Raw genomic sequence first — 57,671 nt, 5'->3', positions numbered from 1 at the left:
TGGCGTTTGCGCGTTCCCTTGGGGAATTTGGTGCAACCATTACCTTTGTTTCCAATATTCCTGGCGAAACCCGCACCATTCCTTCGGCGATGTATACCCTGATCCAAACCCCGGGCGGCGAAAGCGCGGCGGCGAGATTATGTATCATTTCCATTGTGTTGGCGCTGATTTCGTTGCTGATTTCTGAATGGCTGGCGCGTATTAGCCGTGAGCGGACGGGGCGATAATCATGCTTGAACTTAATTTCTCCCAGACGCTGGGGACGCATTGTCTGACGCTCAACGAAACGCTGCCAGCCAGCGGCATCACCGCTATTTTTGGCGTTTCCGGTGCGGGCAAAACCTCACTGATTAACGCCATCAGTGGTCTGACGCAGCCGCAGTCCGGGCGCATCGTGCTCAACGGTCGGGTCTTAAACGACGTCGAGAACGGTATCTGTTTAACGCCGGAAAAACGCCGGGTGGGCTATGTTTTCCAGGATGCGCGCCTGTTCCCGCACTATAAAGTGCGCGGCAACCTGCGTTACGGAATGGCGAAAAGCATGGCCGGACAGTTTGATAAGCTGGTGGCGTTGTTGGGCATTGAACCGCTGCTTGACCGTCTGCCAGGCGGTCTTTCTGGCGGTGAAAAGCAGCGTGTCGCCATCGGTCGGGCGCTGCTGACCGCGCCTGAGTTATTGCTGCTTGATGAGCCGTTAGCCTCTCTGGATATACCGCGTAAACGCGAACTGCTGCCTTATCTGCAACGCCTGGCGCGGGAAATTAATATTCCGATGCTGTACGTCAGCCACTCGCTTGATGAGATTTTGCACCTGGCAGATAAAGTGATGGTGCTGGAAAACGGGCAGGTCAAAGCGTTTGGTTCGTTGGAAGATGTCTGGGGCAGCAGCGTGATGCACCCCTGGCTGCCTAAGGAACAGCAAAGCAGTATTCTGAAAGTCAGCGTGCTGGAACATCATCCACACTACGCGATGACCGCGCTGGCGCTTGGCGATCAGCATCTGTGGGTCAACAAGCTGGAGCAACCGCTGCAAACCGCGCTGCGTATTCGTATTCAGGCCTCTGATGTTTCATTGGTACTGCAACCGCCGCAACAGACCAGTATTCGTAATGTTCTCCGGGCAAAAGTCGCGCAATGCTATGACGACAACGGTCAGGTGGAAGTTCAGCTTGAGGTGGGCGGTAAGACGCTGTGGGCGAAGATCAGCCCATGGGCCAGGGATGAACTGGGTATCAAACCTGGCCTGTGGCTGTACGCGCAAATTAAGAGCGTATCGATTACCGCCTGATTACAGCAGGTGAGAGTAGATAAATTTCGCGATGCTGTCGGTGGTGTTATCACCAATCACGATGTTGGCGCGTGCTTTGACCGCGTCATCCGCGTTGCCCATGGCTACGCCGGTGCCTGCGGCTTCCAGCATGCTGATATCGTTAAAGTTATCGCCAAAGGCAATCACGTTTTCCATTGACCCGCCCTGTGCTTCTATCCACTGGGTCAAGCGTCGTCCTTTACTGTTGCCTTTACGGGCAATGTCGACCTGATCGTGCCAGGACCATTCACACTCCAGCCCCAGATGTTGCTCGACATACCGGCCAAACTGCTGCAGTTTCGGAATATCTTCGTCGGTCAGAGCAAATTTCCAGACGGCGTTAACGTCATGCGCCGCCTGCGCCAGCGAAGGAACTTGGGTGAAGGTCGGGCGCTGTTCCGGCGGCAGCGTTTGTGCCCAGTTAGCAGTACGCACTACATGCCCGGTAGGGCGCTCATACAGCATGGCCTCATCCACATACATCAGCCCGTGGATCTGATGTTCATCCAGCATTTCGATCAGCTGTAATGCCTGGTCTACCGGAAGGGGATCGGATTCCAGCACCTTTTTTGCTTGATAATCATACAAATAGGTACCGTTACAGCAAATTGCAGGTGTATCCAGCGCCAGTGCCTGATAAAAAGGATGAATAGCAACGTGATGGCGACCTGTGACAATGATAAGTTGGTAGCCTGCTTCTCTGGCGCGCGAGAGCGCTTCGAGAGAGGATGGCAGCAAGGTTTTTTTCGGGGTCAAGAGGGTACCGTCTAAATCCAGGGCAATCACGCGTGCGGTCATAGGTTTATCCAGATTAAGGTTGAGAATTATGTCTGTTGGAATGGTACACCGAGACGTGAGCCGGACAAAATTCTGAGCCTTAATTAAGCATTCACCGTTAAAAGCGTCTACCTTAGGCGTGTGTCAGGCAATTGCAGCCACCTGCCAAAAAGCAAAGGAGTATTCATGAAGCAAACCGTTTATACCGCCAGCCCTGAAAGTCAGCAAATCCACGTCTGGAGCCTGAATCACGATGGTTCTCTGACGCTGACACAGGTGGTTGATGTGCCGGGTCAGGTACAGCCGATGGTCGTCAGCCCGGATAAGCGTTACCTCTATGTTGGCGTGCGCCCGGAGTTTCGCGTGTTGGCTTATCGTATTGCGCCTGATGACGGTGCGCTGACCTTCGCGGCAGAGTCTGCGCTGCCGGGTAGCCCGACGCATATTTCTACCGATCATCAGGGACGTTTCGTGTTCGTGGGTTCTTATAACGCTGGCAGCGTGAGCGTCACGCGCCTGGAAGATGGCCTGCCGGTGGAACTGGTTGACGTGGTTGAGGGCCTGGATGGTTGCCACTCAGCCAACATCTCTCCGGATAACCGTACCCTGTGGGTTCCGGCGTTGAAACAGGATCGTATCTGCCTGTTTGACGTAAGCGATGATGGCCATCTGGTCGCGCAGGAACCGGCTGAAGTAACTACCGTGGAAGGCGCGGGCCCGCGTCATATGGCGTTCCATCCGAATAAGCAATATGCCTACTGTGTGAACGAGCTGAACAGCTCTGTTGATGTCTGGGAGCTTAAAGATCCGTACGGCAAAATTGAGTGTGTGCAGACGCTGGATATGATGCCTGCAGATTTCGCTGATACCCGTTGGGCAGCAGATATTCATATCACATCTGATGGGCGTCATCTGTATGCCTGTGATCGCACCGCCAGCCTGATTACGGTCTTTAGCGTGTCTGAAGACGGTAGCGTACTGACTAAAGAGGGTTTCCAGCCTACCGAAACTCAGCCACGTGGTTTTAATATCGATCACAGCGGAAAATACCTGATTGCCGCCGGGCAAAAATCGCACCATATCGCGGTGTATAAGATTGCAGGCGAACAAGGACTGTTGACAGAGAACGGTCGTTACGCGGTAGGACAAGGCCCGATGTGGGTGGTGGTTAACGCGTACTAACAATAGCGACGCCCGTTAGCGGGCGTCGCTATCTTTAAGATTGATTGCAAATACTTTAGCTGTTTCTGCTTGTTTAATTCCCTTCTACAGTAGGCTGGACTTGCGTTTCTGCTGACGATTTAGTTTCTTCCTTTTTTCTGCATTAAATATCACTGAATTTTTGCGTAAAAAATTTTCGGAAAATGGAGCGTTTTTTGAAATTTTCCATTCAAAGAGTATGAGATTCTATACGGTGAAAAGAATAGATTCTACATATATTCTTGCTGTGATTTATTCAAATCATTGATAGTTAAATGGATTATTTTCTGGGGGATAATATGAGCGAAATTTATTTATTGAATGCTGGAAGCCAATGTCGCGCTGTACCTGAAGTACAAAATTCAATTCCGAAACAATTACACAGAAACAAAACGGTAGACAACTTTAGGGATAACATTCAATCTGTATCTAATCTATCAGGCCAAAAACTTTCCAGAGCCGAAACATGTCACACCATTCGACGTCTTTCTGATTGTCGACCGAAAAGTGAAGCTACGGCGACTATTAATGTGCCTCTAAAATCGCAGGTTAGTGTCATGGGAACCTTGACCCTTGATTCTGGCAGCGGTGATGGCAAGGGTACCCTTAATTTACATGTACCAGCTAAACATGTTGGTAATGCTCTGGTCCACTATTCCTTGGTCGAGAAGGATGATGGGACTACATTTGCCAGAACGTTAGACAGAAAAGAGAGAATGACACTCATTGCTGAAAGTGCCACCGATAGTAAAGGAAATAAATTAATCAGTACTAAAGGAATTCAATATAACGGTAAGATCATTTCATGGGATAATATAATTGCCTGGCAGGAGCCTGAGGCAAAATATAGTAATTTTGACAAGCCAAATAATATTGCGAATTTAAAGTTATTTATCCGTGAGAAAAGCCAGAATATCATTCTTAACGAAAATAATGCACTTCCTCTCGGCGTGTTATATGGAAAAGAATCTTTAGAGACACACTTCCCCACACTTCTGGATACATCAAAATATTCTCAAGAGAATAAAGTCAGTGAATATGTAAAATCTCTTGTTCATGAATTTGGCAGTGGTGTTCCTGCCAGGGTTATAGGTATAGGAATAGATGCTGATGTTAAGGAGTTTTTTGGAAAGGATAAGCTGTATCATTTGCAGAATAATATCGATTCTATGTTCCATTATTCCAATGGAAAGAATATAGAAGCGCTACAACAAAGTAAACGCCATGCAGATTCTCAGGCTCTAACGCGGTCTACGGCTAAAAAAAACTACGCGAAAGGGATTGATGCACTGTGTACGGACTGGTCCGCAAAAACAATGAAAGGCTGGACAGATAAAGATAAACTCCGTTGTGCTGCTATTGAGAATGTTATAAAAAAAGGATGGGTTGAAAATATATCACAATCTGATGCGGAAAAATATCTTCCGACAATTTATAGTAGTGATAAATTCAAGAGCTATATTGATACTGTATATGCTGATTCTGGCTATCTATCCGCCTTGAGTACCATGGTTAACAGTAATGATTTTAGCAATATACAAGATGTTAAAGTATTGTCGTCAAGATCGGAAAATATCAAAAAGGCTATTTCTAAGTTAGAGGATATGGCATCCCTGAATCCAAAAAAAATAAAGAGTGAACTGAAACGAAAGGAAATGGAGTTACTCAATCATCTGGAGGATAATGGCATCACGGATGATGATGCCAAAACTTTAGAATACGGACAAGAGATTGGTAAACTAGCCAGACAGTTGAATCTGTTAAAAAATAAAGCATATCGTAAAGAAATTATCTCACTTAAAATAGAGTTGAAAAATATCACCGAAGCAGAACCAGAACCCGGTAGTATAGCGAGTATGGTTGCGGTGTGTCTTAAAAACAATAATGTAGAAAATGAGTTTTCTCAGAAAGGTATTAATACGCTCAGGGAATTGAGAGATAGCAAGATATCTGGGCTTCACGAACTTAAAAAAAAATATGAGCGAGAAAGTTCAAGACAGCAAATTGCCTGGCTGGATAACCACATTGAGTCTTTTGCAGTTAAAGATGCTATAAAAGACTTCTCTGTCGTGAGGTCATACTACCATGACTTATCGCCGAAAGATAAAGTTCTTTTTTTACAACAAGAATCTGCTATGGCGTGGGATAAGTATGCCTCGTATTCAAGTAAAGAACATACATCGGGCAACAGGGAGTTAGCCAGAAAATATCATCATCTGGCAATTACCAGAGAAAGTCAGTTGAAGTATTTGCTTTCGTCAATAGAAAAAATGGTCGATATAAAAGGTGCCGCTTTTACATTTTCATCTCATGCGCTTAGAGAGATCAGCACGCTTAATGACGATAAATTAACTTCTGTAAACGAAATGGCGCTAAGCCATCATCAGAATAAAGAATCTAAAGAACAATGTCGCGCAACTGAGAAACAGGCAAAAAGAGTTAATGAGTTTCTAAAATGGGTTAGTGATTTACCGCAAAATGCAAAAACTAACGCTACAGTAGGGCAACCCAGTCAGCCTGAAGCGAATGAGCATATTGTTGATACACAGACAACTGAAGCTGTAGTGAATCAAGCCAGTGAGCCAGACCTGTTTATCGATATGTTGCCAAGTGAAGAAGAAGTAGAGCAATCCAGTGAATCAGGAGCGGAAGACCCGCTCTTTGAGCTGTTGGCAACCGACGCAGTAGTGGGGCAAGCCACTGAGCCAGTAGAGAAAGATCTGTTTATCGATATGTTGTCAAACGAAGAAGAAATGGGGCGAGCCAGTGAATCTGTAGAGGATACACTGATTGTAGGGTTAAATTCTGGTAAAGAAACCATTGTTTCAAATACATCTACAGTATCGACTGGTTCAACTGTTCCTGTGGAGCCGAATACTCCTGAGTTTAAAATAACATTTAATAATGAAGTATATACGTTAAAAAATGTAAATGCTCTTGAGGAAATGGCAAGGAAAACCTCTGATAGAGCAGAAAAAAAAGAGATGCTTAAAGAAATTGAACGGCAAAAGTCAATTTTTAAAAAAATTAGTATCCCCTATGATGGTGTTGAGTTTACTGAAAAAGGTATGTGTGTCACTAAGTTGGAAAAGCAAGGAGATGCAGAACATAAAAAATTTCTTAAGGTCGAGGTTAAATATTTTTATGACTCCAATGGTAAGCTCGATGAACTTGCAACAGAATATAAACCAATATCTGGCAATGGGGATCTTAAAATACCGGGGGTGAATGGTAAGATTTATACTATTCCTGGTTGTATTTATAAGAAATATGAGAGAGGGTTGGCTGCTTCTCATTTCTATGAGTATTTTAAGCAAGTAGAGGAGGCAAAAACAACCCGTTCTTCACATGAAGGTTTTATCGAATATATTGATTCATTAATAAATGAAAACAGATTTGATTATATAAGAAGCATGACACCATCGGAATTGGATGATTTTCGCGAGCAAGTTGGAGGTATATCTCAGCAAAAGCTGATAGATAGTACTACTAGCAAGATCGAAAGCTATTTTAAGCCGCAAATAGCGGAAAATGAAAATAATCCTGGTCAGGAGAACATTATCAGTATTAATTCTGGTAATAGAATTCCCATTATCAATAGTGAGACTAAAGGTCTTGATCCGAGATTAATGACCATTGTCAATAAGTTTCCGGGTGTTTTTGAAGAATATAAAAATAATGGCAATAACTTTTCAAGCAAAGTTATTTCTGAGTTTTGCAAAAGTAATGAGAGTGAAGTTAGAAATATTCTTGCAGAAAATTATATTGAGTTGAAGAGTGAAGGCGGAATTTTTCTTCGTTTTATGGCAGATCTTTTATTTGTTGCATCCAGGGTAGACTCAGGTGCTCCTTATCTATTGAAGGATGAATCAACCGTACAAATAAAATCGCTATTATCTCCCGACGTTGAAGGTTTCCGTTCAAATGGACTAACATCTATAAAGTTTAAAAATGGAGTTGATTTGCCACTAAATGAATTATTTGTTAAAAAAAGATATAGTGGGGCAGATGTTACTATCGATGTGAAAAATAAATTTAATTACCCCATTATTAATGAAACGACAAGTTTTAAAGATAAATTTATGTGGCAAGAGGAAGTAAAAACCAGTGTTAACAATTCAAGAGTATTACTTGATGTTGTTGTTCCCACTGGTCGTATTGCGCAGGAAGTTATTAAAAATGATGATATCAGTGAGGTGAATATTGAATCTCAACTTTATAAATATGATCTTTCAATACTTGAAAAAATGGGGGTAGATAAAACTCAATTTGTTGAGGTGATTAATAATATTAGATTAAAGAACAGCGGTTTGTTGGAGGTTTATCAAGATGAAAAATATAATTGTGATAATTCTGACGGCAACTCCTACTTTGATTTTAAAATGATTGAAACTAACTCGGATTTCAAGAAGAAATTTAATCAATTTTTTGGAGAAAAGTACTCAGACCCATCACTGGGTAGCATTTCTGCATTTGGTGATAATGAGATAAGTGACGATCTGTCGGATGTGGCGAGACCTAGAGATTATCTTGATGATATGATTGATGCTCTTGTACAAGATGACAATGTTTCACTACCTAAAACGGGTACGGATAAACCCACAGCAGCTGTTTCTGTGGAATCCATGTTGTCACCGGTAAGCGAGAATATTTCGCAGGAGTTGCCGCTGCGAACCTTGGCGCCGTCTCAATCATTGCAAGAAAATAATGTAATTGGCAAAACGATGAGTGGCCGGGAAATCCGCCGTCTACAGGAGTCCTCCCGTTCGCGTGTCAACAACAGCAATGAAATTTATATTCAAAAAAATGAGAAAGTAGTAGAAAATAGCCAGAATACCGACAAAATTAAACGTCATGATGAATCCGTGATATCAACAGATGGTGTGCACCAGTCTCAAAAAGTCAAAGAGACAGTAAATGCACCAAGTTCCGATTTGACGCCTGAAAAATCGCTATCGATTGGTACAAACCTCAAATTATTAATTGGTGATAATGGTAAATATTCATTTTCGCCAGATATTCCAAAGGGATCTGTTCAGTCAATAGACGGCCTCCAGTCTTGGCGAGTGTCTTCTCTACAAAATAAGGTCGATAGCGTTGCTTTTATGGAGCTTTATCATGACCAATTTGTTGATAAAGTTCTCAATTCAGATTTAAAAGATGAAATACTTACTCAAGCTCTTATTCGCTATGTGAAAATAAATATAAATGAAAGTGCAAGTAAATATATAAATAAACATAAAAATAAAACTGATATTTTTAAAGTTGCTAGCTATAAATTGACACCAAGCAAGTCTATTAAGGCTATTGCCCCCAATTTTAATAGGAAAGAAAAAATTGATGCTATGGCTAATATTCTGAAATCAAAGGCTGAATATTTATTGCACAGTAATGAGTTTGCTAATGTAATCCATGACATGGAAGTGCCGAGCGATAAAAAAAATAGTCTGGTGAACATTAAGGCGAGTTATGAAGATTTTTTGTCTATGTATCGTCGTATGCTAGTAGGACCAGGGGGGTTAATACCTGATGAGGGGCTTGCATATCGTATATATAATGGATGTCTTCAGGTAGTAAGAATAAAAGACAATGCTATTACGTCAACCAGTTACAGTCTTTCTGAAGGGACAAAGCCCAAGGAACTGTTTATCCCAAATCTAGTGACTACTAATATGACTATTGAAACCCACGATGCTACTGTTTTAAGTACATTCTTAGATGCTAAAGTTACACCTATGACTGACCCTGCCTTTATAAAGGAGTTATCAATGGATAAATTGATGTCAGATATGTTAGAGCTGGCAAAGAAGCAAGAGCATGATAGGATTGATACACAACTTGATGATAACGATCCACATGTTTTGGAGCCATCATTGAGTAATGAAAATGAAACTGCCGCTGTACAGCCTGCAGATGATTTACTTCAAAGCAAGACTCCAGAACGCGGACTCAGCAGAAAAGAACTCAACCGCCTTTACAGCAACCGGCCAGTGCTGGCGCAATAAAAAGAGTGACATATTCAGGGATGGCGGTAAGCCATCCCTTTTCGCTGTTACTGCTTCGGCTCGGCAACCACTTTGCTACCGATACCGCGGTTGTTGTATTCCCACATGCGGTTGAAGTTGGTGTCGTTCAGGTTGCGCTGGATTTCACCTTTGTCATCTTCCGCACCGGTATTACCGGCAAACGGGCGTTTTGCGATAACGCTGTCAGCCCATGGTTTTGCCATGTTAAAGCCTTCGTTAATCACGCTGTCACGGATAACGACCTGACCGTTAGTGTTGGAATCGACATCCAGCGATCGGCCTAACTGCGCCACGCCATCGCCGCTTGCCGTGAAGCGGCTATTAATCGCCAGGAAACCGTAGTAGATGTTTGACAGAGTAGCCGGTGCGAACACGTAACCTTCCTGCTGCGTACGGGAATTCACAACACGGAAATCGGTGTTCTCGAACACCACTGCGCCACGACCAGAAACGATATCCACATCACCTTCAATGTAGCTGTTGGTTACCAGCGTGCGAGGCTGACGATCGTTTTCCAGACGGTTTTGTACGCCGCTGTTGGTTACAAAGAACGTATTCTGACGACCCAGAATATTGACCTTGTTGATCTGCACTTTATCACCATCGGTACGCAGCGCAACGGCCGGGTGGTTGCCTGCATCAACGCTATCACCCAGGTTGTTTTCGATGGTCAGGTTCTGCAATTGCAGACCGTTGTTTTGCGACCAGACGACGGCAGAACACATCACACCAATATTTGTGCCACGTTTGTTCTGGCAATTATCAAACATATACCACGCAGGTTTACCCGGCATATATTTACCGCCTGGGTTCACCGTACGACGCCAGTCTGCGGTGCTCATGTCACCGTCAATGGCCTGGCCAATTTTTACATCCAGCGGTTTTTCGCCCATACCGTACAGCGTCAGGCTACCCGTTGCTGCCGGGATGTATACCGTGCCCTGATACTCGCCCGGCATAATCGCGATGTACTGACGTTTGTTCGTACGTTTGATGATTGCCGCATCCACCGCAGCCTGAATGCTGGTATGGGTTACGCCCTGAGTGCCTGCCGGGCCAACGACGAAGTCAGGTTGTGCAGGCAGAGAAATTGAAGAAGGGCTCCATGGCGCGGTGTTTGGCGTCAGCGCGGAAAAATAGTGCGCAGCAACGAAGTTTTTCGCTTCATTGGCCGACAAGATCGGGCGCGAAGAGGTACCTGGCGCGGTCTGATCGGAAGGAATTTGATCGGGCGGCGTAGAGCTACAGGCGGTCAGCGTCACGCCAAAAGCCATTGCCAGCGCCAGACGGGAAACTGATGATATATTCACAGGTTGCTCCGGGCTTTGAAAGTTATCCATTAAAGCCTGCTTTTTTATACTAAGTTGAGCGAAACGGGAAGGCGAAAAGGTAAAAAGTTGTTTTTTATCGCAGCAATGTCTGGCGCGGAGAGTCTTTATATCACAAATAGATAACAATTATGGCTCTTCAGGTTGACAACATCCCTATAATAAAAAATAAATGTCTATACAACCTATGACAAGTGGTGAGTCGAATGCAGCAATTCTTCCCTGATGATGTTATCTGGCGCAATGTTCGTTTGGCGACTATGGATCCTGAACGTGGTACCCCATATGGGCTGGTGGATGGTCATGCGCTGATCGTCCGCCAGGGCAAGATTCGCGATATCGTCCCGGAATCATCGTTATATCTCACACATGACAATACTTTTGATATGCAGGGCCGGCTGATTACGCCTGGCCTGATTGATTGCCATACGCATCTCGTCTTTGGCGGAAACCGCGCAGGTGAATGGGAGCAGCGGTTAAATGGTGTCTCCTACCAGCAGATAAGCGCTCAGGGTGGGGGGATCAATGCCACCGTATCGGCGACCCGCAGCGCCACGGATGAACAACTCTTACACGTAGCCCATCAGCGGATGGAACAGCTGATCAAAGAAGGTGTTACGCTGTTGGAAATAAAATCCGGCTACGGCCTGGATTTGCCGACAGAAGAGAAAATATTGCGCGTGGTGGCAGCGCTGGCGGCAGAGAATATCGTTGAAATCAGCCCGACGCTGTTGGCTGCGCATGCGACGCCAACGGAATTCAGGGATGATCCTGACGGCTATATTACGCTGGTGTGCGAGACCATTTTGCCGCAGCTGTGGGAACAAGGGCTGTTTGAGACCGTTGATCTGTTCTGTGAAAGCGTTGGTTTTTCGTTGGCGCAGAGTGAGCGGGTGTTTCAGGCTGCGCAGGCGCTGGGCATCCCGATTAAAGGCCATGTCGAACAACTGTCATTGCTTGGCGGCGCACAGTTGGTAAGCCGCTACCACGGGCTATCCGCCGATCATATTGAATACCTCGATGAAGCAGGCGTGGCGGCAATGAGCCAAAGCGGTACGGTCGGCGTGCTGCTGCCCGGCGCATTCTATTTCCTCAAAGAGCAGCAGCGCCCACCGGTAGCGTTGCTGCGTCAATATCAGGTACCGATGGCGGTAGCGACAGATTTTAACCCCGGTACCAGCCCGTTTATCAGCCTGCACTGGGCGATGAATATGGCCTGCGTTCAGTTTGGCTTAACGCCGGAAGAAGCATGGGCGGGCGTAACCCGTCATGCGGCCCGGGCGCTGGGGCGTCACGACACCCACGGTCAATTGAAGGCCGGGTTTGTGGCCGATTTTGTGGTGTGGGATGCAACACTTCCTGTTGAGATCCTGTATGAACCCGGACGCAACCCGCTCTACCAACGCGTATTCAAAGGACAAATAGCATGACTCACTGGCAACCTGCTTCACCTGCGCTATGGCAGGGACGTGATGACCGGGCCGAATCGCCGAATGCGCTGCGCCTGTTTCAGACTATCACCCAGAGCCCGACGTTTAGCCCAGAAATGTATCGCGAGCAGATAGCGTTGCTCGGGTTTGCCTGCGACGAAGGTGTTAAACGTAATCAGGGGCGCACGGGAGCTGCCGGAGCGCCCGATGTGCTGCGCAAGGCGCTGGCGAATTTAGCCAGCCACGATGGGCATCATCGACTGGTGGATCTGGGAAATATTGTGGCGCAGGCCCCCGATCTTGAGGGCGCGCAGCAGGCGCTACGCAATGCGGTACAGCGTTGCCAGCAGGAAAATATGCGCACCTTTGTTCTGGGGGGCGGACACGAAACCGCATATGCCCATGGCGCAGGTGTGCTGGACGCGTTCCCGCAGGCGAAAGTGGGGATAGTCAACTTCGATGCGCATCTCGATTTGCGCCATGCCGGGCAGGCTACATCCGGTACGCCGTTTCGCCAGCTGGCGCAGCTTTGCGATGAACAACAGCGTGAATTTCACTATGCCTGTATCGGCGTCAGCCGGGCGGCAAACACCCAGGCGCTTTGGGATGAGGCCCAGCGGCTCGGTGTGACCGTAGTGGAGGATCTGCATTGTGATACGGCGCAGGCGCGGTTAGCGCAGTTCATTGCCAATCTGGATGTCATCTATCTGACAATCGACCTCGACGTGCTGCCGGTGTGGGAAATGCCCGGTGTGTCGGCCCCCGCCGCGCTTGGTGTACCGTTGGCGACGCTGCTGAGACTGATTGAGCCTCTGTGTCGTAGCGGTAAACTACAGGCGGTGGATATGGTTGAATTTAATCCACGCTTTGACGATGATGGCCGGGCGGTGCGGGTTGCGGCGCGATTAGGCTGGCAAATCGCCCACTGGTGGCACTGACATACCTGATGGCGTTGCGCTTATCAGGTTCGGGTAATGCCTGTAAACTGTACCCACTCACATTTTTAGCTTAAGGAAGGCTCACGCATGCTCCCATCCCGTTCTGCTCCGGCTCCTTTTTACGAAAAGGTCAAACAGGAGATCAGCGAAAAAATTGCCAGCGGTATCTGGCAGCCTCACGATCGCATTCCGTCTGAGGCAGAACTGGTGGCGCAGTATGGTTTCAGCCGCATGACCATCAACCGGGCGCTGCGTGAGTTAACGGATGAAGGTTTACTGGTGCGTTTGCAGGGCGTGGGGACGTTTGTCGCCGAGCCAAAAGGTCAGTCCGCGCTATTTGAAATTCGCAGCATCGCGGATGAAATCAACGCCCGTCAGCATCAGCACCGGTGCGAAGTGCTGACGCTGGAAAGAACCCGGGCAAACGCGCAGCAGGCTTTGGTATTAAACGTCAAAGAAGGCACCTCTATTTTTCACTCTGTCATGGTGCACTACGAGAACGATCTGCCGGTACAGATTGAAGATCGCTGCGTGAATGCCGAAATTGTGCCGGAGTATCTGGCGCAGGATTACAGCCAGACTACGCCGCACGCTTACCTGTCGCTGATAGCCCCCTTGACCGAAGGTGAGCATATTGTTGAAGCGGTACGTGCCAGCGCCGAAGAGTGCGCGCTGCTGAACATCAAAGAACACGATCCCTGCCTGCTGATCCGCCGCAAGACCTGGTCCGCGTCATCCATTGTCTCTCATGCCCGTTTGCTGTTCCCTGGTTCCCGCTATCGACTGCAAGGGCGGTTTATGTCCTGATACAGGAGATGAAAACCGTGATTGCTGACGCAATATAATAAAAATGTATCTTAATTGTTAAAATCATCCTTGCGGTGACTTGTATAGACAAGTATATGTTACTTATCTATCCGACGTTCGCGAGGAGTTTTCTGTCATGTCCCATAGCAAATATCGTCAGCAGGATATTCGTGCCCCACGCGGCACCACCTTAACGGCCAAAAGCTGGCTGACCGAAGCGCCGCTGCGCATGTTAATGAATAATCTGGATCCCGATGTGGCGGAAAATCCGCATGAGCTGGTGGTTTACGGCGGGATTGGCCGCGCCGCACGGGACTGGGAATGTTATGACGCCATCGTCAACGCGCTGACCAAACTGGAGACCGATGAGACGCTGCTGGTCCAGTCCGGAAAACCGGTAGGCGTATTCAAAACTCACGACAACGCACCGCGCGTGCTGATTGCCAACTCCAACCTGGTGCCACATTGGGCTACCTGGGAACATTTCAACGAACTGGACGCCAAAGGGCTGGCGATGTACGGTCAGATGACCGCCGGGAGCTGGATCTACATCGGCAGCCAGGGCATCGTGCAGGGGACTTATGAAACCTTCGTTGAGGCCGGGCGTCAGCATTATCAGGGTAACCTGAGCGGGCGCTGGGTACTGACCGCCGGACTGGGCGGTATGGGCGGGGCGCAGCCGTTAGCCGCTACGCTTGCGGGGGCGTGTTCGCTGAACATTGAATGCCAGCAAAGCCGAATCGATTTCCGTCTGCGTACCCGTTACGTGGACGAGCAGGCGACATCGCTTGACGATGCGCTGGCGCGTATCGACAAATACACTCGCGAGGGTAAAGCGGTCTCCATTGCGCTGTGTGCGAACGCCGCCGACGTTGTGCCGGAACTGGTGAAGCGCGGTGTGCGCCCGGATATGGTCACCGACCAGACCAGCGCCCACGATCCGCTGCATGGTTATCTGCCGTCTGGCTGGAGCTGGGAAGAGTATCAGGCAAAAGCGGTGTCCGATCCGCAGGGCACGGTGCAGGCGGCGAAACGTTCAATGGCAACGCACGTTGAGGCGATGCTGGCGTTTAGCAAAATGGGCGTGCCAACGTTTGATTACGGCAACAACATTCGCCAGATGGCCAAAGAGATGGGCGTGGAAAATGCCTTTGATTTCCCCGGCTTCGTACCTGCTTATATTCGACCGTTGTTCTGTCGCGGCATTGGCCCGTTCCGTTGGGTGGCGCTGTCCGGCGATCCGCAGGATATTTATAAAACAGATGCCAAAGTGAAAGAGATCGTGGCAGATGATAAGCACCTTCATCACTGGCTGGATATGGCGCGTGAGCGGATTAATTTCCAGGGTTTACCGGCGCGTATCTGCTGGGTCGGCCTGGAGTGGCGTCAGAAACTGGGGCTGGCGTTTAATGAAATGGTGCGCAGCGGTGAAGTATCCGCGCCAATTGTTATTGGCCGTGACCATCTGGACTCCGGTTCTGTTGCCAGCCCGAACCGCGAAACTGAAGCTATGCGCGACGGTTCAGACGCCGTATCCGACTGGCCGCTGCTGAACGCGCTGCTTAACACCGCCAGCGGCGCGACCTGGGTGTCGCTGCATCACGGTGGCGGGGTCGGTATGGGCTTCTCTCAGCATGCCGGGATGGTGATTGTTTGCGATGGCACCGATGAAGCCGCGGCGCGTATCGCCCGGGTCTTACATAACGATCCGGCGACCGGGGTGATGCGTCACGCCGACGCCGGATATGACATTGCGGTGGAATGCGCCGTCGAAGAAGGGCTAAATTTGCCGATGGTTGCCGCGACGCAGGAGAAACGCTGATATGAACACCATGACACTCACGCCGGGCCATCTGAGTTTTATCCAGCTACGTGAAATCTGGCAGCAGCCGGTCAAACTGAGTCTGGATGCCGGGGCGATCGATGCTATTAACGCCAGCGTCGCCTGCGTCAATAATATTGTCGCTGAAGGCCGTACGGCGTATGGCATTAATACCGGCTTTGGCCTGCTGGCCCAGACCCGTATCGCCACGGAAGATTTGCAGAATTTGCAGCGTTCGCTGGTGCTTTCCCATGCGGCAGGTGTCGGCGAGGCGCTGGACGACGCGATGGTGCGTCTGATTATGGTGCTGAAAATCAACAGCCTGGCGCGCGGTTTTTCCGGTATTCGCCTGAGCGTGATTGAAGCGCTGATTGCGCTGGTGAATGCCGAGGTATATCCGCTGATCCCGGCGAAAGGCTCCGTGGGGGCATCGGGTGACCTGGCGCCACTGGCGCATATGTCTTTGACGCTGTTGGGAGAAGGGAAGGCGCGCTGGCAGGGTGAATGGCTCCCGGCGACCGAAGCGCTGAAAAAGGCCGGGCTGGAGCCGATAACGCTGGAGGCAAAAGAAGGGCTGGCGTTGCTCAACGGCACCCAGGCTTCGACGGCCTTTGCGCTGCGCGGGCTAATTGAAGCTCAGGAACTGTTTGCGTCTGCAACGGTGTGCGGGGCGCTGACCACCGAAGCCGTGCTGGGTTCCCGTCGTCCGTTTGACGCCCGTATTCACGCCGCGCGAGGGCAGCGTGGGCAGATTGATGCCGCAACGCTGTATCGTCACGTATTGACCGACACCAGCGCGCTTTCGCAGTCGCATCATAACTGTGAGAAAGTGCAGGATCCGTATTCTCTGCGCTGTCAGCCACAGGTGATGGGGGCATGTCTGACGCAAATGCGCCAGGTGATGGATGTTCTGCTGGTGGAAGCCAATGCGGTTTCCGACAACCCGCTGGTATTTGCCGAAGAGGGGGATGTCATATCTGGTGGCAACTTCCATGCTGAACCGGTGGCGATGGCAGCAGATAATCTGGCGCTGGCGATTGCGGAAATCGGCTCGTTATCGGAGCGACGCATTGCGTTAATGATGGATAAACACATGTCGCAACTGCCGCCGTTTTTGGTGAAAAACGGTGGGGTGAACTCCGGCTTTATGATTGCTCAAGTCACGGCTGCCGCGCTGGCGAGTGAGAACAAAGCGCTGGCGCATCCGCATAGCGTAGACAGTTTACCGACGTCCGCCAACCAGGAAGATCACGTATCTATGGCTCCGGCGGCGGGGCGCAGACTGTGGGAGATGGCAGCAAATACGCGCGGCGTGATTGCCGTAGAGTGGCTGGCGGCGTGTCAGGGGATTGACCTGCGTGAAGGGTTAACCTCAAGCCCGCTGCTGGAGCAGGCGCGCCAGGCTTTACGCGAGCAGGTTGCTCATTACACGCAGGATCGCTTTTTCGCACCGGATATCGAGTGCGCGACCGAACTGTTAGCGCAAGGAACGTTGCTGAAATTGCTGCCTGAATTTCTGTAGAAAATTGCCTGATGGCGACGCTGACGCGTCTTATCAGGCTTACGGTCTGCTTTGTACGCCGGATGAGGCTAAGCCGACATCCGGCACAACAGAACTTAGCTAAATATTGCGGTAATAGAAGCGCTGGCGAGCGAGTGGAAATGGACGTTAAATCCAACCATCGCGCCGCTGGCGTCCTCATCGACATCAATACGCTCCACATCCAGTGCGTGAACTGTAAAGATATAGCGGTGGGTTTCCCCCTTCGGCGGCGCAGCGCCACCATAACCGGCTTTACCAAAATCCGTGCGTGTTTGCAGCACGCCTTCCGGCAACGCAACCAGCCCCGAGCCGTAACCTTGTGGTAAAACCCGGGTATCTGCAGGCAGGTTAACCACCACCCAGTGCCACCAGCCGGAGCCGGTTGGCGCATCAGGATCGTAACAGGTCACGACAAAGCTTTTAGTCCCGGCGGGCACATCATCCCATGCCAGATGCGGGGAAATATTATCCCCGTCATATCCCATGCCGTTAAAGACGTGGCGATGAGGAAGCTTTTCGCCATCGCGCAGATCGTTACTGATTAGTTTCATGCTGACTCCTCTCGTTAGCCAAAAAGTGTAGCCAGAAACCGTAGAGCTTACCGCCGATTAATCGCTAAAAAATGTTGCATTGCGCACAGCCTCATTGACGGCCTGGGTCAGACGACGCAGTTGTTCGGGCTTGATGATGTACGGCGGCATCAGATAAATGAGCTTACCAAACGGTCTTACCCACACGCCCTGTTCGACAAAGAACTTCTGTAACGCGGCCATATTCACCGGATGCGTGGTTTCTATCACGCCGATGGCACCAAGCACGCGTACGTCGGCGACCCAACGGGAATCTGCCGCCGGGGCGAGTTCTTCACGCAACTGCGCTTCAATGGCCGCGACCTGCGAGCGCCATTCGGCGGTTTCGAGCAGCGACAGGCTGGCAGAGGCGACGGCGCAGGCCAGTGGATTACCCATGAAAGTCGGGCCGTGCATAAAACATCCGGCTTCACCGTTACTGATGGTTTCCGCAACCAGGCGCGTGGTCAGGGTGGCGGAAAGGGTCATCGTTCCGCCGGTTAACGCTTTTCCAAGGCACAAAATGTCCGGAGTGATATCGGCATGCTCACAGGCAAACAGCTTGCCCGTGCGACCAAATCCGGTGGCGATTTCATCGGCAATCAGCAAAATGCCTTCCCGGTCACACATCTTACGGATGCGCTTTAACCACTCAGGATGGTACATGCGCATGCCGCCAGCGCCTTGCACAATCGGTTCAAGGATCACTGCCGCAATTTCGTGGCGATGTGCGGCCATCAGACGGGCAAAAGGCACCATATCCAGTTCGGCCCATTCGCCGCCCATCCGGCTTTGCGGAGCGGGCGCAAACAGGTTATCAGGCAGATAACCCTTCCACAGACTGTGCATCGAGTTGTCAGGATCGCAGACCGACATCGCGCCGAAAGTATCGCCGTGATAACCGTTACGAAATGTCAGGAAACGCTGACGGGATTCACCTTTGGCCTGCCAGTATTGCAGCGCCATTTTCATCGCGACTTCCACGGCGACCGAACCAGAATCCGCGAGAAAAACGCACTCCAGCGCCTCGGGCGTCATCGCCACCAACTGGCGACACAGCGCAATAGCCGGGGCATGGGTAATGCCGCCAAACATCACGTGCGACATGGCATCAATCTGTGTTTTCATCGCGGCATTCAGCTGCGGGTGATTGTAACCGTGGATCGCCGCCCACCAGGATGACATGCCGTCAACCAGCTTCTCACCGCTGGCTAATATCAGTTCACAACCTTCGGCACTGGCCACCGGATAAACCGGTAGCGGGGAGGTCATGGAGGTGTAAGGGTGCCAGATATGGCGTTGGTCAAACGCAAGATCGTCCGTTGTCATAATCGACTTGTAAACCAAATTAAAAAGATTTAGGTTTACAAGTCTACACCAAACTAACAACGAAACGTATACCAATATGGCTCATTCTTCTCGCTGGACAATGTCGCAAGTCACCGAATTATTTGAAAAACCGCTGCTGGATCTGTTGTTTGAAGCGCAGCAGGTTCATCGTCAGCATTTCGATCCGCGGCAGGTACAAGTTAGTACGCTGCTGTCGATTAAGACCGGTGCTTGCCCGGAAGACTGCAAATACTGCCCGCAAAGTTCCCGCTATAAAACCGGACTGGAAACGGAACGTTTGATGGAAGTTGAACAGGTTCTGGACTCTGCCCGTAAGGCGAAACAAGCCGGTTCAACGCGGTTTTGCATGGGCGCGGCGTGGAAGAACCCTCACGAACGCGATATGCCGTACCTGGAACAAATGGTTCAGGGCGTGAAAGAACTGGGGCTGGAAGCCTGTATGACGCTGGGCACGCTGGACGAATCTCAGGCCCAGCGCCTGGCCAATGCGGGTCTGGACTACTACAACCACAACCTCGACACCTCGCCGGAATTTTACGGCAATATCATTACCACCCGTTCGTATCAGGAGCGCCTGGATACGCTGGATAAAGTGCGTGAGGCGGGCATTAAAGTTTGCTCCGGCGGGATTGTGGGGCTGGGTGAAACAGTGACCGACCGCGCGGGTCTGCTGCTGCAATTAGCGAATCTGCCGACGCCGCCGGAAAGCGTGCCGATCAACATGTTGGTGAAAGTGAAGGGCACGCCGCTTGCCGATAACGACGACGTAGATGCTTTTGATTTTATTCGTACTATCGCCGTCGCGCGTATCATGATGCCGACCTCATACGTACGTCTTTCTGCCGGGCGCGAGCAGATGAACGAACAAACCCAGGCAATGTGCTTTATGGCCGGGGCCAACTCGATTTTCTACGGATGCAAACTGCTGACCACGCCGAACCCGAACGAAGATAAAGATTTATTGTTGTTCCGTAAGCTGGGTCTTAACCCGCAGCAAACGGCGGTACTGGCGGGTGATAACGAACAGCAACAACGTCTGGAGCAGGCGCTGCGTACCCCGGATACCGACGATTACTACAACGCGGCAACCGTATGACCTGGCAGCAAAAAATAGACGATGCGCTAACGGCGCGTCGTCGTGCTGATGCGTGGCGTCGGCGCTATGCAGTGACACAGGGTGCTGGTCGCTGGTTACAGGCTAGCGGTCGTCAGTATCTGAATTTCTCCAGCAACGACTATCTCGGCTTAAGCCACCATCCGCAAATTATCTGCGCGTGGCAGCAGGGCGCTGAGCATTTTGGCGTCGGCAGTGGCGGCTCGGGCCATGTCAGCGGTTATTCCGTTGCGCATCAGGCGCTGGAAGAAGAGCTGGCGCAGTGGCTCGGCTATTCCCGGGCGCTGTTGTTCATCTCCGGTTTTGCCGCTAATCAGGCAGTGATAGCCGCATTGATGGAAAAAGACGATCGCATTGTCGCCGACAGGCTTAGCCATGCCTCGCTGTTGGAGGCCGCCAGCCTTAGCCCTGCTGTTTTACGTCGCTTTACCCATAACGATCCGCAACACCTGGAGCGTCTGCTGACTTCCCCCTGTCCGGGGCAGCAGCTGGTGGTCACTGAAGGCGTATTCAGCATGGATGGCGATAGTGCGCCGCTGGCAGAAATCCACGCGGTGGCGAAACGGCAGGGCGCGTGGCTGCTGGTGGATGATGCGCATGGGATTGGCGTAAGCGGTGAGGAAGGGCGCGGTTCGTGCTCTCGACAACAGGTGAAACCTGAGCTGCTCGTAGTGACGTTTGGCAAAGGGTTTGGCGTCAGCGGTGCGGCGATCCTGTGTTCTGATAGCGTGGCCGACTATCTGTTGCAGTTTGCCCGCCATCTGATCTACAGCACCAGTATGCCACCGGCGCAGGCGCAGGCTTTACGCGCCGCGCTGGCGGTGATCCGCAGCCGTGAAGGCGATGAACGCCGGGAAAAGTTAGCGATGCTGATCCAGCGTTTTCGCGCTGGGGTGAATACTACGGATTTGACGCTGGCGCATTCAGATAGCGCTATTCAACCGCTGATCGTTGGCGACAATCATAAAGCCCTGCAACTGGCACAGACGTTACGGCAACAGGGATGCTGGGTGACGGCAATTCGCCCACCAACGGTGCCCACCGGTACGGCCAGATTACGGCTGACGCTGACTCAGGCGCATGAGGTGCAGGATATCGATCGTCTACTGGAGGTGTTGCATGGCACAGGTCAATAAACAGGCGATTGCCGCCGCGTTTGGCCGCGCTGCCACCCACTATGAGCAACACGCAGAGCTACAACGTCAGAGTGCCGATGCGTTACTGGCACAACTCGATGGCCGGGCGTTCTCAAGGGTTTTGGACGCGGGCTGTGGGCCTGGGCGTATGAGTCGCTACTGGCGGGAGCAGGGGAGCGAGGTCTGCGCGCTGGATCTGTCGGCGCAAATGCTGGCTGAAGCGCAGCGTCACGATGTTGCCCATCACTATCTGCTGGCGGATATCGAAGCCATTCCGCAGGCCGCTGCCACTTTCGACCTGGCCTGGAGCAATCTGGCCGTGCAGTGGTGCAGCGACCTACGCGGTGCGTTAAGCGAGCTATACCGGGTGGTGCGTCCTGGCGGAACGGTGGCGTTTAGTACCCTGGCGCAAGGTTCGATGCCGGAACTTCGTCAGGCGTGGCGAACAGTTGATGACCGGGAGCACGCCAACCGTTTTTTGCCCGTGGAGCAACTGGAAAACGCGCTGTGCGGCTGGGACGTTGAATACCAGTCTCAAGCCGTCACGCTGTGGTTTGACGATGCGCTGAGCGCCATGCGCTCGTTGAAGGGTATTGGTGCGACGCATTTGCATGATGGACGCGAGCAGCGTGTGCTGACCCGCTCGCAACTGCGTCAGCTACAGCTCGCCTGGCCCTGTCAGCAGGGGAAATATCCGCTGACTTATCATCTTTTTTTGGGAGTGATTCAACGTGACTAACACGTATTTTGTCACCGGGACGGACACTGAAGTAGGTAAAACTATCGCCAGCTGTGCGTTGCTTCAGGCGGCGGGACAGTTGGGATTGCGAACCGTCGGCTATAAGCCGGTGGCGTCAGGCAGTGAAATGACGGATGAAGGTCTGCGAAACAGTGATGCGCTGGCGCTACAGCGCAACAGCGTTGTAGCCGTGGATTATGCAGCCATCAATCCGTATACCTTCGCGGAACCTACCTCACCGCATATCATCAGTGCTGACGAAGGGCGCCCCATTCAGGCCTCCGTGATGTCTGCGGGTTTACGCCTGCTTGAAGAACAGGCTGACTGGGTATTGGTGGAAGGTGCAGGCGGATGGTTTACGCCGCTTTCGCCAACGCTGAGTTTTTCTGACTGGGTAAAAGAGGAACAACTGCCGGTGATTCTGGTGGTTGGCGTTAAGCTCGGTTGTATCAATCATGCCATTTTGACCGCCCTGGCGGTGCAGCAGGCCGGGCTGACGCTCGCCGGATGGGTTGCCAATGATGTGACGCCCCCCGGCAAGCGTCATGCTGAATATATGGCGACGCTAAAGCGTGCGCTTGCGGCTCCGCTGCTGGGGGAAATTCCCTGGCTGGCAGAAGAGCCGGAGCAAGCATCGACAGGTCGTTATATCGATCTTAGCGTTTTGTCTCTGGCATCCACCAGTCGTTGATTAGCGGGTCGCTGAATTGTGTTATTTGCCCTTGAGCCACGTTGCGGCCACGATGTAACAAGCAATAGCAGTCGGCGACCCGACGAATGAACGGCAGGCTCTGCTCCGCGAGCATAATGGTGATGCCAAGCTCCTGGCTTAGCCTCACAATCAGATTCCCCAGTTTGTGGATATACGCCTGGCCTGTTCCTCGTGTGGGCTCATCGAGGATCAGCAGACGCGGGCGAGTGACCAACGCGCTGGCGAGTGCAAGCTGGTGCTGATTTTCCTCCGACAATGCCACCCCTTTGGCCTGACGCAGTACAAACAGCTGTGGAAACAGGCGGTAAATATCGCTGCTGTTCATTGCTTCGCTTTCCTCAACCGCCTGGCGCGCAATGTGCAGATTTTCCTCTACCGTCAACTGCGAAAAAATTCGCCGCTCCTGTGATACACAGTTAATACCTAGTGCAATGCGCTTTGCCGCCGGAATCTGAAGCAGATCGCAAGGTGGTGCGCCAGCCTGATGCCAGAACATGGTTCCGCTCTCAATCGGTAAATTGCCGATGATGCAATTGGCAAGCGTAGTCTTTCCCATCCCTGGAAGACCCAGCACGGCGGTACATTTACCGGGCAACAGGTCGAGATCGACATCCCAAAGCGAGTGTTGATTACCGTAATAGTGATTCACTGCACGAAGACTCAACATAGATTTCTCCCTCATGATGATATCCGCCTCGCGGAATGGTGGTCGGGAGAAAACTGCAAATCTCTTGCCAGAAGCGGAATTGGGGAAAAATACAGCAGGATGGCGTGCAACGCTGGCGCTAAATTCTTACTGACCGCATTCCTGACGTTCTTTTGTGCACATTGGCAGTGCCTGGTGGTGTCGTGATGGTGCAGGCAGGAAAATGATGAAAATGCGAGCAAGATCTCGGCCATCCGAGGTCGCTTCGTTAGCTGATAAATATCAAAAAATAGCGATAATTTTTTTTTATCCCACCAGAAAAGACCATCAGGACGTTTTTGCCAGGCTACAGTCCATACGGGCTGGAGGCAGTTATCCACTATTCCTGTGGATAACCTTGTGTATTAGGGTTAGAAAACACAATGTAAGCGAGAGAAGACGCGGCCTGCGACTAAATTGATGCGAAAGACGGCTCGAGATAATAATCATTAAATTACAGGATGTTAGATAAATGCAATGGCTGTCGCAGAAGTGTCATGCGTTGCCACAAAACTTTCATCGAGTAGCTTGACAAATGTTAAAAAAGTCATTGGTTTGGGGATAACACATTTTTGCTGGTGTTTTATCTTGCCTGCGGACAAATTTTAGCCTGTAGTCACGGCCATTTTGCTGGGGTAACAGAAATATTCTGGCGCGTTACTGTTTTTTCATCCAGTATATTTTACTGGCAAAATATACTGCTGCGAGTAAAATTACACACCTGCCCGCCCATTGCTTCAGGTAGCTGCTCATGAGTAAACCGTTCAAACTAAATTCCGCTTTTAAACCCTCTGGCGATCAGCCTGAGGCGATTCGTCGCCTGGAAGAAGGTCTGGAGGATGGTCTGGCGCATCAGACGCTACTGGGGGTGACAGGGTCGGGGAAAACATTCACCATCGCTAACGTGATTGCGGACTTGCAGCGTCCTACCATGGTGCTGGCCCCCAATAAGACACTTGCTGCTCAGCTGTACGGTGAGATGAAAGAGTTCTTCCCGGATAATGCGGTGGAGTATTTTGTCTCTTACTACGACTATTATCAGCCGGAAGCCTACGTACCCAGTTCTGACACCTTCATCGAGAAAGATGCTTCGGTCAACGAACATATTGAGCAGATGCGTCTGTCGGCAACCAAAGCGCTGCTGGAACGTCGCGATGTCGTTGTCGTGGCGTCGGTTTCCGCGATTTATGGTCTGGGTGACCCGGATCTGTACCTGAAAATGATGCTGCACCTGACGGTGGGGATGATTATCGACCAGCGTGCGATCCTGCGTCGTCTGGCGGAGCTGCAATATACCCGCAACGATCAGGCATTCCAGCGCGGGACCTTCCGCGTGCGCGGTGAAGTGATCGACATTTTCCCGGCAGAATCCGATGACATCGCGCTGCGCGTGGAACTGTTTGATGAAGAGGTTGAACGTTTATCGCTGTTTGACCCGCTGACCGGACAGGTCGAATCCACAATTTCGCGCTACACCATCTATCCTAAAACGCACTACGTGACGCCGCGAGAACGTATCGTGCAGGCGATGGAAGAAATCAAAGTTGAGCTGGCAGAGCGACGTAAAGTCCTGTTGGCAAATAACAAACTGCTGGAAGAACAGCGCTTAAGTCAGCGTACCCAGTTCGATTTGGAAATGATGAATGAGCTGGGTTACTGCTCGGGGATTGAAAACTACTCCCGCTATCTGTCCGGGCGCGGCCCTGGCGAGCCGCCGCCGACGCTGTTTGATTACCTGCCTGCCGATGGCCTGCTGGTGGTGGATGAATCCCACGTGACTATCCCGCAAATTGGCGGCATGTATCGCGGCGATCGGGCGCGTAAAGAAACCCTGGTCGAATACGGATTCCGTCTGCCGTCGGCGCTGGATAACCGTCCGCTCAAATTTGAAGAGTTCGAGGCGCTGGCTCCGCAAACTATCTACGTTTCGGCGACGCCGGGCAACTATGAGCTGGAGAAATCCGGTGATGAAGTGGTCGATCAGGTGGTACGACCGACCGGCCTGCTGGATCCGGTCATTGAGGTGCGTCCGGTGGCGACGCAGGTTGACGATCTGCTGTCGGAGATCCGCACCCGTGCGGCGATTAACGAACGTGTGCTGGTCACCACGCTGACCAAACGGATGGCAGAAGACCTCACAGAATACCTCGAAGAACATGGCGAGCGGGTGCGTTATCTGCACTCTGACATCGATACTGTGGAACGCATGGAAATCATTCGTGACCTGCGTCTGGGCGAGTTTGACGTGCTGGTGGGTATCAACCTGTTACGTGAAGGTCTGGACATGCCTGAGGTCTCCCTGGTGGCGATTCTGGACGCAGACAAAGAAGGGTTCCTGCGTTCTGAACGTTCGCTTATCCAGACCATCGGTCGTGCGGCGCGTAACATCAACGGTAAGGCTATTCTCTACGGCGATAAAATTACCGCCTCAATGGCTAAAGCGATTGGTGAAACCGAACGTCGTCGTGAGAAACAGCAACTCTACAACGAAGAGCACGGTATTACGCCGCAGGGCCTGAATAAGAAAGTGGTCGATATTCTGGCGCTGGGTCAGAATATTGCGAAGACCAAGGCGAAAGGCAAAGGGAAGTCACGTGCAGGCGCGAAGTCTGAAGTTGTTGAACTGGATATGACGCCAAAAGCGCTGCAGCAGAAGATTCACGAGCTGGAAGGGCAGATGATGCAGCATGCGCAGAATCTTGAATTTGAAGAGGCAGCGACGATCCGCGACCAGTTGCATCAACTGCGCGAGTTGTTTATCGCAGCATCGTAAGAGTGTGCCGGATGCGGGGTAAACCCCTTATCCGGCCTACGGCAAAGATCGCGTTCGTAGGTCGGATGCCGGAGCAGAGCGTTTTGTAGGCCTGATAAGCGCCGCGCATCAGGTAAATCCGTTTAGCCTAGCGCCTGCACCGCTTTCTCCAGCGCACTATGCAATAGCTGGCGGTCATGGCGGTAGGGAATATCGCTGGCTTCCAGCACTTCCTGAATGACAACGCGGTCGGTAACGGCGGAAGCATCCACTTTCGGACCCACTACTACCGCATCAATCACTTTCTTCCCGACGTACTGTTCAATAATGGCCAGCTTATCGCTAAGCGTCAGGCTGGCTGCTGGCAGGCTTAATTCGCGCCCAAGATTGCCTATATAGACCATCGGAGCCGGTGTGCGACGCAAGGCCTGCGCCATTTCGTCGAGCAGCAGGATCGGCATCAGGCTGGTGTAAAAACTGCCTGGCCCAATTAAAATCAAATCAGCTTCAGCGATAGCCTCTACTGCTTCCCGCGTGGTGGGGACTTTTGGCGACAGCATCAGCTCCTGAGGCGGGATGGTGAGCTGATCGATATTCACTTCACCATACACCTCATGCCCCTGATCGTCGATAGCCATCAAATCCACCGGCAGCTCCGACATCGGAATTAAATGCGCGTCGACTTTCAACAGGCTTCGAATTAAATTGATGGCTTCCAGAGGCCGCACGCTGAGGTGATCGAGCGCTTTTAACATCAGATTTCCGAGGTTATGCCCGGAAAGTTCGCCATTACCCCCAAAACGATACTCAAACATGGCTGATGCAACGCTGGGTTGGGTTATTAACTGGTTCAGACAGTTACGCATGTCTCCCCAGGCTATCCCTCCTTCAGAGCGACGAATACGGCCTGTCGAGCCGCCGTTATCTGTGGTGGTGACGATACCCGTCAGGCGGGAACCTAATGGGGAAAGAGAGGAGAGAACGCGTCCTAATCCATGCCCTCCGCCGAGAGCGACAACGCGGTCCAGATCTGCCAGCGTGCGAGTGCGCATATATTTTCCTGATATCAATTGATCGGCGCTACAGTAACGTAAATAGCGTGTTTTCAGCAATTATCCAGTCGGCATCTGCCGTAATTATTTTCTGCGATCTACTCCTTTCTGACGAGATCCACCTGATGGCAAGATGATGTATATCAATGCAAAACTGTGGTTTTTGCTTATTCTGTAGCGAAATTGCACGATCATGTCGTTATGTATGTATTTATATAACGAAAGTGTACATGGCAAAAGCGTCATTTACACGCTAGTATCGGCATAACCACTAAGTACTCTTAATAATTTGAGTTGCCGGAAGCCAACGCATCTGCAACACGAAGTATGACGAGTATAAACACTCTAGCCTCTGCACCTGGGTCAAATGATACGGTGCTTTGGCCGTGACAAGACTTGAAAAAGTTTGTCACCAGGGCGCAGGAAGAAATGACTACGTCTCCCGTATTTGGAAAGGTGTACATGGGCTCTCAACTTACCGATGCTTTCGCACGTAAGTTTTACTACTTACGTTTGTCGATTACCGATGTGTGTAACTTTCGTTGCACCTACTGCCTGCCGGATGGCTATAAGCCCGGTGGGGTCACCAATAACGGCTTTCTGACCGTTGATGAAATTCGCCGTGTCACGCGCGCGTTCGCCAGTCTGGGAACGGAAAAAGTGCGTCTGACAGGGGGCGAACCTTCACTGCGTCGCGACTTTACGGACATTATCGCCGCCGTGCGCGAAAACGACGCCATCCGTCAGATTGCGGTAACCACCAATGGTTATCGTCTGGCGCGCGATGCTGCTGCCTGGCGCGATGCCGGACTGACCGCGCTCAACGTCAGCGTCGACAGCCTGGATGCCCGTCAGTTTCATGCCATTACCGGGCAGGACAAGTTTCAACAGGTGATGGCAGGCATTGACGCCGCCTTTGATGCGGGTTTTGAAAAAGTGAAAGTCAACACCGTGCTGATGCGCGACGTAAACCATCATCAACTGGACACCTTCCTTGCGTGGATCCAACCTCGGCCAATCCAACTGCGTTTTATTGAACTGATGGAAACGGGCGAGGGCAGCTCTCTCTTCCGTAAACACCATATCTCCGGACAGGTACTTCGCGATGAGCTGCTGCGTCGCGGCTGGATCCACCAGATCCGACAGCGCAGCGACGGCCCGGCTCAGGTTTTCTGTCATCCTGATTATGTTGGTGAAATTGGTCTGATCATGCCTTATGAGAAAGACTTCTGCGCCACCTGTAATCGTCTGCGCGTTTCCTCTGTTGGCAAGCTTCATCTGTGTTTATTTGGTGAAGGCGGCGTAAGCCTGCGTGATTTGCTGGAAGATGACGCTCAGCAGCCGGCGCTGGAAGAACGTATTTCAGCCGCGCTGCTGGAGAAAAAGCAGACCCATTTCCTGCATCAGAACAATACCGGTATTACGCAAAACTTATCTTACATTGGCGGCTGATCGCTAAAAGGAGTTTTTCATGAGTCAGGTAAGCGCTGAATTTATCCCGACACGCATTGCTATTCTTACTGTTTCCAACCGTCGCGGCGAAGAAGATGACACCTCCGGCCATTATCTGCGTGACTCGGCGCAAGAAGCGGGTCATCAGATTGTCGATAAGGCGATTGTCAAAGAAAACCGTTACGCCATCCGCGCCCAGGTTTCTGCCTGGATTGCCAGTGATGATGTACAGGTAGTGCTCATTACCGGCGGTACCGGGTTAACCGAAGGGGACCAGGCGCCGGAAGCGCTGCAACCGCTGTTTGACAGAGAAGTTGAAGGGTTTGGCGAAGTCTTCCGTATGCTGTCGTTTGAAGAGATTGGCACCGCGACGCTGCAATCCCGCGCGATTGCCGGAGTGGCCAATAAAACGCTGATTTTCGCCATGCCGGGTTCGACCAAAGCGTGTCGTACCGCCTGGGAAAATATCATTGCGCCGCAGCTTGATGCCCGTACGCGTCCGTGTAATTTCCACCCACATTTGAAGAAATAAGTATGTCGCAACTGACTCATATTAACGCCGCTGGCGAAGCGCATATGGTGGATGTCTCCGCCAAAGCGGAAACTGTACGCGAGGCGCGTGCTGAAGCATTCGTGACTATGCGTAGCGAAACGCTGGCGATGATTATCGATGGCAGCCACCATAAAGGTGATGTATTCGCCACGGCGCGTATTGCGGGTATTCAGGCCGCCAAACGTACCTGGGATCTTATCCCGCTGTGCCATCCGCTGATGCTGAGTAAGGTGGAAGTCAATCTTCACGCTGAACCGGAGCACAACCGCGTACGGATTGAAACGCTGTGTCGCCTGACCGGTAAAACCGGCGTTGAAATGGAAGCGTTAACGGCGGCCTCCGTGGCGGCGTTGACCATCTACGATATGTGCAAAGCGGTGCAAAAGGATATGGTGATTGGTCCGGTGCGTCTGCTGGCAAAAAGCGGCGGCAAGTCCGGAGATTTTAAGGTAGATGCGCATGATTAAGGTTCTCTTCTTTGCTCAGGTACGCGAACTGGTAAACACCGATGCGTTAGAGGTTGCCGCCGAGTTTGCAACGGTAGAAGCGCTGCGCAAGCATCTTGCGGCAAAAAGCGATCGCTGGGCGTTGGCGCTGGAAGACGGCAAGCTGCTGGCGGCGGTAAATCAGACGTTGGTCAGTTTTGATCATCCTCTTAACGCGGGTGATGAAGTCGCTTTCTTCCCGCCCGTAACCGGAGGCTAAAATGACTGAAACGCGAATTGTTGTTGGCCCTGCGCCGTTTCGCGTCGGGGATGAGTATCCCTGGCTGGCAGAGCGCGATGAAGATGGCGCGGTAGTCACTTTCACCGGTAAAGTGCGCAATCACAATCTCGGTGACAGCGTTAAGGCGTTAACGCTGGAACACTATCCGGGAATGACCGAAAAAGCGCTGGCGGAGATTGTCGACGAAGCGCGTTTGCGCTGGCCGCTGGGTCGGGTGACGGTGATTCATCGCATTGGCGAACTGTGGCCGGGTGACGAAATCGTGTTTGTTGGCGTGACCAGTGCGCATCGCAGCAGCGCGTTTGATGCCGGGCAGTTCATTATGGATTACCTGAAAACCCGCGCGCCGTTCTGGAAGCGCGAGGCCACGCCGGAAGGTGAGCGCTGGGTTGATGCCCGAGACAGCGATAAGCTAGCAGCAAAACGCTGGTAGAGTACAATTGTTGTAGGCTCATACTGATTCAGGAGATTGTCATGGACCGATTCCCACGATCCGATTCTATTGTACAGGCCCGTTCCGGCCTGCAAACGTATATGGCGCAGGTATACGGCTGGATGACCTGCGGACTGTTGCTGACGGCGTTTATCGCCTGGTATGCGGCAAATACGCCCGCAGTGATGATGTTTGTCTTCTCCAGCAAAATCACCTTCTTTGGCCTGATCATCGCTCAACTGGCGCTGGTGTTCGTCCTGTCCGGCATGGTGCAAAGGCTGAGCGCGGGTATGGCGACCACGCTGTTTATGCTCTATTCGGCATTAACCGGGCTGACGCTATCAAGCATTTTTATCGTCTATACCTACTCGTCTATCGCCAGCACCTTTGTGGTTACCGGAGGGATGTTCGGGATCATGAGCTTGTATGGCTACACCACCAAACGTGATCTGAGCGGCTTCGGCAATATGCTGTTTATGGCGCTGATTGGTATTGTGCTGGCCTCGCTGGTTAACTTCTGGCTGAAGAGTGAAGCGTTGATGTGGGCGGTGACGTACATAGGGGTGATTGTGTTTGTCGGCCTGACCGCCTATGACACGCAGAAGCTGAAAAATATCGGTGAGCAGATCGATCTGCGCGACAGTTCCAACTTGCGTAAATACGCTATTCTTGGGGCGTTAACGCTGTATCTGGACTTCATTAACCTGTTCCTGATGCTGCTGCGTATCTTCGGCAATCGTCGTTAATTTTCCGTCACCGGATGGCGTAAGCCGCCATCCGGTGAATTATTTCGCCATCGCCTTCTCGTTTTTTACCCGCAACTTTTTTGCCCGACTCTCCAGCAGCAAATAACACACCAGTGCCAGAAGCAGCGGAATAAAATAGTACAACACGCGATACGCGAGCAGGGCAGCAATGATCGTTCCCTGAGACGAGTCCTCTCCTGCCAGCAGCGCCATAAACACCGCTTCCAGCACGCCGATCCCCGCCGGAATATGCACGATTACGCCGGCAATACTGCTCACCAGCAGCACGCCCAGCACGAAGAAATAATCGATATTCTGACCGATCAACAACCAGATAATCGCCCCCATTACCATCCAGTTCGCACTGGATATCGTCATTTGCGCGAGGGCAAATTTCCAGGAGGGCAGCACCAGTCTTTGGCCCTTGATGGTGATGTGACGATGTTTAGCGAAGGCGCAAAACCACAGATAAACAACAATAATCAGCAGCAGCGCAATGCCTAAGATGCGCAATGTGCCTTCATCGATATACCAGTGTGCGGGCAGTTCGACGACGCCGAAGGTAAATATAAAACCGCCCAGCAGAATATAGCCCAGCCAGTTAGTGGTAATACTCAGCGAAAAAATCCGCGTTATTGTGCCCCCCGGCAATCCGAGGCGCGAGTAAAGGCGATAACGCATCCCTATACCACCCACCCAGGTGCTCAACGTCAGGTTGAAGGCGTAACAGATAAATGACACCAGCATGACCTGGCGTTTTGCCAGTTTGTGGCCGCAGTAGTAGCGCCCGAGCAGATCATAACAGCCGTAAAGTAAATAACTGACGATCACCAACCCCACGGCGCTGAGCAGGGCGATCCGATTGTAATCGCGAATTACCGTCCACACTTCCTGCCAGTTGACCTTGCTGGCATAAACAACCAGCAGCACGATCACCGCAATAAAAAACAGCCATGTGAGGATCTTTTTCGCTAACCGCCAGCGTCGGTGGCTTTTTGCCATCAGGTTTTCCCTCCTGCATCCTCAGTTTGTATACGGTCTTGAGTTTCCAGAGCAGGCTGCGCGGGCGGCTCTACCTCGGCCAGATGCGGGGTATGCGCCGGCAGCCAGCCGACCAGCGCCGGGAAGTGGCGTAAAAAGTGGAAGGCCAGTACGCTCTTGGTCAGGTTCCACCAGGTGCGTTTTGGCAGCATGGATTCATCAACCCGCTTGCAGTCCTGCGCAATAATAGGATTCAGGTTGTCACGCAGGGTCTGATTAAACGTGCGGTCATGAATAATCAGATTTGCCTCCAGATTCAGTGACAGGCTCAGTGGATCAAGATTGCTGGAACCCACCGTCGCCCAGTGATCGTCCATCAGCGCCACTTTGCCATGCAGAGGTTTACGGCGGTATTCATAGACATGGACGCCGCCTTTTACCAGATAGTTGTACAGCAGGCGGGCACCCACTTTCACAATCGGCATATCCGGTTCACCTTGCACGATGAGTTTTACCCGCACGCCCCGTCGGGCCGCTTTACGCATGGCATGCAGAAAGCGATAGCCGGGAAAGAAGTAGGCATTGGCGATGATCACTTCCCGCCGTGCCTGGGTCAGCATTTTCAGATAGTGGCGTTCAATATCATCACGATGTTCTTCGTTATCGCGCCAGACAAACAGCGCCTGCGCTTCGCCGGGGCGATGATTGTCGATTGCCCGGTGATGACGTCGCCACCAGCGTCGTACAGCACTCTGTCCGGGCAAGTTTTCCAGCACGAATTTCAGAATGTCAGCAACGACTGGACCTTCAACGCGCACGGCGTAATCCTGCTTGGCCTCCGGACCGTAATCAGACATGTGTTCAGCGGAGTAATTGATGCCGCCAACAAAGGCAACACGATCATCAATGACCACAATTTTGCGATGCATACGGCGAAAGAGATTAGTGCGCATCCCGAACAGACGCGGACGCGGATCGTAGTAGCGGAAAACAACGCCGGCTACGGTGAGCTCTTCGACAAAACTGTCGCTAAGATCCGGCGAGCCGTAGCCATCCAGCAGCACCTCTGCTTTGATTCCTCGCCGGGCGGCTTCGAGCAACGCGGCATGCAGCTGTTTTCCTACCGCATCTTCAAACCAGATAAAGGTCTCGAGGATTATTTTTTGCTGTGCCTGTTCAATGGCGTCAAAGACGGCGGGGTAGAATTGATCGCCGTTTTCCAGCAGTTGAATTTGATTGCCTTCACGCCAGCCATATTTCATAAATGAATCTCCGCACTCAGAGGGGCATGATCGGACAAATGTCGCCAGTGACGCAGCGCCAGCGTCGTTGGGGTACTGGCATTCGCGTTTTTCACATAGATCCTGTCCAGACGCAGCAGGGGAAACTGCACCGGAAATGTTCGCGCTGGGCGGCCGTGGGCGCGGGTAAAAATCTCGTCAAGGCCAGCTTTGGCTTTCAACGGGCGATTGGCCGTTTGCCGCCAGTCGTTAAAATCCCCGGCAATCACCACCGGCTCCGCGTCGGGCAGGGCGTTAACCCAGTCTGCCAGCATCGCGAGCTGGGCCTGGCGGTGAGCTTCACGCAGGCCGAGGTGCACACACATCACATGGATGGGGTGGGAGAGCATTGGCGGTACGATTCGGCAGTAAAGGACTCCGCGCTTTTCACTCGCGCCGACCGAAACATCACGATTTTCATAATGCTCAATGGGATACCGCGACAGCACAGCATTACCGTGATGTCCCTGCGGGTACACGGCGTTACGCCCGTAGGCGAAGTCGCTCCACATCGTGTCCGCCAGAAATTCGTAGTGGCTGGTATCCGGCCAGTTCTCAATGTGCAGCGAATGAGCTTCGTGCTCACCCATCACTTCCTGCAGGCATACAATGTCTGCACCGACCGTTCTGACGGCCTCCCTTAGCTCAGGTAAAATAAAACGCCGGTTGAAGGCGGTGAACCCTTTGTGAGTATTAATGGTGAGCACATTGAATGAAAATTGAACTCCCGATCCGCTCATGAGCCTCCCGTTGGCGTCACTTCCTAAATAAAATAGTGTAGTCATCGTCACAAAAAGATGCAGTGTTGCGGAATTTTCCGTAAAGTCCGGTACTCTGAACAATTAGTTGAAAATCCTTCAGGAGAAAAGCCATGAGGTGGCAACAACGTGTTCGTGTCGCAACGGGTCTAAGTTGCTGGCAGATTGTGTTGCATTTACTGGTAGTGGCGTTGCTGGTAATGGGCTGGATGAGCGGCACGCTGGTGCGCGTCGGCCTGGGATTATGCGTCGTTTACGGCGTAACGGTTTTATTAATGCTGGCCTTGCAACGTCACCATGAACAACGCTGGCGTGACGTCGCTGATGTGCTGGAAGAGCTGACTACCACGTGGTATTTCGGTGCCGCAATGATCGTGCTGTGGTTGCTGTCGCGCGTGCTGCAAAACAACGTCTTGCTGGCACTGGCGGGTCTGGTGATCCTGGCCGGACCCGCCGTGGTCTCGCTGCTGGCGAAAGACAAAAAGCTACATCACCTTACGTCGAAACATCGCATACGCCGCTGAGCCGGTTGTGGCCGCTATCACCAACAGCGGCCACAAACTTCCCCAGACAATCTGCAGACTCGCATCCTTCAGGTAAATCTGTTTCGTGATGTCCGTAAAATGGCGGATCGGGTTTATCCACGTCAGATTCTGCAACCAGACCGGCATGTTTTCGACCGGTGAGACGTAGCCCGAGAGTAAAATCGCCGGCATCATAAACACAAACACGCCGATAAACGCTTGCTGCTGGGTGGCGCACAGCGATGAAATCAGCAGACCAAAGCCGACCAGCGACAGCCCGTAAATTACCATTGTGAAATAGAACAACCCCAGTGAACCGGCAAATGGAATGTCATAAGCCCAGATACCAATTGCCAGCACAATGGTGGCCTGAAAAGTAGCCACAATCAGCGCGGGCACAGCTTTACCGATGAAAATCTGCCAGGTGGTAAGTGGGGAGACCAGCAGCTGATCCAGCGTACCTTGCTCGCGCTCGCGAGCAACCGAAAGCGAGGTGACGATCATTACGCCGATAGTGGTGATCATGGCGATCAGCGACGGCACCACGAACCATTTATAATCCAGATTCGGGTTGTACCAGTTACGCACGACCAGCTCGCTGTTGTTTGGTTTCAGCTTGCCGTCCATCAGCTCCTGCTGATACGTCTTAACGATTTGCTGCAGGTAATTGGCGGCAATTTGCGCGCTGTTGGAGTTACGCCCGTCGAGGATAATCTGCATAGGAGCTTGCTGGAAGGTGTCCAGGTTGCGCGAAAAATTGGCCGGGAAGCGCACCAGCAGCAGGGCTTTTTGCGTATCGATGGTAGGCTTAATCTCCTGCGGGCTTTTCAGCAGCAGAACATGCGTAAAAGCGCTGGCGCGGGCGAAGCGCTGGGTAAGCTCAACCGAATGTTTACCGTTGTCTTCGTTATAGATAGCGATCGTGGCGTTGGTGACTTCCAGCGTTGCCGCGAACGGGAACAGGATCACCTGAATCAGCACCGGTAAAATCAGAATGGCTCGCGTCTGCGGTTCGCGTAATAGCGATTGCAGCTCTTTGCGAATTAATGTCCATAAGCGATGAAACATGCCCGTCCCCTTAATCCAGCCGACGTTTGGTTTTAAGCCACGTCAGGCCAATAAACATCACCGCCGAAGCGATTAAAAACAGCACGTTAATAATCAGCACCACCGGAATATTTCCCGCCAGAAACAGGCTTTGCAGGGTACTGACGAAATAACGCGCCGGAATAATGTAGGTTACCGCCCGGATAATCGCGGGCATGCTGTCTATCTGGAAGATAAAACCTGACAGCATAATCGAGGGCAGGAAAGCGGCGTTCAGCGCGACCTGCGCGGCGTTAAACTGGTTGCGGGTGATGGTGGAAATAAGCAACCCCATGCCAAGCGTACTGAGCAGAAACAGGCTGGTAATGAAAAACAGGATCAGCAACGAGCCGCGATAGGGCACGCCAAGAATAAATACCGACACCAGCATACACAGCAGCATCGCCAGCATGCCGAGGAAATAATAGGGGATCAGTTTACACAGCAGTAATTCGACGCGGGTGGCTTCGGTAGAAAGCAGTGCCTCCATGGTTCCGCGTTCCCATTCGCGCGCCACCACTAATGAGGTGAGGATCGCGCCAATCACCGTCATGATGATGGTTACCGCCCCGGGAATAATAAAGTGCTGGCTGATGGCCGCCGGGTTAAACCAGTAGCGTGTTTGCACGTCGATCAAAGGCTCGAACGATTCCCCACGATCTTCCGCCCGCTGTTGCTGCCAAATCTGCCAGATGCCTTCGACATAACCCTGCACAAAGTTGGCGGTATTGGGTTCGCTGCCATCGGTGATCACCTGGATCGGTGCCACGTCATTAGGTCGCGCCATCTGCTGGGCAAAATCCACAGGGATCACCACCAGCCCACGAATGCGCCCGGCCTGCATTTTTTCAATCAATTCCTGCCGGTTATCGCTGATGGTGGCGTCAATATACGGCGAGCCGGTCATGGTATGGGTAAAATCCAACGCCTCTTCGCTTTGCTGTTCGAGCAAAATCCCGACCCGCAGCTTGCTGGAGTCGAGGTTTATCCCGTAGCCGAAGATAAACAGCAGCAGCAGCGGGATCACCACCGCAATCAGCCAACTGCTGGGATCGCGAACGATCTGGCGCGTCTCTTTCACGCACAGCGCACGTACGCGACGCCAGGAGAGAGCGGAGTTACTCATGCGTATGCTCCTTATCCCAGTCATTGATTAGCGTAATGAATGCCTGCTCCATGGTCGGGTCCGGAGTGTCGCTGTCGGCAGCCTGAGCTTTCAGGTCGTCCGGTGTTCCGCTGGCAATCAGTTTGCCGCGATACACCAACCCGATGCGATCGCAGTATTCCGCCTCGTCCATAAAGTGGGTGGTCACCATCACCGTGACGCCTTTTTCCACCATGCTGTTGATATGCAACCAGAACTCACGACGGGTGAGGGGATCGACCCCGGAAGTGGGTTCATCAAGGAACAGAATGTCGGGTTCATGCATCAGCGAGCAGGCCAGCGCCAGACGCTGCTTAAACCCCAGCGGCAGTTCGTCGGTGGCGTGGGAAGCGATACTCTTCAGGCCAAATGCCTCGCTCATTCGATCGATTTTCTCCTTCTGCGCCCGACCACGCAGGCCGTAGACGCCGGAGAAAAAGCGCAGATTTTGTTCAACCGTCAGGTTACCGTACAGGGAGAATTTCTGCGCCATATAACCCAGATGCTGACGCGCTTTGCCGGAGCTGACTTTCAGGTCCATATCCAGCACCAGCGCTTTGCCGGAAGTGGGGACCAGCAGGCCGCACATCATTTTAAAGGTGGTGGATTTGCCGGCACCGTTGGGTCCTAACAGACCAAAAATCTCGCCGCGCTGTACGGAAAAGTCTACGTGGTCGGTCGCGGCAAAATCGCCAAACTTCTTGGTCAGCGCTTTGGCTTCGATCACCGTTTCGCCAGGCGTGCCTTCTACGGTATGCAGGATAGCGCCCAGCGGGGATTCCGATGTTCCGGCTCCGCCGAGTAAATCGATAAAGGCATCTTCGAAGCGGGGTGCAGTTTCATTGATGGTTATCTGCGGCATGCCGTCAGCGTTTTGGATCTGCTGAGCTGTCGCCTCTTTTTTCAGGATTAAACGGACGGATTTCCCCTGAATCATTCCGTCGCTGACCAGCGGTAGTTTTAACGCGCGTTGTAGCAGTCGGCGGTTATTTTCCTGCGGACTGCTCATCAGGAAGCTGCGACCAGCCATGGTTTGCGTAAGCTGAGTAGGATCGCCCTGGTATAACAATTCGCCTTCGTTCATCAGCAGCACATCACGGCATTGCTCTGCTTCATCCAGATACGACGTACTCCAGAGGATCAGCATGCCGTCTCCGGCCAGTTCGTGGACCATTTGCCACAGTTCGCGACGGGAAATTGGGTCGACACCCACACCTGGCTCATCCAGCAGCAACACTTTGGGTTCGCCGACCAGCGTACAGGCTAGCCCGAGCTTCTGCTTCATGCCGCCGGAAAGTTTGCCGGCCAGTCGTCCGGTAAATGGCCCCAGCGAGGTAAACTCCAGTAGTCGGGCAAAGGTTTTTTCTCGCGCCTCACCGGTGACGCTGCGCAAATCGGCATAGAGATTGAGGTTCTCCATGACGGTCAAATCTTCATACAGACCAAATTTCTGCGGCATATAGCCCAGCACCGCGTGCAGCGCGCTGTCGTCTTTGATGGGGTCAAAACCAATTACCGCAGCACTTCCGGCATCAGGTTTTAATAATCCCGCCAGCATGCGCATCAACGTGGTTTTGCCCGCACCGTCCGGCCCGACAAGCCCGGTCACGTAGCCCGCATGCACGATACAGTCGAGCGGGGCGACGGCCGGTTTTTCCATTCCAGCAAAGTTTTTCGTCAGCCCTTTAAGCGTAATGACGGCGTCATTCATGCCGTGCCTCATCGCCAAATTTTATCGTTACCGGCATTCCCTGACGTAGCGCATCGTCCGCGTCGGTTACGACAATTCGTAGGCGATACACCAGATCGGTGCGCAGATCAGGAGTCTCGACCGTTTTCGGCGTAAATTCGGCGGTTGGTGACACAAAGCCGATTTTGCCGTGATACGGTTTGTCCGGGCGACCGTCGGTATAGAGCAGGATCTCACGTCCTGGCTGCGCCTGGCTCAGATTGCGTTCGTCAACGTAGGCGCGGACCCATACCGGACGCGTGAGCGACAGCGTCAGTACCGTGCTCCCTTCGTTCAGCATGCTGCCGGGTTCAACCGCGCGGGTGAGAAGCGTGCCGTCAGATGGCGAGGTCAGCGTGGTATCATGCAAATTAAGCTCTACCTGTGCCAGCTCTGCCTGAGCTTGTTCGAGCGTGGCTTTTGCCTGTTCGATGTCCTGCACACGATTACCGCTGCGATATTGCGTGAGTTTATCCTGTGCGGATTTCAATGAAGCTAACGCCTGATCGCGAGATGAACGCGCATTTTCCAGATCGTTGGCAGAAATGGTACGGCTTTTCCACAATCCTACCTGCCGATTGTAAAAATTCTGCGCGTAATCATAGGCGGCCTGCGCCTGTTTGACTGCCGCCGCGGTTTGCGCGATCTCTTCTTCGCGATACCCTGCCAGCATCAGATCGTATTGCGCCTGCGCGGCGGCAACGTTGGCTTTTGCCTGCATCAATGCGTTTTCATACGGTGCGCGGTCCAGTTTACCCAGTACCTGACCGGCGGTAATCGCATCGCCTTCATCAACCGCCAGTGAGGCCAGTCTGCCGCCGACGCGAAAACTCAGGTTGACGCTACGGATATCGACATTGCCGTATAGCGTCAGGCTGTTATCTTGCCGACTCTGATACCACCACGTTCCACCGGCAATCACGGCAACGAGGGCCGCGATAACCAGCCCGAGAACGACAGGTTTTTTCATGACTCCAGACTCCTTTGCGTTAAACCTTGCAGAATAAGATCGATGTGACAGGTGATCGTTTGGTCAATCAGCGCGGTTTTATCCTCATCAAATTGTGACCAGCCCGTACGCAACAGAATGGTTTCTTTCCCCAGACGAAAAGCCAGTACCTCGCCGAGTATGGCGTGGGTATGCAGAATCATTTGGGTATCGTTGGCATCGCCGCCGGTATAGGCGGCAATTAGGCGCGTCAGGTGTGTATGCAGCGGATTGATAACCTGGTCGTGCACCAGTTGATAAGCCGCAGTGGGGGAAAGCTGTTCACGCGAGATAAATTTGCTCAGGTTAACAGTGTCGTCCTGGGTTAACAGCATGATCATATTTTTGCAGGCGCGCAGGATCAGTTCACGCATCGCGCCACGATCCGGTTCTGGCTGAGCGAATAAACGCTCGGCCTCTTCAGCGTGCGGACGAAACTGTGAGCCGATAAAATCTGCAATCCACTGGGCGCAGGCGAGATATAAATCCTCTTTTGAGCCAAAATAGTAGGTGATAGCCGCAGTGTTTTGCCCGGCCTGTGCAGCGATATCGCGCGTCGTGGCGTGCAGACCATACTCGCCGAATTGTGCCAATGCGGCGGCAATGAGCTGGTTCTTCGCCTGTTCACCTTTGGTTGTCATGGTGGGTGTATTCATGGCACGACTCTAATCTTAATCAATCGATTGATTAAGATTATGACTGATGTGCAGCCTTGTCCAGTCCGGACGGTTATTTTCCAGTGAAGGGATAATTTATGCGGCACATCACAAAAACTGCTACACTCCGCCCCTTCATGACATTGTGGTTTTTGTCATCTCTATTGTATGTATCTCCCTGAAAACGACACCGGTAACGGTCAGGGCGGTTCGGAGTTGTTATGTCTTTTGATTCCCTTGGTTTAAACCCTGAAATTTTACGTGCCGTTGCCGAGCAGGGTTACCGTGAACCTACCCCTATTCAGCAGCAGGCTATTCCTGCCGTGCTGGAAGGCCGCGATCTGATGGCCAGCGCCCAGACCGGTACGGGGAAAACGGCAGGTTTTACCCTGCCGCTGTTGCAGCACCTGATTACCAATCAGCCGCATGGTAAAAGCCGTCGTCCGGTTCGTGCGCTGATCCTCACGCCAACCCGTGAACTGGCGGCCCAGATTGGCGAAAACGTCCGTGATTACAGTAAGTATCTGAATATTCGCTCGCTGGTGGTCTTCGGCGGCGTCAGCATTAACCCGCAGATGATGAAACTGCGTGGCGGTGTGGATGTACTGATTGCCACCCCGGGTCGTTTGCTCGATCTGGAGCATCAGAATGCGGTAAAACTGGATCAGGTGGAGATCCTGGTACTGGATGAAGCTGACCGCATGCTGGATATGGGCTTTATTCACGATATTCGTCGCGTTCTGGCAAAACTGCCGGCAAAACGTCAGAACCTGCTGTTCTCGGCAACGTTCTCTGATGACATTAAGTCGCTGGCCGAAAAACTGCTGCATAACCCGCTGGAAATCGAAGTGGCACGTCGTAATACCGCGTCCGAGCAGGTAACTCAGCATGTTCATTTCGTCGATAAAAAACGTAAACGTGAACTGTTGTCACAGATGATTGGTCAGGGCAACTGGCAGCAGGTGCTGGTGTTTACCCGTACCAAACATGGCGCGAACCATCTGGCAGAACAGCTGAATAAAGACGGCATCCGCAGTGCGGCAATCCACGGTAATAAATCTCAGGGGGCACGTACACGTGCGCTGGCTGATTTTAAATCCGGTGATATACGCGTGCTGGTAGCGACCGATATTGCCGCGCGTGGTCTGGACATTGAAGAGTTACCGCACGTGGTGAACTACGAGCTGCCAAACGTCCCAGAAGATTATGTGCACCGTATTGGTCGTACCGGGCGTGCCGCTGCCACCGGCGAAGCGTTGTCTCTGGTGTGCGTCGATGAACACAAGTTGTTGCGTGACATCGAGAAGCTGCTGAAAAAAGAGATCCCGCGTATTGCAACGCCAGGCTATGAGCCAGATCCCTCCATTAAAGCTGAGCCGATCCAGAATGGTCGCCAGCAGCGTGGCGGCGGTGGTGGTCGCGGGCAGGGCGGAGCAGGGCGTGGCCAGCAGCCGCGTCGTCAGGATGGCGGTGCGCCAAAAGCGAAGCCGCGTAATGGCGAAGGCAAACCGGCAGGCGATAAGCCTCGTCCGCCGCGCCGTCCGCGCAAACCGTCTACAGCGCAGTAATTCCCTTACTGTATGGCTGTATAAACACGCTATCCGGTCTACACACTGTGTAGGCCGGATAGGTCAATCACTCCCCCGAACTTTGCGATTTCAGCACGATCGAGCAGGTATATCGTCCTGCCGGGTGAATCGAAATCGTCGTCTCAAATACTTTCCCGTCCCTGTCCAGATAACGACGCACAATTCTCATCGCTGGCGAATCAGGCGCTACAGTGAGAATCTTTGCCACCTTTTTGGGCACTCCGACAGCCGTAATGGTCTGATGCACCTCATGACTTTTGATACCGTAATGCGTTTCGATCAAATCGCTGATTAATGAGTGTGGATCGTCACGGATGTACGTGCGCAACTTGGCGTAATCCGTGCTGGCATAGCTGTCCGTCCAGCAGATTGGCGCGTCGGGGTTGTGCGCATCTTCGCGAGTGCTGGCAATGTGCAGCCATCGAGAACCTGGCGGGCAGCCAATCATCTGGGACAACTCTATGTCCGCCACAATCTCATCGATTTTCTTGATGACGCGCAGATTGTTTTTGGCCAGCAGCAACAGATCCTCAAGATGCGATAGCGGGTGATTGACGCCGTTCGCCTTAGGTTCGCAAACGCGAGTACCCGCACCTTTACGCCGTGAAATCAGACCTTGCTCTGTTAATTCCCTTAACGCCTCACGCATGGTGTGGCGGCTGACCTGCCATGTTTCGCACAGTTCCATTTCCGTAGGAAACAGCGAGCCGGGGGCGAAGGTTCCCACCGCAATTTGCTGCGCCAGTTCACGTGCTATTCGCTTGTACAGAGATTCTTTCATCGCAGTTTCATCAAAATATTAGTGATCTTTATCACGAAAATTTGTACGGACTATTCCCTACATTTCTTATGAATACTATAAATGTCCGTACATTCAAATGTACGGACATTTAATTATGTCTGGACATTGTGTCGGCGTTTGAATATCTAAAAAACGACCGTAAACACGCATCTTATCACTATCAGATTTTCCAGGGGGATTTATGGCTTCGAATGTACTTGATTCTGTTCTGTTCAGGGATTCTTTCGGCACACCGGCGATGCGCGCGGTGTTTGACGATCGCGAGCTGGTACGCAAATACGTGGAAGTGGAAGTGGCATTAGCTAAAGCCCAGGCACGCTGCGGTGTGATACCTGAGGCTGCGGCGCAGGAAATTGCTGAAAAATGTAATGCCGATACGCTCGATTTTGATTTATTACGCCATGAAACCGAAATCGTGGGTTATCCGATCCTACCGCTGGTGCACCAGATTTCTAAACAGGCTGGCGAGTCCGGCGGCTATGTGCACTGGGGGGCAACCACTCAGGACATTATGGACACTGCTGTAGTCCTGCAAATTCGTGATGCTTTTGCGCTCATTGAGTCCGATATGGACAAACTTCGTGCAACGCTGGCCGATCTCTCACGCCGTTATCGTGATACGCCGATGGCCGGGAGAACCCATTTGCAGCAGGCTCTGCCAGTGACCTTCGGTTATAAAACAGCCATCTGGCTGGATATGTTTGAACGTCACGCGGAACGTCTGACTCAGGCGCGTCCTCGTGTATTGGTCGGCGAGTTTGCGGGTGCCGCCGGTACGCTGGCATCGCTGGGGGATAAAGGGCTGGCGGTACAAAAAGAGATGATGGAAGAGCTTGGGCTGAATATCCCAACGTCCACATGGCATGTTGCGCGTGATGGTTTCGCCGAGGCGGTGAATCTGTTAGCGGTGATTACCGGGTCGCTGGGCAAGATTGCCTACGACGTAATGCTGCTGGCAGCAAACGAGTTTGGTGAGCTGTATGAGCCGTTTGTTAAAGGACGCGGTGCCAGCAGTACTATGCCGCAGAAACGCAACCCTATTTCCAGCGAGTTAATGCTGGCCTGTGCCAAAGGCGTTCGCCAACAGGCAGGGCTGATGCTTGATGCAATGGTGCAAGATCTGGAGCGTGCAACCGGGCCGTGGCATGCCGAATGGATTGCTATCCCGGAGAGTTTCGTTCTCAGCGCGGGGGCATTGCATCAGGCTAACTTTATGCTGGCGGGGCTGGTGGTCGATGAAGCGGCGATGAAACGTAACCTCGGTATGACCAACGGATTGATTGTGGCTGAAGCGGTCATGATGGGGTTGGCTCCGTACATTGGTCGTCAGGATGCGCATGATGTGGTGTACGACGCTTGCCGCATCGTCAACGAACAAGGCGGGCGATTAGCGGACGTGCTGAATGCGATGCCATCTGTCTCGGAACGACTTGACCCGCAGTTGATTGAAGAACTGACCGACCCGGCAAATTACCTTGGAATGGCGCCAGCAATGGTGGATCAGGTATTAGCGAGATATATGTCGCGGAAATGAACGCTCTTGGGCTAACGGAATAAGGATATTTTTATGTCAAAAAATTCTGCCACGGGAAAATCCATTCTCTCGTTCCTGATACCGCTGGCGATAGGCGCGATCATTTGGTTTTATCCCGTACCTGCTGGTCTGACGCCTCAGGCCTGGCATATGTTCGCGATATTTGCCGCGACCATAGCCGCGATTCTTACCCAGCCGCTCCCTTCGGGGGCGGTGATGTTGATTGCACTTTGCGTGGTAATTTTCACCAAAACGTTGCCAGAGGCAAAAGCATTGTCAGGTTTTGCATCCGGTACAGTATGGCTCATTTTCTGTGCCTACGTCTTGTCTCTGGGTTTTGTAACCTCGGGATTGGGGAAACGTATTGCGTATAAAATGTTATCGCTCTTTGGTGGCAGCAGCCTGGGTATCGCTTACTCACTGGGGGTTTCCGATCTGATTATGGCCCCGGCAATGCCATCAGTAACCGCGCGTTCCGGGGGGATTATTTTCCCTATCACTCGTTGCATCAATGATGTATTGGGCTCAGCGCCGGGGGCAACGGGCAAGCGTATCGGCGATTTCTTAACCATGGTGTGCTTCCAGTTTACGCCGATTACCGGGGCAATATTTCTCACCGGGATGGCGGCGAATCCGCTGGTAGCGAGTCTGGCGAAATCGTCATTAGGAATAGAGATAACCTGGGGCGGATGGTTTATTTCCGCAGTGGTTCCTGCGATGGTCTGTTTCTGCCTGATGCCGCTATTGGTTTATAAATTATTGGATCCCGAGCTTAAGCGTACGCCGGAGGCGAAAGCGATGGGCAAACAGGCCCTCGGTGAGCTCGGTTCGATGAGCAGCAATGAGAAAAAGGTCGCGTTTGGTTTTGTGCTGGCATTGGTTGGTTGGGGGACCAGCTTGATTACGGGATTGTCTGCCACATCTGTCGGGCTGGGATTGGCTGCGTATCTGTTTGCCTCGGGCGCTGTTAGCTGGAAAAGTTTGCTTAATGACCACGCTGCCTGGGATACGGTGATCTGGTTTAGCGTCATTATTAGTCTGGCGACAGGGCTTGCCGATCTGGGTTTTATTAAATGGATGACCATAAAGTTAGGCAGCGGTATTCAGGGTTTTGGCGCGATCGAGTCCTTTATTGTGTTGGGGATCCTTTACATTTACGTCCATTATCTCTTCGCTACGGCGACCGGGCATGTGGCTGCGCTGTATGCCCCTTTCGCGGCCACGGCGATCGCTGCGGGAGCACCGCCGATGATGGTGGCTATTTGCTTCGGTATCTTTAGTAACCTGATGTGGGGGAATACCGAGTATGGTGGTGGACCTGGCCCCATTTATTTTGCCCAGGGCTATTTTGAACGACCGCGCTTTTACAAAATTAACCTCTGTGTGGTGACGGCAAATGTGATCATCATTTTTGCCGTGGGCATGCTGTGGTGGAAGCTGTTGGGATACTATTAAACGTCAGTGAATTATTGGCCGGACAGGACTCGAACAGCCGTCCGGCCAGGAAAAATGAATTGCGAAACGCTTTCCAGAATGGGGGAAAAAGGTACATCCAGGGCCTGAAATGTGCCACAATAGTGGCTGTTTATACAGTATTTCAGGTTTTCTCATGGCACTAACGGCCGCGTTAAAAGCGCAAATCGCCGCCTGGTATAAGGCGCTTCAGGAACAGATCCCCGACTTTATCCCCCGTGCGCCGCAGCGGCAGATGATTGCTGACGTCGCGAAAACGCTGGCAGGTGAAGAAGGGCGGCATCTGGCGATTGAAGCGCCGACCGGGGTGGGGAAAACTCTGTCGTATCTGATTCCCGGTATTGCCATTGCGCGTGAAGAGCAAAAAACGCTGGTGGTCAGCACCGCCAACGTCGCTTTGCAGGATCAGATCTACAGCAAAGATTTACCGCTGCTGCGCAAAATTATCCCTGACCTGCGTTTTACCGCCGCGTTTGGTCGCGGACGCTATGTCTGCCCGCGTAACTTAGCGGCGCTGGCCAGTACTGAACCCAATCAGCAGGATCTGCTGGCTTTTCTCGACGATGACCTAACGCCCAACAACCAGGAAGAACAAAAGCGCTGCGCCAGGTTAAAAGGCGATCTCGACAGCTACAAGTGGGACGGGCTGCGCGATCACACCGATATCGCCATTGACGACGGACTCTGGCAGCGTCTGAGCACCGATAAAGCTAGCTGTCTGAATCGCAACTGTCACTACTACCGTGAGTGCCCTTTTTTTGTCGCCCGTCGGGAGATTCAGGAAGCTGAAGTGGTGGTGGCTAATCATGCGCTGGTGATGGCGGCGATGGAAAGCGAAGCCGTTTTGCCGGAGCCGAAAAACTTGTTGCTGGTACTTGATGAAGGCCACCATTTGCCGGATGTCGCGCGCGATGCGCTGGAGATGAGCGCGGAAATCAGCGCCCCCTGGTATCGGCTCCAGTTGGATCTGTTTTGCAAATTAGTGGCGACCTGTCTGGAACAGTTTCGCCCGAAAACCACGCCGCCGCTGGCGAATGCCGAGCGTCTGAACGGTCACTGTGAAGAGCTGTATGAACTGATTTCATCGCTCAATAACATTCTTAATCTGTATATGCCTGCTACTCAGGAGGCGGAACACCGCTTTGCGATGGGCGAACTGCCTGCAGAAGTGATGGAGATTTGTCAGCGTCTGGCAAAGCTTACGGAAATGCTGCGCGGGCTGGCGGAACTGTTCCTCAACGATCTCAGCGAAAAAACCGGCACTCACGATATTGTGCGTCTGCATCGGGTTATTTTGCAGATGAACCGGGCGCTGGGCATGTTTGAGGCGCAAAGCAAACTGTGGCGGCTGGCATCGCTCGCGCAGTCGTCAGGCGCGCCGGTGAGTAAATGGGCGACGCGCGAGGTGCGTGACGGGCAGATCCACGTCTGGTTCCACTGCGTGGGGATCCGTGTGAGCGATCAGCTCGAACGACTGCTGTGGCGTAGCGTCCCGCATATTATTGTCACTTCCGCAACGCTGCGCTCGCTCAACAGCTTCTCGCGTTTGCAGGAGATGAGTGGTCTGAAGGAAAAAGCAGGGGATCGGTTTGTTGCGCTGGATTCACCGTTTAATCACGTTGAACAGGGCAAAATCGTCATTCCGCAGATGCGCTACGAACCGTTAATTGATAACGAAGAGCAGCATATCGCGGAAATGGCCGCCTATTTCCGCGAACAGCTGGAAAGCAAAAAGCATCAGGGGATGCTGGTACTCTTTGCCAGCGGTCGGGCGATGCAGCGTTTTCTTGAGCATGTTACCGATCTGCGCCTGCTGTTGTTGGTGCAGGGCGATCAGCCGCGCTATCGTCTGGTAGAGTTGCACCGCAAACGGGTGACCAACGGCGAGCGCAGTGTGCTGGTTGGGCTGCAATCTTTCGCTGAAGGTCTGGACTTGAAAGGCGACCTGCTGACCCAGGTGCATATTCACAAAATTGCTTTTCCACCGATCGACAGCCCGGTGGTGATCACCGAGGGCGAGTGGTTGAAAAGCCTGAACCGCTACCCCTTCGAGGTGCAGAGCCTGCCCGCGGCGTCGTTCAATTTGATCCAGCAGGTTGGGCGACTCATCCGTAGCCATGGCTGCTGGGGAGAAGTGGTTATTTATGACAAACGTTTATTGACCAAAAACTATGGCAAGCGTTTACTGAACGCGTTACCCATATTTCCGATAGAGCAACCTGCTGTGCCAGACGTTATAGTAAAACCAAAAGAAAAAGCGAAACCCACGCGCCGCCGTCGGCGTTAACGATGCGAGCAACAGGCAAGGAGTTATCGATGGATTACCGCAAAATCATTAAAGAGATTGGGCGAGGAAAAAATCACGCGCGTGACCTGGACAAGGATACTGCTCGCGGACTGTATACCCATATGATGAACGGCGACGTACCTGACCTTGAGATGGGCGGGGTGCTGATTGCGCTACGTATTAAAGGCGAAGGCGAAGCGGAGATGCTGGGCTTTTACGAAGCGATGCAAAACCACACCATTCGCCTGACTCCGCCAGTAGCCAAACCCATGCCGATTGTCATTCCCAGCTACAATGGTGCACGCAAGCAGGCGAATTTGACGCCGCTGCTGGCGATTTTACTGCATAAGCTCGGTTTCCCGGTAGTAGTGCACGGCGTCAGCGAGGATCCAACCCGCGTGCTGACAGAAACCATTTTTGAACTGATGGGGATTACGCCAACGCTGCATGCCGGGCAGGCGCAGGCAAAGCTGGATGGTCATCAGCCGGTGTTTATCCCGGTGAGCGCGCTGTGCCCTCCGCTGGAGAAACAGCTGGCGATGCGCTGGCGCATGGGCGTGCGTAACAGTGCGCACACGCTGGCTAAATTAGCCACGCCGTTTGCTGAAGATGCGGCGCTGCGTCTTTCCAGCGTTTCCCACCCGGAATACGTCTCGCGTGTGGCGAAGTTCTTCGGCGATATCGGTGGGCGCGGCCTGTTGATGCATGGTACCGAGGGCGAAGTGTATGCCAACCCGCAGCGCTGCCCGCAGATAAGCCTGATAGATTCATCCGGTGTGCGAGTGTTACAGGACCGACAAAGCGAGATGCCTGACGAGCCGGTACCGCTGCCGGTGGCAAAAGATCCGGAAACCACCGCGCGCTGGATTGAGCGTTGTCTGGCTGGCAGTGAGCCGGTCCCGGCATCGTTGAAAATTCAGATGGCCTGCTGCCTGGTGGCAACCGGTGAATCCGCCTCGCTGGCCGAAGGACTTGCCCGCGTCGAGCAAAGTTTCTGATTTATTTGTTATCCCGACGGGCCTTTTACCTGGTCTGTCGGTTTTCTCTTTTCGGCAACGTGAAATTTCTGCACGTTTATTGACCTCCTGAGCGCCGTGGCGCAGCATAGTTTGTTGAAAAATAAGAAACACAACAAACACGCGACACAACAGGAGATAACAATGAACAGTGGACATCGCTTCCATGTGCCAACGCTGCACGCCTTTATCCAGGCCGTTTTTCACCAGATGGGAAGCAATGATCAGGAGGCGCGGCTGGTGGCCGATCATCTGATAGCCTCTAACCTCGCCGGTCACGACTCCCACGGCATCGGTATGATCCCAAGCTATATTCGTTCATTCTCGCTGGGGCATCTGCAAATCAACCGTCATGCCAAAGTGGTAAAAGATGCGGGGGTGGTGATTACGCTTGATGGCGATTGTGCCTTTGGTCAGGTGGCGGCTCACGAAGCCATCACGCTGGGGATTGAAAAAGCTCGTCAGCACGGTATCGCCGCCGTGGCATTACATAATTCGCATCATATCGGACGTATTGGCTACTGGGCGGAGCAATGCGCGGCTGCAGGTTTTGTCTCAGTGCATTTTGTGAGTGTGGTCGGGATCCCGATGGTTGCACCGTTTCATGGCCGCGATAGTCGTTTTGGCACTAACCCCTTCTGCGTTGTTTTTCCGCGTAAAAATACCTTCCCGCTATTGCTCGACTATGCAACCAGTGCCATCGCGTTTGGCAAAACCCGTGTGGCATGGCATAAGGGCGAGCCGGTAGCTCCTGGATGTCTGATTGATGTGGAGGGGATGCCTACAACCGATCCTGCGGTAATGCAGGTTTCTCCGCTGGGATCGTTGCTAACCTTTGCCGAGCACAAGGGGTATGCGCTGGCGGCGATGTGCGAAATTATGGGTGGTGCGCTTTCAGGGGGTAAAACCACACATGAAGAGAGCCTGCAGACCAGCCCGGACGCCATCATCAACTGTATGACCACTATTATTATGAATCCGGAACTGTTCGGCGCGCCGGACTGCGACAACCAGGTCGCAGCATTTGCTGAGTGGGTGAAAGCGTCCCCGCATGCTGAAGATGCCCCGATCCTGTTGCCAGGTGAGTGGGAAGTGAATACTCGCGAGGAACGGCTGGAACACGGTATTCCGCTGGATGCAGGAAGCTGGCAGGCGATTTGCGAGGCGGCGCTGCAAATAGGCATGCCGGACGCCGTATTGCAGGAATTCCGTCAACGACTTGAACACTAAGCAAAAAAAAAGCCCGTCCAGTGGCGGACGGGCAAACAAAGGGTAACAAACAGGGTCAATGAGGGTTGGAGCATTGGGTCGTACAGGTAATCTTTCGGTTATTTATAGATAACCGCGGTGCCGCTCATTTTGTCTTTACCGACAGCGGAAGTGATGCTGTAACCAGTTGCGCCAGCAGCAGCCGCTTTCTCAGCCAGTTTGGCTTCCAGGCCATCCAGTGTGGTGGCGCCATCAGCAGAAACTACACCAATTTTATTCATGCTTTGTGCCTGAGTGGAGGAAACCGGCTCGGCAGCGAAAACGCCAAATGACAGGGTAGACAGGGCGATGGCAGCAACAGCAAATTTGATATTTTTCATGATTAATCTCTCGCAGGGTTGTTCTGTTAGTAGTCAGTGTTCTTTAAGAAGACGTTGTTCCGTCGATGTGATAAGTATCACGTTTTTTTTGGTGAGAGAAAATCGAATAGAATTGACGACATCAATCAAAAAAATTGAATGACAAATAACTTATTGAATATTAATAAATTCAGGCGAGGGATTTACAGTTCTTGTCATTGCGCTTTACAGAGAAACCAACAACGGCACATTTTGCCACACAGAGTGCGAAAAAGCGTGCTCGTAAAGGAAATCGTATGCGCTGAAACTTTTGGTAAAGATGAGTCAACGTAGCTGGCTATCTTTCGAACCTCTGCGATTATATCCTGAAAATGCCGCGCTATGTGAATCTTTATCCTGTTGGCAAGTGATGCACAAGCGTACCCCAGGTACGGCCTCACGTCTGGCCTGAGGGATAGGATTGCCACATTCTTCGCATTCATACAGACTTTCCCCCGTCGGTAACTCACCGCGGGCACGGGCAACAGCATCTTCAATAGTATTGTTGATCTGTTCGTTTACAGCGTCGTCATTTGCCCATCCGGATGCCATGTGTACCTCCTGCAGATGTCTACAGACTAAGTATAGCGAAGATGATGGCTGAAAAACGACCATGCGCCAGCAGTATCAGATTTCAGACCATTCGCGCAGCAGGTTATGGTAGAGATTGAGTAATGACAGGATCTCGTTGCTCTCTCCATGACGAGCCTTCAGGGATTGAATGTTTTTATCCAGTTCAAAAAGCATGGCGCGATTTTTGTCGTCACGGATCATCGATTGTACCCACATAAAGGACGCCACACGAACGCCATGGGTTACTGGCGTGACGCAGTGCAGGCTGCTGGAAGGGTAAAGCACCAGATCGCCTGCCGGAAGCTTCACCGCATGCTGGCCGTAGGTGTCATTAACCAGCAGCTCTCCGCCTTCATAATCATCCGGATTACTCAGGAATAAGGTTGCGGAAAGGTCTGTGCGCATCCAGCCGTTCTCCGGATGGCTACGCACCGCGCCGTCAACGTGAAAACCATAGGTCTCGTTGTCCTGGTAGCGATTAAACAGCGGTGTGGAGAGCGTTTTCGGTAGTGCTGCGGCGAAGAAAAGCGCGCTGTTATTTACCGCAGTCTGTACCGCCTGTTGTAAAACGCCGTAGCGTTCACTTTGCGTATTTACCTGCTGGTTGTTTTTAACCTGCGCTCCCTGAGCGCCGGTGGTTGCGCGACCATCAACCCAGTCGGCAGCGTCCAGTTGTTCGCGAAACCAGGCGACATCCTGCGCCGACAGAACGCCGGGAATGTGGTACATCATCAGTGTTTCTCCTGAAAGTGGGGCTTTCGCCCCACGCGATGGATCAGAAATGCATATTGGCAGTGAGCAGGAAAGTTCTTGGCTCGCCTGGATGATAACGGTATCCACTCTTGTTTATGGAGGATACATAGTCGGTGTCGAACAGGTTATAGACGTTTAGCTGGAAATCGAGATTGCGATTCACGCGATAGCCCAGTTTGGCGTCGGCGACCCAGTAACCTTCAGTGTAGGATGGCGTACCCACGGCGCCGTCCGAACCGCGATGCATACTGCCCACGTAGCGTGCGCCCGCGCCAACGGAAACATCGTCAGTTGCCTGATACTGGCTCCACAGCGTGAACGCATGTTCCGGCGTATAGGGCAGGGAAGAAGAACCATCCTGAGCAACGTTTTTGCCGCTGTGGATGGTGGCGCGTTGCTGGGTGTAACCCCCAATAACCTGCCATGCGGGGGTGATGTTGCCTGCTACTGAGAGCTCGTAGCCTTCAACGCGTTTCTCCCCGTACTGGGACCAGGTTCCGTCGTCGTTCTGCTCGACTTCATTCTCAATATCCGTGCGGAAAATTGCGGCGGTTAGCAGCAGGCGCTTATCCAGCACCTCCCATTTGGTGCCAATCTCGCTAGTTTTCGCTTTCTGCGGTTTGAAGTCGGTACGGTTTGCGCTGTTACCGCTTCCGCCCTGAGCAAGGGCAAAGTTGCTGCCGCCCGGCGGTTGCTGAGAAACGGCATAGTTAATGTAGACATTGCCGTTATCGGTCAGGTGATACAGCGCGCCCGCTTTCCAGTTCACCAGATTGCCTGATTTGGCAGTATCCACAGTGGTGACCGGGGAACCTTTGGCGGCGCCTGTCGGACATGCCACTGCACCACGGCCAGAAGCGCCGCAAGCGGTGGCGCTGTCATATTCAGTGCGGTAATTGTCGAGGCGAATACCACCGTTCAGCTCGAACTCGCGGGTAATTTGTAGCGTATCAAAAGCGTATACGCCAAAGGTATCGGTTTGCCCGTTAGCGTTGGCGCCGTTACGCGATAATCCGCCGATATTCACGTCGCTGTTGGGATGATAAATATTAACCGGCGGCGGGGTAATCGGGGCTACGCCATAGTTGGTTTGTGTTTCGCGCGTCAACTCCACGCCAGTGCTGATGTCGTGACCGATGGATCCCGTGTAAAACTTTGAGGTCAGGTTGGTCTGGTTGGTCAGGATTTTGTTACTGACATCTTTGGTATTTGCCAGGCGTGACCAGGTCCAGGTGTCGACGCTGCTGGTGGGTTGCGTAATATTAGACGCACCGCCCATCACCGCCGTCATCAGATAATCCTGTTTAATACGCGACCAGCGGGTGGTGTTGCGAATCGTGGTGCTGTCGTTCAGGTCATGTTCAAAACGCATCGTCGCGGTATCGGTCGTCGAATCGTCGTAATCCGAGTTGGTGCCGTAGAAGTTATGCGTATCAACTTTTCCTGAATGATTCAGTGCAGACGTCCCTGCGGAAGGCGCAGAATATCCCGGCAGACCGATGATGGGAATGCCTCCATCCGGTGTGTTGTGTTGAGTAACGTGCAGATAGTTCAGATACAGTCGGTTCTCGGTGCCTAAGCCAAAAGCAAGTGAGGGGGCCACGCCGTAACGTTCATTCTTCACGTTGTCGCGACCGGCATCATGTGTTTTTTCACCCATCAGGTTTAAGCGTGCGGCGGTGGTGTCGCCGATAACCTGGTTAATGTCCAGCGTACCACGGCGGAACCAGGCGCTACCGACGCTGGCCGACGCATCGATTCCTGAGTCGGTACGCGGCTGTTTGCTGATCATATTGATAGAGCCAGTCGGTGCGCTACGTCCATAGTCGGTACCGGAAGGACCTTTAATCACTTCGACCTGTTCGGTATTGAAGGTATCGCGCGTGACGCTGCCGATATCACGAACACCGTCGATATAAATACTGTTCGAAGTATCCGCGCCACGCATATAAACCGCATCACCGGTAGTGGAGTTGCCGTTTTCACCAGCGAAAAACGCGCCAACGCCCGGTACGTTTTTCAGCGCATCGGTCAAATTTGTTGCGCCTTGATCCTTAATCACCTGCTCAGAAATCACCGTCATGGTGCGGGTGGTATCCGCCACCGGGCGGGAGAATTTAGGGTCGGCAGACTGTGTTGGGGCGTACAGCGAAGGTTTGGCCGCTTCAACGACCAACGTATCTTCTTGTTTTTTATCCTGATCGCCTGCTGCGACAGCCTGGGCTACCGGAGACAGGCCAATGCACAGACCGGCAAAAAAAGTCAGTGAATGAAAACTACTGGACGGCAAGTTGCGATTTTTATCCATTTTAATTAATGACTTATTATTTTTTGAGTAGACGGTTTCACTCACGCGAAGGGACATCTCTGTGGATGTTGTACCCTGCAGGTCTCGCGAAAATGAATGTGTAATTGATAATGATTTTAATAATCATTTCTAATCAGTGCGACGTTTTAACATTCATTAATTCAAAAATAAATACATTTATTTACATTGGATTCAAAATGCCAACACATTGATTACAAATTGAGCTGCAATGAAGTGAACAGCGCGCACATAACTGCATTCGGGATGAATGCAGTTAGGCTAAGGAAGGGGAGTTATTTATAGATAGTTGCGGTGCCGTACATCTGATTTTTACCGCCAGCAGAATTAACGACAAAGCCTTTTGCCCCTTGCTCTTTCGCTTTCTCTGCCAGCTTGTCTTCGAGATCGCTCAGGTTAGTTGCACCGGTAGCAGATACTGTGCCGGAAGCTTGTAGCTGACCGGTAGCTGGGCTGGTGTATGGCTGTGCAGCAAAGGAGGCAAATGTCATGCCGGTAAGTACGGTAGCGGCAAGTAATGTGAGGCATTTTTTCATGGTGATATCCTCTGAAAAACAACAGGTGTGCCTGATAAGTTTAGGTCGTCAGCGGATGACATTTACCGCAAAAAACTGGTGATGAACTGTCTGTTTTTCGAACAATCAGCAAAGCGTCAAACAGGCGTAAAAAATCAAATTTCCTTGTTGTGTGTGTTTACCGCGTGGCGTTATGCGGGTATCTTACGCCGCTGTTAAAAGGAGAATGCTATGTCCGCCCAGAAACCGGGATTACACCCACGCAACCGCCACAATGGCCGTTATGATCTTGCGACTTTATGCCAGGTTACCCCAGAGCTGACGCAATTTCTCACCCTCACGCCCGGCGGGGAGCAGAGTGTTGATTTCGCCAATCCGCAGGCAGTAAAGGCGCTCAATAAAGCACTGCTGGCGCATTTTTATGCGGTGAAAAACTGGGATATTCCGGACGGTTTTCTGTGCCCGCCGGTTCCTGGTCGCGCTGACTACATTCACCATCTGGCCGACCTGTTGGGGGAAACCAGCGGAACCATTCCGGCAAATGCGAGCATCCTGGACATAGGCGTAGGGGCAAACTGTATTTATCCGCTGATCGGCGTGCATGAATACGGCTGGCGATTCACGGGCAGTGAGAGCAGTAGCGAAGCGTTTAACAGCGCTCAGGCGATCATAAACGGCAATCCGGGGTTAACCCGTGCTATTCGTCTGCGTCGTCAGAAAGATGCTTCGGCAATCTTCAACGGTATCATTCACAAAAATGAGCAGTATGAAGCCACATTGTGTAACCCGCCATTCCATGATTCTGCGGCCTCAGCCCGCGCAGGAAGCGAGCGTAAACGTCGTAATCTGGGGCAAGACAAAGATGATGCGCTGAACTTTGGCGGACAACAGCAGGAGCTGTGGTGTGAAGGCGGCGAAGTAGCGTTCATCAAAAAAATGATCGTCGAAAGCCAGGCTTTTGGCCGTCAGGTTATGTGGTTTACCACGCTGGTTTCTCGCGGCGAGAACTTGCCTCCGCTGTACCACGCATTAACGGATGCGGGCGCGGTGAAAGTGGTCAAGAAAGAGATGGCCCAGGGGCAAAAGCAGAGTCGCTTTATTGCCTGGACCTTTATGAATAACGATCAGCGTCGTCGTTTTATGGCGCGTAAACGCTAAAGTGTTGGCTCGGTTGGCGGCAGCGGTTCGCTTGCCGCAGATGTTGGGCCATTCCCTGGTGCAGGCAACACTTGATAGGTCTGTACCGGGGCGCGTATGTTGGCCAGATCGAAGTATTTCTTCACCTGGCTATCGAGCGCAAAACGTACCGTCCACTGCTTCAGCGGCAAGGTGGTAAACGAGACCCGTAGTGTGAATGCCGTATTGGTTAATCCTACAATCCCGGCAAACGACGGCTCGCCGATAATCAGCCCGCGAATATCATCTTTTTCCATCACCGCAGCAACCGCATCTTTCAACGCCTGATTCGCTTTATCCGCATCCTCATGGCGGTCTACGTCGTAATTGGCGACGACCGATCCAATTCCCCGCACAAAGTTGGCGAAGGTCGTTATCGATGACCAGGGAATAATATGGTACGCCCCGGTGTCCTGACGCACGCCCACAGAACGGATGGACATCCGTTCAACCGTACCGGTGAGTGGGCCAATGGTCACCAGGTCGCCGGTGTTCATGCCATTTTCAAACTGAATAAAAATCCCGGTAATAATATCTTTTACCAGCGTTTGCGAGCCGAAAGAGATAGCCAGCCCCAGCGCCCCGGCCCCGGCCAGTAAGGGGGCGATATTGACGCCGATTTCCGACAACACAATCATGATGGTGATCGTGCTGATGATCACCGCCAGTGCGTTACGAAACAGTGTCAGTAGGGTGCGGGTACGCGCGCTGGGCAGCGGACGACCGTGGATATCGGAAGCCAGACGATTTTCAATCAGGCTGGCGAGAATCGTCCAGCCGATGGCGGAGAAGAATAAAATCAGCGCGATACGGATCAGGATATCCACTGTTTTTTCTCCTGCGCCGTAATGCAGCCAGTTCCAGAAGTCGAACAGTCCCCAGGCATTCAGTAGCAGCATCACCGCAACGCACACCGTCAGGATCCTGGCTACGCTTAACGCTGTCGACAGCCAGCCATTCAGCCGCTTTTGCAGTTCCGGATAGCTGCGCTGGGTGTGTGGCGAAAGGGTAATAGTTTTGGCTATCCAGCGGGAAAACATGCCGGAAACAAAGGCGGCAATTCCAATGATTACCAGACTGCGCAGCGTAGCGCCCATCATGAATTTCAGGCTGTTGCCCGGATCAAACAGCGAAAAGAAAAACAGCACAATGAAATAGGCGCTGGCCAGCCAGTGCCATACCAACGCAAAAGCACGAATAAACAGACTGAAAAAAGCGAGGGATCTTTCCGCCAGATTCAGCAAATGCTGCGTTATCTCTTTCTTGTTTCTGAAAATCAGGTACAGCGCCCATAGCGTGATACACAACATGATGATGACGTTGGCCATCGCGCCGACCTGCACATTGACCTGATTCGAAATAATGGGCACGGCAACGATAAGCCCATAGCCAATCAGGCTGCTCAATGAACTCAAACGGCGATTCCAGTAGCATGCGCCAGCATCCTGAATGTTAAACGGGCGCAGCTCGGCCACCGTTGGGCAAAATATCAGGCGCAAAATGGCCTTGAAGAATTCAATCAGGGCGAAGGCATTGAGAAACAGGCTTTGCTGAAAGGCGATCGTGCGACTGCCAGCGTTCATTTTGTCGCTCAGTATCTGCCCGACAAATAATGTCAGAGCCAGCAGAAGCAAATCAATAATGAATGCGCCAACGATCATCGCCGGAAGCTGAA

At 52.3% G+C, this 57,671-nt stretch carries 49 protein-coding genes and 1 riboswitch (2 of these 50 cut by a window edge); of the genes, 28 read left to right on the top strand and 21 right to left on the bottom strand.

The genetic code is table 11. The annotated features are described in order from the left end of the window. Both modB and modC read left to right on the top strand, forming a co-directional pair. On the top strand, window positions 1-227 hold the final stretch of the coding sequence (modB, locus tag SK39_RS04070) for a molybdate ABC transporter permease subunit (protein ID WP_003023032.1). The gene continues 463 nt to the left of window position 1, outside the view; the window shows 227 of its 690 coding nt (coding positions 464-690); its start codon lies off the left edge, out of view; its stop codon occupies window positions 225-227. A 2-nt stretch (window positions 228-229) separates the two neighbouring features. After that, window positions 230-1,288 carry a molybdenum ABC transporter ATP-binding protein ModC gene (gene modC, locus SK39_RS04065; protein WP_003837092.1) on the top strand — a complete coding sequence of 353 codons (1,059 nt, stop codon included), beginning with the start codon at window positions 230-232 and terminating at the stop codon, window positions 1,286-1,288. Here the strand turns inward: modC and SK39_RS04060 are convergent, their stop codons facing one another. Further along, complete coding sequence (locus tag SK39_RS04060; protein ID WP_048216686.1) at window positions 1,289-2,107, bottom strand: pyridoxal phosphatase; 819 nt, start codon at window positions 2,105-2,107, stop codon at window positions 1,289-1,291. It lies immediately after the preceding gene. A gap of 165 nt (window positions 2,108-2,272) precedes the next feature. On the opposite strand from SK39_RS04060, the gene pgl reads away from it, so the two are divergent. Beyond that, window positions 2,273-3,268 carry a 6-phosphogluconolactonase gene (gene pgl, locus SK39_RS04055; protein ID WP_048216685.1) on the top strand — a complete coding sequence of 332 codons (996 nt, stop codon included), beginning with the start codon at window positions 2,273-2,275 and terminating at the stop codon, window positions 3,266-3,268. A gap of 317 nt (window positions 3,269-3,585) precedes the next feature. Continuing rightward, window positions 3,586-9,291 carry a hypothetical protein gene (locus tag SK39_RS04050; protein ID WP_231593813.1) on the top strand — a complete coding sequence of 1,902 codons (5,706 nt, stop codon included), beginning with the start codon at window positions 3,586-3,588 and terminating at the stop codon, window positions 9,289-9,291. A gap of 47 nt (window positions 9,292-9,338) precedes the next feature. On the opposite strand, the gene SK39_RS04045 is transcribed toward SK39_RS04050, so the two are convergent. Continuing rightward, window positions 9,339-10,622 (bottom strand): putative acyl-CoA thioester hydrolase, encoded by a 1,284-nt coding sequence (locus SK39_RS04045; protein WP_003837077.1) that lies wholly within the window; start codon window positions 10,620-10,622, stop codon window positions 9,339-9,341. Window positions 10,623-10,846: 224 nt separating this feature from the next. Between SK39_RS04045 and hutI the strand changes: the two genes are divergently transcribed. The 5 genes from hutI to hutH all read left to right on the top strand — a co-directional run bounded on the left by hutI (window position 10,847) and on the right by hutH (window position 17,159). Further along, on the top strand, window positions 10,847-12,070 hold the full coding sequence (hutI, locus tag SK39_RS04040) for an imidazolonepropionase (protein WP_032938576.1): 1,224 nt from the start codon (window positions 10,847-10,849) through the stop codon (window positions 12,068-12,070). Next, on the top strand, window positions 12,067-13,008 hold the full coding sequence (hutG, locus tag SK39_RS04035; protein WP_048216683.1) for a formimidoylglutamase: 942 nt from the start codon (window positions 12,067-12,069) through the stop codon (window positions 13,006-13,008). The genes hutI and hutG overlap by 4 nt, the downstream gene beginning before the upstream one ends. Window positions 13,009-13,095: 87 nt before the next feature. Beyond that, window positions 13,096-13,815, top strand: coding sequence for a histidine utilization repressor (locus tag SK39_RS04030; RefSeq protein ID WP_003023059.1), 720 nt, complete (start codon window positions 13,096-13,098; stop codon window positions 13,813-13,815). 136 nt (window positions 13,816-13,951) lie between these two features. Beyond that, complete coding sequence (hutU, locus tag SK39_RS04025) at window positions 13,952-15,637, top strand: urocanate hydratase (RefSeq protein WP_003837071.1); 1,686 nt, start codon at window positions 13,952-13,954, stop codon at window positions 15,635-15,637. Between the two features lies 1 nt (window position 15,638). Continuing rightward, window positions 15,639-17,159 (top strand): histidine ammonia-lyase, encoded by a 1,521-nt coding sequence (gene hutH / locus SK39_RS04020; RefSeq protein ID WP_003837068.1) that lies wholly within the window; start codon window positions 15,639-15,641, stop codon window positions 17,157-17,159. Between the two features lie 95 nt (window positions 17,160-17,254). Here the strand turns inward: hutH and SK39_RS04015 are convergent, their stop codons facing one another. Continuing rightward, window positions 17,255-17,731 (bottom strand): kinase inhibitor, encoded by a 477-nt coding sequence (locus SK39_RS04015; protein ID WP_044701085.1) that lies wholly within the window; start codon window positions 17,729-17,731, stop codon window positions 17,255-17,257. A 57-nt stretch (window positions 17,732-17,788) separates the two neighbouring features. After that, a complete protein-coding gene (gene bioA / locus SK39_RS04010; protein WP_044701086.1) occupies window positions 17,789-19,078 on the bottom strand; it encodes an adenosylmethionine--8-amino-7-oxononanoate transaminase in 1,290 nt (429 codons plus the stop codon). Window positions 19,079-19,154: 76 nt separating this feature from the next. Here bioA and bioB point away from each other — a divergent pair, with 76 nt between their 5' ends. Genes bioB through bioD form a run of 4 tightly spaced genes read left to right on the top strand, consistent with a single transcriptional unit; the run spans window position 19,155 to window position 22,779 of the window. Next, window positions 19,155-20,195 carry a biotin synthase BioB gene (gene bioB / locus SK39_RS04005; protein WP_003837062.1) on the top strand — a complete coding sequence of 347 codons (1,041 nt, stop codon included), beginning with the start codon at window positions 19,155-19,157 and terminating at the stop codon, window positions 20,193-20,195. Then, complete coding sequence (bioF, locus tag SK39_RS04000; protein ID WP_048216682.1) at window positions 20,192-21,349, top strand: 8-amino-7-oxononanoate synthase; 1,158 nt, start codon at window positions 20,192-20,194, stop codon at window positions 21,347-21,349. Before bioB ends, bioF begins: the two co-directional genes overlap by 4 nt. Beyond that, on the top strand, window positions 21,333-22,088 hold the full coding sequence (bioC, locus tag SK39_RS03995) for a malonyl-ACP O-methyltransferase BioC (protein WP_048216681.1): 756 nt from the start codon (window positions 21,333-21,335) through the stop codon (window positions 22,086-22,088). The genes bioF and bioC overlap by 17 nt, the downstream gene beginning before the upstream one ends. Further along, on the top strand, window positions 22,081-22,779 hold the full coding sequence (bioD, locus tag SK39_RS03990; RefSeq protein WP_003035179.1) for a dethiobiotin synthase: 699 nt from the start codon (window positions 22,081-22,083) through the stop codon (window positions 22,777-22,779). Before bioC ends, bioD begins: the two co-directional genes overlap by 8 nt. On the opposite strand, the gene SK39_RS03985 is transcribed toward bioD, so the two are convergent. Next, entirely contained in the window at window positions 22,745-23,467 is a 723-nt protein-coding gene (locus tag SK39_RS03985; RefSeq protein ID WP_003035181.1) for an ABC transporter ATP-binding protein, read from the bottom strand. The genes bioD and SK39_RS03985 overlap by 35 nt on opposite strands. 769 nt (window positions 23,468-24,236) lie before the next feature. On the opposite strand from SK39_RS03985, the gene uvrB reads away from it, so the two are divergent. Continuing rightward, window positions 24,237-26,258 carry an excinuclease ABC subunit UvrB gene (gene uvrB / locus SK39_RS03980; RefSeq protein WP_003837055.1) on the top strand — a complete coding sequence of 674 codons (2,022 nt, stop codon included), beginning with the start codon at window positions 24,237-24,239 and terminating at the stop codon, window positions 26,256-26,258. 122 nt (window positions 26,259-26,380) lie between these two features. On the opposite strand, the gene yvcK is transcribed toward uvrB, so the two are convergent. Beyond that, window positions 26,381-27,289, bottom strand: coding sequence for a uridine diphosphate-N-acetylglucosamine-binding protein YvcK (gene yvcK / locus SK39_RS03975; RefSeq protein WP_044712612.1), 909 nt, complete (start codon window positions 27,287-27,289; stop codon window positions 26,381-26,383). A gap of 329 nt (window positions 27,290-27,618) precedes the next feature. Next, window positions 27,619-27,764: riboswitch (molybdenum cofactor riboswitch) on the top strand. On the opposite strand from yvcK, the gene moaA reads away from it, so the two are divergent. The 6 genes from moaA (at window position 27,752) to SK39_RS03945 (ending at window position 31,199) form a co-directional block, all read left to right on the top strand. Then, window positions 27,752-28,741: a GTP 3',8-cyclase MoaA gene (moaA, locus tag SK39_RS03970; protein ID WP_032934386.1), complete on the top strand. Its 990-nt coding sequence runs from the start codon at window positions 27,752-27,754 to the stop codon at window positions 28,739-28,741. Its footprint overlaps the riboswitch before it by 13 nt. A 19-nt stretch (window positions 28,742-28,760) precedes the next feature. Beyond that, window positions 28,761-29,273, top strand: a complete 513-nt coding sequence (gene moaB / locus SK39_RS03965) for a molybdenum cofactor biosynthesis protein B (protein WP_003035187.1) — start codon at window positions 28,761-28,763, stop codon at window positions 29,271-29,273. Between the two features lie 2 nt (window positions 29,274-29,275). Then, on the top strand, window positions 29,276-29,761 hold the full coding sequence (gene moaC, locus SK39_RS03960) for a cyclic pyranopterin monophosphate synthase MoaC (RefSeq protein ID WP_003035188.1): 486 nt from the start codon (window positions 29,276-29,278) through the stop codon (window positions 29,759-29,761). Then, complete coding sequence (moaD, locus tag SK39_RS03955) at window positions 29,754-29,999, top strand: molybdopterin synthase sulfur carrier subunit (RefSeq protein ID WP_032948888.1); 246 nt, start codon at window positions 29,754-29,756, stop codon at window positions 29,997-29,999. The genes moaC and moaD overlap by 8 nt, the downstream gene beginning before the upstream one ends. A gap of 1 nt (window position 30,000) precedes the next feature. Next, window positions 30,001-30,453, top strand: coding sequence for a molybdopterin synthase catalytic subunit MoaE (gene moaE / locus SK39_RS03950; protein WP_032938561.1), 453 nt, complete (start codon window positions 30,001-30,003; stop codon window positions 30,451-30,453). A 41-nt stretch (window positions 30,454-30,494) separates the two neighbouring features. Next, entirely contained in the window at window positions 30,495-31,199 is a 705-nt protein-coding gene (locus tag SK39_RS03945; RefSeq protein ID WP_003831536.1) for a Bax inhibitor-1/YccA family protein, read from the top strand. 39 nt (window positions 31,200-31,238) lie between these two features. On the opposite strand, the gene SK39_RS03940 is transcribed toward SK39_RS03945, so the two are convergent. The 3 genes from SK39_RS03940 to SK39_RS03930 are packed head-to-tail and all read right to left on the bottom strand — an operon-like array spanning window position 31,239 to window position 34,200. Continuing rightward, window positions 31,239-32,201 carry a lysylphosphatidylglycerol synthase domain-containing protein gene (locus tag SK39_RS03940; RefSeq protein WP_048216680.1) on the bottom strand — a complete coding sequence of 321 codons (963 nt, stop codon included), beginning with the start codon at window positions 32,199-32,201 and terminating at the stop codon, window positions 31,239-31,241. Further along, the gene (gene clsB / locus SK39_RS03935; RefSeq protein ID WP_003845400.1) at window positions 32,201-33,442 is read right to left on the bottom strand and encodes a cardiolipin synthase ClsB; all 1,242 of its coding nucleotides are present in this window, start codon (window positions 33,440-33,442) and stop codon (window positions 32,201-32,203) included. Before clsB ends, SK39_RS03940 begins: the two co-directional genes overlap by 1 nt. Continuing rightward, on the bottom strand, window positions 33,439-34,200 hold the full coding sequence (locus tag SK39_RS03930) for an endonuclease/exonuclease/phosphatase family protein (RefSeq protein ID WP_003837036.1): 762 nt from the start codon (window positions 34,198-34,200) through the stop codon (window positions 33,439-33,441). The genes clsB and SK39_RS03930 overlap by 4 nt, the downstream gene beginning before the upstream one ends. A 131-nt stretch (window positions 34,201-34,331) precedes the next feature. On the opposite strand from SK39_RS03930, the gene SK39_RS03925 reads away from it, so the two are divergent. After that, window positions 34,332-34,742: a YbhQ family protein gene (locus tag SK39_RS03925; RefSeq protein WP_003035203.1), complete on the top strand. Its 411-nt coding sequence runs from the start codon at window positions 34,332-34,334 to the stop codon at window positions 34,740-34,742. Here SK39_RS03925 and SK39_RS03920 read toward each other — a convergent pair. The 5 genes from SK39_RS03920 to cecR are packed head-to-tail and all read right to left on the bottom strand — an operon-like array spanning window position 34,704 to window position 40,345. Then, the gene (locus tag SK39_RS03920; protein WP_003035205.1) at window positions 34,704-35,810 is read right to left on the bottom strand and encodes an ABC transporter permease; all 1,107 of its coding nucleotides are present in this window, start codon (window positions 35,808-35,810) and stop codon (window positions 34,704-34,706) included. The two genes, SK39_RS03925 and SK39_RS03920, sit on opposite strands and share 39 nt — an antisense overlap. 10 nt (window positions 35,811-35,820) lie before the next feature. Continuing rightward, on the bottom strand, window positions 35,821-36,954 hold the full coding sequence (locus SK39_RS03915; RefSeq protein WP_032938555.1) for an ABC transporter permease: 1,134 nt from the start codon (window positions 36,952-36,954) through the stop codon (window positions 35,821-35,823). Continuing rightward, entirely contained in the window at window positions 36,947-38,683 is a 1,737-nt protein-coding gene (locus SK39_RS03910) for an ATP-binding cassette domain-containing protein (RefSeq protein WP_003845404.1), read from the bottom strand. Before SK39_RS03910 ends, SK39_RS03915 begins: the two co-directional genes overlap by 8 nt. Continuing rightward, complete coding sequence (gene hlyD, locus SK39_RS03905; RefSeq protein WP_003845407.1) at window positions 38,676-39,671, bottom strand: secretion protein HlyD; 996 nt, start codon at window positions 39,669-39,671, stop codon at window positions 38,676-38,678. The genes SK39_RS03910 and hlyD overlap by 8 nt, the downstream gene beginning before the upstream one ends. Continuing rightward, window positions 39,668-40,345 carry a transcriptional regulator CecR gene (cecR, locus tag SK39_RS03900; RefSeq protein WP_048216679.1) on the bottom strand — a complete coding sequence of 226 codons (678 nt, stop codon included), beginning with the start codon at window positions 40,343-40,345 and terminating at the stop codon, window positions 39,668-39,670. The genes hlyD and cecR overlap by 4 nt, the downstream gene beginning before the upstream one ends. Window positions 40,346-40,566: 221 nt before the next feature. Between cecR and rhlE the strand changes: the two genes are divergently transcribed. Beyond that, window positions 40,567-41,913, top strand: a complete 1,347-nt coding sequence (gene rhlE / locus SK39_RS03895) for an ATP-dependent RNA helicase RhlE (RefSeq protein WP_003845409.1) — start codon at window positions 40,567-40,569, stop codon at window positions 41,911-41,913. A 67-nt stretch (window positions 41,914-41,980) separates the two neighbouring features. Here the strand turns inward: rhlE and SK39_RS03890 are convergent, their stop codons facing one another. Beyond that, window positions 41,981-42,715: a GntR family transcriptional regulator gene (locus SK39_RS03890; protein WP_048216678.1), complete on the bottom strand. Its 735-nt coding sequence runs from the start codon at window positions 42,713-42,715 to the stop codon at window positions 41,981-41,983. Between the two features lie 202 nt (window positions 42,716-42,917). Between SK39_RS03890 and SK39_RS03885 the strand changes: the two genes are divergently transcribed. From SK39_RS03885 to SK39_RS03865, 5 genes are all read left to right on the top strand, one after another. After that, window positions 42,918-44,270: a class-II fumarase/aspartase family protein gene (locus SK39_RS03885; protein WP_048216677.1), complete on the top strand. Its 1,353-nt coding sequence runs from the start codon at window positions 42,918-42,920 to the stop codon at window positions 44,268-44,270. Window positions 44,271-44,303: 33 nt separating this feature from the next. After that, window positions 44,304-45,725, top strand: a complete 1,422-nt coding sequence (locus SK39_RS03880) for a DASS family sodium-coupled anion symporter (RefSeq protein WP_048216676.1) — start codon at window positions 44,304-44,306, stop codon at window positions 45,723-45,725. Window positions 45,726-45,879: 154 nt separating this feature from the next. Further along, the gene (gene dinG, locus SK39_RS03875; RefSeq protein ID WP_003035224.1) at window positions 45,880-48,030 is read left to right on the top strand and encodes an ATP-dependent DNA helicase DinG; all 2,151 of its coding nucleotides are present in this window, start codon (window positions 45,880-45,882) and stop codon (window positions 48,028-48,030) included. A gap of 29 nt (window positions 48,031-48,059) precedes the next feature. After that, on the top strand, window positions 48,060-49,028 hold the full coding sequence (gene ybiB / locus SK39_RS03870) for a DNA-binding protein YbiB (protein WP_003035227.1): 969 nt from the start codon (window positions 48,060-48,062) through the stop codon (window positions 49,026-49,028). Between the two features lie 162 nt (window positions 49,029-49,190). Continuing rightward, window positions 49,191-50,276 (top strand): malate/lactate/ureidoglycolate dehydrogenase, encoded by a 1,086-nt coding sequence (locus tag SK39_RS03865; RefSeq protein WP_044701098.1) that lies wholly within the window; start codon window positions 49,191-49,193, stop codon window positions 50,274-50,276. Window positions 50,277-50,374: 98 nt separating this feature from the next. Here SK39_RS03865 and ybiJ read toward each other — a convergent pair whose 3' ends face one another. The 5 genes from ybiJ to mcbA form a co-directional block, all read right to left on the bottom strand. After that, a complete protein-coding gene (ybiJ, locus tag SK39_RS03860) occupies window positions 50,375-50,635 on the bottom strand; it encodes a DUF1471 family protein YbiJ (RefSeq protein WP_003035231.1) in 261 nt (86 codons plus the stop codon). Window positions 50,636-50,938: 303 nt separating this feature from the next. Next, window positions 50,939-51,205 carry a DksA/TraR family C4-type zinc finger protein gene (locus tag SK39_RS03855; RefSeq protein ID WP_003035233.1) on the bottom strand — a complete coding sequence of 89 codons (267 nt, stop codon included), beginning with the start codon at window positions 51,203-51,205 and terminating at the stop codon, window positions 50,939-50,941. 75 nt (window positions 51,206-51,280) lie between these two features. Next, a complete protein-coding gene (ybiX, locus tag SK39_RS03850) occupies window positions 51,281-51,958 on the bottom strand; it encodes a PKHD-type hydroxylase YbiX (RefSeq protein ID WP_003837014.1) in 678 nt (225 codons plus the stop codon). Window positions 51,959-52,001: 43 nt separating this feature from the next. Next, window positions 52,002-54,287, bottom strand: coding sequence for a catecholate siderophore receptor Fiu (locus tag SK39_RS03845; RefSeq protein ID WP_048217393.1), 2,286 nt, complete (start codon window positions 54,285-54,287; stop codon window positions 52,002-52,004). Window positions 54,288-54,580: 293 nt separating this feature from the next. Continuing rightward, window positions 54,581-54,841: a DUF1471 family periplasmic protein McbA gene (mcbA, locus tag SK39_RS03840; RefSeq protein WP_003837009.1), complete on the bottom strand. Its 261-nt coding sequence runs from the start codon at window positions 54,839-54,841 to the stop codon at window positions 54,581-54,583. A gap of 210 nt (window positions 54,842-55,051) precedes the next feature. On the opposite strand from mcbA, the gene rlmF reads away from it, so the two are divergent. Beyond that, window positions 55,052-55,978: a 23S rRNA (adenine(1618)-N(6))-methyltransferase RlmF gene (rlmF, locus tag SK39_RS03835; protein ID WP_048216675.1), complete on the top strand. Its 927-nt coding sequence runs from the start codon at window positions 55,052-55,054 to the stop codon at window positions 55,976-55,978. Here the strand turns inward: rlmF and ybiO are convergent. Further along, window positions 55,975-57,671, bottom strand: the 3' portion of a protein-coding gene (ybiO, locus tag SK39_RS03830) for a mechanosensitive channel protein (RefSeq protein ID WP_044701102.1). The gene runs 541 nt beyond the window's last position; 1,697 of the gene's 2,238 nt are visible here — the last part of the coding sequence; its start codon lies off the right edge, out of view; the stop codon is at window positions 55,975-55,977. The genes rlmF and ybiO overlap by 4 nt on opposite strands.

Source organism: Citrobacter sp. BIDMC107 (assembly GCF_001037575.1).
GTDB classification, from domain to species: Bacteria; Pseudomonadota; Gammaproteobacteria; order Enterobacterales; family Enterobacteriaceae; genus Citrobacter; species Citrobacter freundii.
Note: the sequence above shows the minus strand (reverse complement) of the source record. Positions and strands in the feature narration are given on the sequence as shown.

What these genes read in the sequence shown, in the direction of transcription:
- modC (WP_003837092.1), top strand. Translation starts at nt 230, where the DNA reads ATGCTTGAACTTAATTTCTCCCAGACGCTGGGGACGCATTGTCTGACG.
- SK39_RS04060 (WP_048216686.1), bottom strand. Translation starts at nt 2,107, where the DNA reads ATGACCGCACGCGTGATTGCCCTGGATTTAGACGGTACCCTCTTGACC.
- pgl (WP_048216685.1), top strand. Translation starts at nt 2,273, where the DNA reads ATGAAGCAAACCGTTTATACCGCCAGCCCTGAAAGTCAGCAAATCCAC.
- SK39_RS04050 (WP_231593813.1), top strand. Translation starts at nt 3,586, where the DNA reads ATGAGCGAAATTTATTTATTGAATGCTGGAAGCCAATGTCGCGCTGTA.
- hutI (WP_032938576.1), top strand. Translation starts at nt 10,847, where the DNA reads ATGCAGCAATTCTTCCCTGATGATGTTATCTGGCGCAATGTTCGTTTG.
- hutG (WP_048216683.1), top strand. Translation starts at nt 12,067, where the DNA reads ATGACTCACTGGCAACCTGCTTCACCTGCGCTATGGCAGGGACGTGAT.
- SK39_RS04030 (WP_003023059.1), top strand. Translation starts at nt 13,096, where the DNA reads ATGCTCCCATCCCGTTCTGCTCCGGCTCCTTTTTACGAAAAGGTCAAA.
- hutU (WP_003837071.1), top strand. Translation starts at nt 13,952, where the DNA reads ATGTCCCATAGCAAATATCGTCAGCAGGATATTCGTGCCCCACGCGGC.
- hutH (WP_003837068.1), top strand. Translation starts at nt 15,639, where the DNA reads ATGAACACCATGACACTCACGCCGGGCCATCTGAGTTTTATCCAGCTA.
- SK39_RS04015 (WP_044701085.1), bottom strand. Translation starts at nt 17,731, where the DNA reads ATGAAACTAATCAGTAACGATCTGCGCGATGGCGAAAAGCTTCCTCAT.
- bioA (WP_044701086.1), bottom strand. Translation starts at nt 19,078, where the DNA reads ATGACAACGGACGATCTTGCGTTTGACCAACGCCATATCTGGCACCCT.
- bioB (WP_003837062.1), top strand. Translation starts at nt 19,155, where the DNA reads ATGGCTCATTCTTCTCGCTGGACAATGTCGCAAGTCACCGAATTATTT.
- bioF (WP_048216682.1), top strand. Translation starts at nt 20,192, where the DNA reads ATGACCTGGCAGCAAAAAATAGACGATGCGCTAACGGCGCGTCGTCGT.
- bioC (WP_048216681.1), top strand. Translation starts at nt 21,333, where the DNA reads ATGGCACAGGTCAATAAACAGGCGATTGCCGCCGCGTTTGGCCGCGCT.
- SK39_RS03985 (WP_003035181.1), bottom strand. Translation starts at nt 23,467, where the DNA reads ATGTTGAGTCTTCGTGCAGTGAATCACTATTACGGTAATCAACACTCG.
- uvrB (WP_003837055.1), top strand. Translation starts at nt 24,237, where the DNA reads ATGAGTAAACCGTTCAAACTAAATTCCGCTTTTAAACCCTCTGGCGAT.
- yvcK (WP_044712612.1), bottom strand. Translation starts at nt 27,289, where the DNA reads ATGCGCACTCGCACGCTGGCAGATCTGGACCGCGTTGTCGCTCTCGGC.
- moaA (WP_032934386.1), top strand. Translation starts at nt 27,752, where the DNA reads ATGGGCTCTCAACTTACCGATGCTTTCGCACGTAAGTTTTACTACTTA.
- moaB (WP_003035187.1), top strand. Translation starts at nt 28,761, where the DNA reads ATGAGTCAGGTAAGCGCTGAATTTATCCCGACACGCATTGCTATTCTT.
- moaC (WP_003035188.1), top strand. Translation starts at nt 29,276, where the DNA reads ATGTCGCAACTGACTCATATTAACGCCGCTGGCGAAGCGCATATGGTG.
- moaD (WP_032948888.1), top strand. Translation starts at nt 29,754, where the DNA reads ATGATTAAGGTTCTCTTCTTTGCTCAGGTACGCGAACTGGTAAACACC.
- moaE (WP_032938561.1), top strand. Translation starts at nt 30,001, where the DNA reads ATGACTGAAACGCGAATTGTTGTTGGCCCTGCGCCGTTTCGCGTCGGG.
- SK39_RS03945 (WP_003831536.1), top strand. Translation starts at nt 30,495, where the DNA reads ATGGACCGATTCCCACGATCCGATTCTATTGTACAGGCCCGTTCCGGC.
- SK39_RS03940 (WP_048216680.1), bottom strand. Translation starts at nt 32,201, where the DNA reads ATGGCAAAAAGCCACCGACGCTGGCGGTTAGCGAAAAAGATCCTCACA.
- clsB (WP_003845400.1), bottom strand. Translation starts at nt 33,442, where the DNA reads ATGAAATATGGCTGGCGTGAAGGCAATCAAATTCAACTGCTGGAAAAC.
- SK39_RS03930 (WP_003837036.1), bottom strand. Translation starts at nt 34,200, where the DNA reads ATGAGCGGATCGGGAGTTCAATTTTCATTCAATGTGCTCACCATTAAT.
- SK39_RS03925 (WP_003035203.1), top strand. Translation starts at nt 34,332, where the DNA reads ATGAGGTGGCAACAACGTGTTCGTGTCGCAACGGGTCTAAGTTGCTGG.
- SK39_RS03920 (WP_003035205.1), bottom strand. Translation starts at nt 35,810, where the DNA reads ATGTTTCATCGCTTATGGACATTAATTCGCAAAGAGCTGCAATCGCTA.
- SK39_RS03915 (WP_032938555.1), bottom strand. Translation starts at nt 36,954, where the DNA reads ATGAGTAACTCCGCTCTCTCCTGGCGTCGCGTACGTGCGCTGTGCGTG.
- SK39_RS03910 (WP_003845404.1), bottom strand. Translation starts at nt 38,683, where the DNA reads ATGAATGACGCCGTCATTACGCTTAAAGGGCTGACGAAAAACTTTGCT.
- hlyD (WP_003845407.1), bottom strand. Translation starts at nt 39,671, where the DNA reads ATGAAAAAACCTGTCGTTCTCGGGCTGGTTATCGCGGCCCTCGTTGCC.
- cecR (WP_048216679.1), bottom strand. Translation starts at nt 40,345, where the DNA reads ATGAATACACCCACCATGACAACCAAAGGTGAACAGGCGAAGAACCAG.
- rhlE (WP_003845409.1), top strand. Translation starts at nt 40,567, where the DNA reads ATGTCTTTTGATTCCCTTGGTTTAAACCCTGAAATTTTACGTGCCGTT.
- SK39_RS03890 (WP_048216678.1), bottom strand. Translation starts at nt 42,715, where the DNA reads ATGAAAGAATCTCTGTACAAGCGAATAGCACGTGAACTGGCGCAGCAA.
- SK39_RS03885 (WP_048216677.1), top strand. Translation starts at nt 42,918, where the DNA reads ATGGCTTCGAATGTACTTGATTCTGTTCTGTTCAGGGATTCTTTCGGC.
- SK39_RS03880 (WP_048216676.1), top strand. Translation starts at nt 44,304, where the DNA reads ATGTCAAAAAATTCTGCCACGGGAAAATCCATTCTCTCGTTCCTGATA.
- dinG (WP_003035224.1), top strand. Translation starts at nt 45,880, where the DNA reads ATGGCACTAACGGCCGCGTTAAAAGCGCAAATCGCCGCCTGGTATAAG.
- ybiB (WP_003035227.1), top strand. Translation starts at nt 48,060, where the DNA reads ATGGATTACCGCAAAATCATTAAAGAGATTGGGCGAGGAAAAAATCAC.
- SK39_RS03865 (WP_044701098.1), top strand. Translation starts at nt 49,191, where the DNA reads ATGAACAGTGGACATCGCTTCCATGTGCCAACGCTGCACGCCTTTATC.
- ybiJ (WP_003035231.1), bottom strand. Translation starts at nt 50,635, where the DNA reads ATGAAAAATATCAAATTTGCTGTTGCTGCCATCGCCCTGTCTACCCTG.
- SK39_RS03855 (WP_003035233.1), bottom strand. Translation starts at nt 51,205, where the DNA reads ATGGCATCCGGATGGGCAAATGACGACGCTGTAAACGAACAGATCAAC.
- ybiX (WP_003837014.1), bottom strand. Translation starts at nt 51,958, where the DNA reads ATGATGTACCACATTCCCGGCGTTCTGTCGGCGCAGGATGTCGCCTGG.
- SK39_RS03845 (WP_048217393.1), bottom strand. Translation starts at nt 54,287, where the DNA reads ATGGATAAAAATCGCAACTTGCCGTCCAGTAGTTTTCATTCACTGACT.
- mcbA (WP_003837009.1), bottom strand. Translation starts at nt 54,841, where the DNA reads ATGAAAAAATGCCTCACATTACTTGCCGCTACCGTACTTACCGGCATG.
- rlmF (WP_048216675.1), top strand. Translation starts at nt 55,052, where the DNA reads ATGTCCGCCCAGAAACCGGGATTACACCCACGCAACCGCCACAATGGC.